Genomic DNA, 57,671 nt, shown 5'->3' on the forward strand with positions numbered 1-57,671 from the left:
GGCTGAAATTCTGCTCGGTTCTTTCTGGCTAATATCGTAACTTTAATCAACTATAATCCAATCATGCGTAACATCAGTTAATAAAAGGGTTATCAAAAGGATTTCTTTAGTACTATAACACTATCTACTCCACCACATCATCCACATCATTGACAAAGGTGACCATGAATCCGGCGAGTATCATGGCTGCGCCACCCAGCATCAGTACATAAATTCCATGATTGTCAAAGAAAGTACGAGAAATGTAGCCCAGCGTACTGGAAGCAATAATCTGAGGAATCACAATAAAAAAGTTAAAAATCCCCATATAAATCCCCATCTTAGAAGCTGGCAATGAACCAGCTAGTATGGCATAAGGCATGGTGAGTATACTGGCCCAGGCTAAGCCCACTCCTAGCATAGAGAGCAACAAAATGGTAGGGTCACTGATAAAGAAAATGGAAATCAGGCTCAAACCTCCTACAATAAGTGATAGGGCATGTACCTTTTTTCTACCCATGCTTAAAGCCAATTTAGGCAACATAAAAGCAAGCAGAGCTGAAAATCCATTATAGACCGCAAAACAGATTCCTACCCAGTTGGCTCCTTCATTATACAGTTCCGAAGTTGGATCGGTGGTACCATATATGTGTTCAGTTACCGCCGCGGTAGTATAAAGCCACATACAAAACAGTGCGAACCAGGTAAAGAATTGCACCAATGCCAGCTGAACCATAGTTTTGGGCATTCTCACAAAATCAATAAAGATCTGTCCTATGCCATGGTCATGCTCTTCATTTCCCTCATCTCCGTTATATCGTTTAAACTCCTTGGGCGGGTACTCTTTGGTCTTGATCACTGACCAGATGACTGCTGAAAAGAAAGCAAAAGCGCCCAGATAAAAGGAGAGTTTTACTGAATCAGGAATCTGTCCGGCAGGTGCCGTATTGCTTACCCCAAACCATTCGGTCATCATATAGGGCAATGCGGAAGCTACAACCGCTCCTATTCCGATAAAGAAAGTCTGCACCGCAAAGCCGGTAGTACGCTGGATAGAGGGCAACATATCTGCCACCAAAGCCCGGAAAGGCTCCATGGAAATGTTAATAGAAGCATCCATGATCCAGAGCATGCCGGCGGCTACCCAAAGCACAGGCGAGTTGGGCATAAACACCAGCGCAATGCTGGCAAGTATCGCCCCTATCAGGAAATATGGCCTTCTTCTCCCCAGCCTGGGATGCCAGGTACGATCACTGAAGTAACCGATGATAGGCTGCACCAGCAAACCAGTAGTCGGTGCTGCCAGCCAAAGTATAGGAATCTCATCTTTACTGGCACCCAGGGTTTCAAAAATACGGCTGGTATTGGCATTTTGAAGGGCGAAACCAAACTGTATACCCAGGAAGCCAAAATTCATATTCCAGATTTGCCAAAAACTCAGACGAGGCTTCTGGGCAACCTGCTCAATCGTAGTCTCCATAGAATGGTGGTGTGTAAATTTCCTAGCTTGTCAGCACATGCAAACAAGTAACTTGAACCACAGTTTCATGCTGAACCTAATAAAATGAAAGAAACTGTCTGGCTAAATGTTTAATGATTTCGCAAATTATATATTTAATTATTACACAAAATGCGAACATTTAAATTATTTAAACAAATTTAATAAAATAATCAACTCTTCATGCAGCCGCTTTAATTTCCCTGATTATTTTTTATTCTCTGAGGTGGGGAGGCATCTGCTCTACATAAGCTCAAGAAATCAATTACCGGACATGATTCAAGTCTTCAATAGGATACTGCGCATATCTAGGCTCAGCCTTGATGGTTTGGATGGTATTTTCTAAAGAAGCAACCAACGAAGGTAATCTGAATAAACTCCGTTTGTAAGTATGCTTTTGGATTTCCCAGCTATCAATATTGTCCCAATGAGTTGGTCTGGGAGTATTGTAGAGATCTACCAGAGCTTGGAGAAGAAGTATCAGTTCTTCCGTCTCATCCGAAGCTGGGAAAAAATTTTCCAGTTGCCGTTGAATGTCTTTAGGGCGGGCATAGGGCCAGTAATCATTAAAACTCTCCATAGTATCTCTTGGTCTGAGGGCTCCCACCGAAATCCGCTGTAGGATAATTGTTTTGAGAGAAACTGGTTTTTTATCCGCAAAAGCTTCTTTCATCCTTCTAACCTGAGCAATGGCGGCCACAGTGCCTCTTTCTTTCATATCGTCTACCTCTTCCTCACTGAATTTGATGTCATACTTCTGCTCGGCATCAGCCAGTGCCGAATCTATGTAAGCATAAAATTCTGCGTGTAGCTTGGCATCTACATCCTCAATGACTTCGCTATTTACCGAAGTGGAGTGGGCCAGCATAAAGGACAATATACAGCCTGCAACAAATGTATACCCCATCCAGCTAAAACAGCGAACAGCAAGCCGGAAAGTGTGCCAGCCATGCAAAAAGATGACAAAGGGTAGAAGGTAAAAAAGCAAATGGCTTTCGCCAGTGAAAACCAGGATAGGCTGATCTCCAAAATAGCCCGCATAGCCCCAGGGAGTAGCGGAACCAAAACGAACTACTACTTCCAATATCATCCAGAAGACAAAAATAGCGGAAAGCTGGGCCAGACGAATGTAGCGTCTTTTAAAAATATGCCGTACATCCATCCTTTGCTGCCATACCCACAACATCAGATTAGTACCCAGGCTTACAGAGAGCGCAGCATAGAAGTAGTTGAAAAACATTTGCCTATTGGCCTCAAGTTCTACCAAATTTCGCAGAGCACTGAACAGAAAACGGAAGAGTTCTCGGCCATAATTAAAAAATAAGCTTAGGGTCATCGCGGCAAATACTCCTAAACCTATGCCCAGGTAAAAGTTAGTTTTCCCAATGTGGCGAACACTTATCTTTTGCTTGATAACTTTAAAGTGCATCTCTAATGCTCATAAAAATATTAGTAATATAATTTAAGCAATTGCACTTATATCACCAAGCTATTTTCTTACTCGGTGAGAACGAAAATATTTGATACAAAGCAGAATAATCACAGTAGAGAGTACAATCTGAAAAAAGGCGAACCAGGCATAGTCCAGATAAAACATCAGGTATACAAACAATGCCATAGAGCCAAACACGAGTATCAGTAAGACAAATACGCCTAAAAAATCTTTCATATTTGAAAAAATTGGAGTTTACATCTTCTTAAAGAAAACAGCCGTCCGTAAACATTGTTAATATGCATGTTATACTAGCGCAGGCTCTGCATAATTTTAAACAGACAGAGCCCAAATTTTTTTGATATGCAAAGACTCAAAGGACAAGCGGCATTGATTACAGGTGCCAGCTCAGGCATAGGCCAAGGCATCGCTATCGCTATGGCAAAAGAAGGAGCTGTAGTGGGCATTAATTATTCCAGCAGCGAGGACGGGGCCAAAGAAACACTACAAAAGGTAGAAGAAGCAGGCAGCAAGGGCATGATCATTCAGGCGGATGTAAGTGATCCTGAAAGTGTAGCTAATATGTTCAGCCAGTTTTTTGATCGTTTTGGTACCATAGATATCCTGGTCAATAATTCGGGTATTCAGAAGGATGCTCCCTTTCTGGAAATGAGCTTTGACGACTGGCAAAAGGTACTTGCAATCAACCTGAGCGGCCAGTTTCTTTGTGCACAACATGCCGCCAGAGAGTTTATCAAAAGAGGGGTGGTGAAAGATCGTTCCAAAGCAGCCGGTAAAATCATTTGCATGAGTTCGGTACATGACATCATTCCCTGGGCAGGTCATATCAACTATGCTACGGCTAAAGGTGGTGTGATGATGATGATGAAAACAATGGCCCAGGAATTGGCCCACCACAAGATCAGGGTAAATGCTTTAAGCCCCGGTGCTGTCAAAACACGTATTAATGAAGAGGTGTGGAAAGATGAGGAGCAACAAAAAGAACTTTTAGAGCTGATTCCTTACAAAAGATTGGGCGAACCGGAAGATATTGGTGATGCAGCAGTTTGGCTGGCTTCTGATGAGTCTGATTATGTGAATGGACAAACCATTTATGTAGATGGGGGCATGTCCCTCTATCCCGGCTTCATTGGTAATGGCTAAGAAATACGCTGAGCTTTCCCTAAAGCTATTGCACACTGTTCGGCACATTTCTCTCCGTCAATGGCAGCGGAAATGATGCCTCCTGCATATCCTGCGCCTTCTCCGCAGGGATATAAGCCTTTGATTTCCACATGTTCCAGGCTTTGGTAATCCCGGGGAATCCGTACCGGAGAGGAAGTTCGGGATTCGGGAGCATGCACTACTGCCTCATTAGTTAAATAGCCCCGCATGGCTTTGCCAAACTGCCGAAAACCATCCTGCAACGCACGATAAATGAAATCGGGCAACACTTCTCCTAGTTCTACTGAGCTGGTACCCGGAAGATAAGAGGTAGGGGGAATATTCTGTGAGACTTTTCCTTGGGTAAAATCTACCAATCGCTGAGCCGGTACTTTCTGTGTTTTTCCTGCCAGTGCCCAGGCTTTTTGCTCAATGCTCTTTTGAAATGCTACGCCTGCCAGCGGCCCCATTTTCTGATATTCCTTAAAATCATCAGCCTTCAGTTCCACCACAATACCGGAATTGGAAGTAGGCTGGTTTCTCTTGGAAGGCGACCAGCCATTGGTCACTACTTCTCCCGGAGCCGTAGCGCAGGGTGCGATGATCCCTCCCGGACACATACAAAAAGAATAAACGCCCCTACCCTCCACCTGCCTGACGATGCTGTAAGGTGCAGGTGGCAGATAATCGCCCCGGCTTTCACAATTGTACTGTATGCTGTCTATCAGCGTCTGACTGTGTTCTACCCGTACGCCCAGCGCGAAAGGCTTGGCTTCTATCCTGATTCCTTTCTGGTGCAATAACTCAAAAATATCCCTAGCGGAGTGACCGGTAGCCAGTATAAGTTTGAAGGCTTCAATAGTATCCCCGTTTTCTAATTTTACACCTTTCACCTCTTTCTCTTGAATAAGAATATCGCTGACCTTTGCGTCAAACACCACTTTGCCTCCCTGCCGGATGATGGTCTCGCGTATAGCGGTCACGATCTGTGGCAATTTATTGGTACCGATATGCGGATGCGCATCTACCATAATATCGGAATGGGCACCGTGGGCTACCAGCAAATGTAAAATGCGCTGTACATCCCCTCTTTTCTTGGATCGGGTATAGAGCTTCCCATCAGAGTAAGTGCCAGCTCCGCCCTCTCCAAAACAATAGTTAGAATCTTCATTGATAATATGAGCACGGGTAATGGCGGCCAGATCGCGCCTACGGCTTTTCACATCTTTGCCCCGCTCCAGCACAATCGGCTTGAACCCCTTTTCAATAAGCCTGAGGGCGGCAAACAAACCTGCCGGACCTGCGCCCACTACAATCACCTCCTGCGACTGAGATACATCGGGATAATCGGGTAGTTGTAACGGCGCTTCCTCATATTCTTCCCTTACAAAAGCGGCCAGCTTCAGATTGATTTTCACCTTACGCTGGCGGGCATCAATAGAGCGCTTGAGCACTTCCAGATGCCTGATCTCTGCGGAGGGAATAGCCAGCTTACGCGAAACCTCTTTTTTGAGCGCTTCTTCATGGGCAGCTATTTCGGGTGAAACCTGTAATTGTACTTCCTCTCGCATAAGATCAATTCATCGGTTTAGCATAAGTGCTTTGCACAAAGCAATGAATGCATTTTAGGAGCGGCAAGTTCGTGAATTTGAAGAATTTTCTATCATCTGAGAAGGATAAAGGGCTAAAATCATAATAAAATTAATGAGAGAAATCATTTTTTTCTCCTACCCAACTTCAGCAGGTAAGATAATCTGTAAGTGTACAAAAAATCTCTTCAGCAATTTTCGGTCGGAAACACAAATTCACTTCATTTTGACACATTTGACCTGGTCTGAGACATAAGTCAAAACCGTTTTGCCTTTCCGACCTAGTCGGAAGTGCAAGTCAGACTTTTCCAAAGGCATTTTACCTGGTCGGAAGCGCCAGAAAAAAATTTCCTACCATTCCGACCAGGTCGGATATGTCAGGACAGACTTTTCTTGCTATTCAGACCGGATAAAATGTAGTAAAACAAGTTTTTCCTGATAGATTATTTGGGTCCGCAAACACAAGTTTAGGCCTCCCGGAAACATCACATCGTCAAATCAATACAGAGAAAATTAACTTTTGCTCATTTTACTACAATATTCTGCTATTCTATACTCCTCCCTTAATATCAATACAGATTGATAAAAGGCCGGTTACGAGGAATTGCCCTATGAAGTTCTATTAAGCAAAAGTTTTATCTGTCTCTTCTCCTAAAACCTATGATCAGATTCAATAGGAAGAGAGGCTGAAACAGGAGAAATAACAGAATCAAAACACTTAAGCCCTGACTCATAAAATCTCCGTAAAAAATTGCAGGTGCTGAAATTTTCAAACTTAACAAAAGCAAAATGCCCTGAACAAGTAGGCAGGCGACCGTAGTGACCAAAGTATGCGTCCAGCTTAGGATGTTGATTAAACTTACTTTCATTCTGATGGCTACCCAATAGCCCAACGACAGGATGCCCATGCAGAAGGAAAACAGTAAAGCCAGTTGCCATTGAGCAAAAATAAAATAAGTATCATGCAATTGTAAATCAAACGTATAACGTCCGAAAGAAAACCCTACCGCTAACGTAATAAATATAGCGATCCAGAGCGCCAGATCGGGTCGGAGTGATTGGATTTTTTGCATGCTTTAGAGGTTAAAATTTCGCTATACTACGCTAACGCAGGGTTTGTGCGGCTGCGGTCTTTACAAACCGGAAATATACTGTACTATAAAATTACCCATTTATGGTTATTTCTCCAGCACGGCCACAGAAAAATGCCGCTCTACCATTTCTCCCGTTTTGCTCTTTACCCGCTCAGTTTTGTGAACGACATCCGCCAGCGTAAAGGAGGTTTGTGATACCAGTTTTTCTATTTTCTCCTGATCATAAAGCTCAAAGCCATGTCTGGTGAAAGGCAGCTTCTGCATAAAGTCTTTATGGGCATAGGTGATGCACACTTTTCCTCCCTTTTTCAACACCCTGTATATTTCCTTTAAAAGCGCTACAGCTTGTTCCCAGAAATAAATAGTGTTCACCGTCATAATATTTTCAAAAGACTCATCTTCAAATGGGATGGTATTTCCATCATACAAATGATAAACAGCACAGTCCCGGGCTACTGACTCCGCATTGATCTTTTCTGCTTCTTCTTTCATCGCTGCCGAAATTTCAAGACCATAGTAGCGCACGTTTTCCGCCTGCTTCAGAATTTCGTTGAGATGCGCGCAATTACCATGTCCCAACTCTAAAAGCCTGTCATGAGGTTGAAGTGCCAAAAGCTGAATGGTGCTGAGCGTCATATTGATGTTGGTCTCGTGCATGAGCTGTGCCATGTCTATTCCCTCTTTGCCCTCCGGCCTGCTCAGTTGAGCCGCAATGGATTTGAGTTCTTCTTCTGAGATTTCCTGTTCCATAGTGTCTGCGTGAGTAAATTGTGTATAATGCTTTAAGTGACTTCAATCTGGTATTTGATAGCCTTAAGCTACTCAATATTTGCTGATTTTTTATGGAGTGAAAACATAGGGGGTTGAAAACAATACTTTACCCGAACATAAACAGCAAACATTTTCTTTTCCTCAAATAAGCCTTACCTTTGCCCCGTACTATGGTGGCTTCGTCCGTCGCTGACTACACGGACAAGCTGTAAATAGGGAAAGCGGTGCAAATCCGCTGCAGTCCTCGCTGCTGTAACTCTTTCTCCGATCACAAATCGGAAACATACTTTCGGCACTGCCACAGTCACTGCCCGCTCATAGCGGGTGGGAAGACAGCCGGAAAGTAAGAGAAGCCAGAAGACCTGCCATCGTACTTCACTCACTTGTTCTCGGGGATTGGAGCGAGCAGGAGTACACACTAATTATCTTATGGAAAACTTGATCAAGCACATCGTATTGCGCTTGGGGCTAACATGCAATAAAAGCATGAATGGCATTGTATTCATATGCCTTCTGCTTAGCGCTTGTGAGAACAGCTCCAGTAAGCGACAGGAAAGCTCCTTTTCTGAAGTTCAGAGCAGGTGGACGGAAGAGGCTGAAGTACACTATGCCCAGGGCTTTGACATCAGCTATGAATACGATTATAAAGTGCTTCACCTGATGCAGGGCACAGACACTACGCATTATATTCTTATGCCAGAAGACGTTGACCGTCCTTCTGCCTATCCTGAGGCGCAGCGCATTCGCATTCCTATCCGCAGTCTGGTCGCTTTGTCTACTACCCATGTAGCATTGGCAGACTTTGTGGAGGCTGACAGTATCATCGTTGCTCTGGACCATACGGATTATGTCTACGATCCTGAGGTAAGAGCCAGCATAGATGCAGGAGAAGTCACGTCCGTTGGTCAGTCAGGTAGTCTGAATCAGGAAATGGTGCTCGCCCTGCAGCCCGATCTGCTCATGGTATCCGGCATGCCCAATACCGATCTGCAAAAATATAACGCGCTGATCAGTTCCGATATTCCGGTGCTTATCAATACTGAGTGGATGGAAAATACCGCCCTGGGTAAAGCGGAGTGGGTAAAGCTAATGGCGGCTTTGCTCAACCGGGAGGAAATCGCTAATCCCAAATTTGATTCCATTGCACAGGCCTTTCAGCATATTGCTCAATTAACGGATTCTCTGGAGGAAAAGCCTGAAGTAATCAGCGGCTCTCCTTTTCAGGGCTCATGGTATGTGCCGGGAGGGAAAAGCTATCGCAGCAAAATGTTTGAGCAGGCTGGCGCTCAATGGCCCTGGAGTGATAATGAAGACGTCAGCCTACCCGTAGCTTTTGAAAACATTTACGCTTACGGACTGGAAGCCGATTACTGGCTCAATCCCGGTATGGTGAATACGCTGGATGAACTGCTGGCCAAGGACGAGCGCTTCGCGGATTTTAAAGCTTTTCAGAACGGAAAGGTATACAACCATAATCGCCGAATGACGCCCAACGGGCAGGGCAATGACTATTACGAAAGTGGTGTAGTCAACCCTCACCTCATTCTGGCTGACCTTACCCACATCCTTCATCCGGACCTGCTACCCGACCATCAATTGTACTACTATCAAAAGCTGGAATAGCATGCCTGCCACTCTGGAAAAAAACCATACTACCAAAGCGATCCGCTATCCACGTACCGGTCTTCTCCTCCTGGGATTGCTGGCATTAACCCTAATGCTTTGGCTGGCGGATATTGCCCTGGGTTCAGTGGCTATTCCTCTGCCTGATGTCATCAACAAGCTTATGGGACAGACACTGGACAATCAGGCTTTTGAAAATATCATCATGAAAATCAGGCTACCCAAAGCCATCACGGCAGTACTGGCAGGCGCTGCGCTATCGGTAGGTGGCTTGCAAATGCAAACCCTTTTCCGCAATCCTCTGGCGGGTCCATCCGTGCTGGGTGTCACTTCAGGAGCGAGTCTGGGCGTAGCTTTGGTCACCCTTTCCAGCGGACAGGCTACCACCATTTATGCGATTCAGCAGTTAGGCATCAGCAGTAGCTGGCTGGTCGCTATAGCTGCCAGTCTGGGCGCTGCCCTGGTGTTGTTCATCGTGCTGGGTATTTCGTACAGAGTCAATGATTATGTCGTCTTGCTGATCGCCGGTATCATGATCGGCAATATCACCTTATCCCTGGTTAGCCTCTGGCAGTATTTTAGTAATCCTGAGCAGATTCAAAACTACCTACTCTGGACCTTCGGCAGCCTGCATGGCGTTACCCAAAAGCATCTGTGGGTGATGGTGATAGCCGTTTCGTTGGGTTTGCTGCTTACATTTCTGCTGAGTAAACCGCTCAACGCGCTTTTACTGGGCGAACATTATGCGCAGAGCCTGGGCGTCAACATCAGGCAATTACGCATTGGCGTCATCATCGCTACCAGCTTACTGGCGGGGGTGGTAACGGCTTTCTGCGGGCCTATTGGTTTTATCGGAATCGCTGTACCACACCTGAGCAGAGGACTTTTTCATACGGCCAGTCATAGCATATTAATACCCGCTTCAGCCCTGCTGGGAGCCATTACCCTGCTGGGGTGCGACCTGATTGCGCAGGTACCGGGCAGCAGTATTACCCTGCCTCTAAATGCGATTACCGCGCTGATCGGCTCTCCGGTAGTCATTTATGTCATTCTTAAAAACCGCAGACAGCAAAGCGCTTTCCATTAGCAGTGAGTAAAGATACAACCATATTGAGCACCCATCAGCTAAGCGTAGGTTACGTTCCCGATAAGCCGCTGATCAGAAAGTTGGATCTGAAGGTGAAAAGAGGAGAACTGATCTGCCTGCTAGGTACCAATGGAGCGGGTAAATCTACTTTGCTGCGCACCCTGGCAGGCATGCAATCTGCGCTGGAAGGTGAAGTAAGTATAGCGGGAAAGCAGCTCTCCAAAATTTCTCCCCGAAGGCTGGCGCAGGAACTTAGCCTGGTACTTACTGAAAGAGGTATAGCACCCAATTTACGGGTACACGAGCTGATTGCAATGGGACGCCACCCCTACAGTGGCTGGTTTGGTCGTCTCAGCCAGTCCGACCGTGAGATCATGCATCAGGCGATGGAAGATACTGCTACGCTGGAGTTTGCCAATCGCCCCTTCTACGAATTGAGTGATGGTGAAAAGCAAAAAGTCATGATTGCCCGGGCTTTAGCACAGGATACGCCCCTCATCATTCTGGATGAGCCTACCGTACATCTGGACCTGCCCAATCGGGTGGAGATCATGCAGCTTTTGCACCGGCTTACCCAGGAAAAGCAAAAAGCCATACTTATGAGTTCCCACGATCTGGAACTGGTCATACAATCGGCAGATCAGTTATGGCTTTTACATGAGCAAAATATCTGGTCAGGCATACCGGAAGATTTGGTGTTACAAGGTAAAGTGGAGGCTTGTTTCCAAAGCAAAAACCTCCGCTTTGACCAGCAGAAAGGCAGCTTTGTCATACGGCGGAAGCCCACACAGCCGATCAGGCTAGATGGAGAGGGAATACTCGCCCACTGGACACGGCAGGCGCTGGAAAGAGTAGGCTATAAAATCGTAGAAGATGGAGATACAAAGCTAACCGTACAAATACAACAGACCAGCCCAACACCCAGCTGGATTATCCAGGGGCAGGGCGATGCCATTATGTTCCATTCGCTCTCCTCTTTGCTCGGCAAACTAAAGGGCAAATCATCCTATGTTTCAGAAGAATTAAGCAGTAAGGAATGAGGCGATTGCTCACCATATTATTTTTTACATACTGTTCGCTTACCGCTCTGGCACAGGAAGCTGACAGTATATTGCTGGATGCTGTGGAAATTTACGGTATTCCTGCTACCAAATACGCCAGCGGAAGCTCCATAGTACGCATTGATTCTGTAGCCCAGGTATCTCAGATCGGGGGCAGCCTGCAGGACCTGCTACAACAGGAAACCTCTTTATATTTCAAAGAATATGGTTATGGTATGGTCTCCAGCATTACGATGCGGGGTACATCTTCCAGCCATACGGCGGTGCTGTGGAACGGACTCAATATCAACTCTCCTACCCTGGGCTCAACGGACTTCTCCAACCTGCCTGCTTTCATGTTTGATGACGTACAGGTACATTATGGTGGAGGCAGTTCACTCTACGGCAGCGATGGGCTGGGCGGAAGTATTATCTTACAAAGCGCTGCTCCTGATCAGGAAGGATTACATATTCAGACCAATCAGACGATTGGCAGCTTTGGACAATTCTTCTCCGGCCTCAAAGCGAATATAGGATTGCAAAACTGGCAATTGACAAGCAGCGCCTATCGCAATACCGCTGAAAATAATTTTCCCTTTGACAATACCGCCAAATATGGCTTACCCGAAGAAAGGCAGGAAAATGCTGATATACACAATTTTGGTGTGATGCAGGAAATCAGCTATCAGCCAGCCAGCAATCGTAGGCTAAGTTTTAATGCCTGGTATGAGGAGAGCGAGAATGGTGTGCTTCCATTGATGAGCAACAATCTTAAAGAAGAAACTTATGAGCGCATAGAAGATACTCACCTGCGCATATCTATGCAGTATCAGCAGCAGCAGGATTGGGGATATTTGCAGGCTACTGCCGGTTTTGTACGTGATCAGCAGATTTATGACCAGCAGGCTCCTATCATCGCACAGCATACTTTGACCAGGGTACAGTACGACAAAAATCTGGGCAAACGGCTCAGTATCAAGCTGGGCAGCGACTGGCGGTATGTAGAAGCTGATGTAGAAAGTTATGAACAAAACCGCTTTCAACACAGAATAGACGCTTTTGCTTCGGCCAATTATCAGGTGCTGGACTGGTGGAAGCTCAGCCTGAACCTGCGTCAGTCGTGGGTCAGTGGCTATGATCCGCCTTTCTCTCCCAGCCTGGGTAGTGAAGTTCTACTAGTCAATAACAACACGCAGCAGCTCAGCCTAAAAAGTCAGGTTGCCAGAAATTATCGTGTGCCTACTTTCAATGATTTGTACTGGCAGCCGGGAGGTAACCCTGCGCTCAATGCCGAAAATGGCTGGAGTTACGAGAGTGGCTTACAGTACCGGACTAAAAAGCTGAACGCTGAAGTCACCTACTATCACTCCGATGTAGAAGACTGGATAGTATGGCTGGACCAGGGGACATTCTGGAGTCCGCAAAACTTCAGAAATGTAGTAGTCAATGGTCTGGAAGGCCGTGGACAATATCAATTTGCGTTGAACCAACTTAAGTTGAGGTTTAGCAGCAGTTATGCCTTTACCTCTTCCCTCAATAAAGAGCCGGTCAACGAATACGACCGCTCGGTAGATAAGCAGTTGCCTTATGTACCCCGCCATCGCCTTACTTTCAATACGCATGCGGAATGGCGGGAGTGGTCTGCCGGTCTGCTCAGCCAGTGGACCAGCCAGCGCTTCCTGACTACCACCAATGAGAGTGCTTTGGAAGGATACGGCTTAGTCAATTTTCGCCTGAGCAAAACTTTTGAGTGGTGGAAAACTCAAAACTCAGTAAGCCTGAGAGTCAATAACATTTTCAATACTGACTATCAAAATGTGGCTCGCAGAGCCATGCCAGGCAGAAACTATCAACTCAGTATTCAACTGCATTTTTCAGACTAAAAATTCAATTATTCATTAATCACTAATCATCATTCATTAAAAACACATGAACTTAACCAAACAATTTTTAGCGTATTTTTTTCTAGCTACCCTACTTTTAGGAACCTTTGCCTGCGAGGACGATGCACCGGAAGGACCGGCCTTAGGAGACAATATCATTATAATAAATGAAGGAAATTTTGGTCAGGGCAATGGCTCCATTACACTGCTTGACCGGGATATGGATACCGTAAGCAATAATGCATTTGCCTCTGCCAATGCAGCCCGCAATCTGGAAGCCAGTGTACAATCTGTTACTGTTGAGGGCAATGAAGCCTTCATCATCTGTAATACTGCGGATAAAATTGAAATTGTAGATGCAGCAACTTTTGAAGCTATAGAGGCTCCTATTGAAGCTGATAGCCTGATCAGCCCTCGTTATATGGACGTGGTGGGTGATAAAGCGTATGTCTCGGTTTGGGGCAGTTTTGATGAGAATTATATGCTTCCCGAATCTAAAGTAGCGGTGATTGATCTCAATGATTATAGCATCATCAAATACATCGCCACCGAAGATGGAGCAGAAGACGTGCAAGCGGTAGGTGACAAAATCTTTGTCGCCAATAGCTATACTAACATGCTTACTGTCATCAATACAGATACCGATGAAATTGAGGAAGTAATAACCTTAGATGGCAGCCCTCAATGGCTGGAAACCTATGAAAACGATCTTTGGGTAAGCGTAACTGGCGCAGCCTCCCAGTTTGTCAGGATCAACCCTGATGATAATAGTATTGAAGCAAGCGTATCAGTGGCAGGAAGCAACAGCAATGGTAAATTTACCATCAACGAGGAGTTGGACATGATTTACTTTATCGGAGCTGAGCCCTGGCCTGCTACTGCCACAGCGATCTACTCACTTGCTATTGACGGTGCTTCCGCCAGCCCTGAAGAAGTAGTGAGCGGAGAATATTTTTATGCCATTGGCAGCGACCCGGTGACCAATAATATTTTTATAGGCAACAGTAACTCTTTTCAGGGTGAAGGCACAGTGCTGGAGTATGATAGTGAAGGTGAATTGCTAGAGACTTATAGTGTAGGCGTGGGTCCCAACAGCTTTGTATTTTAGACTAAGGAAGTTTATATCTGCCACCCTAAAATCTATTCAGGGTGGCAGATTTTCTAAACTTATTTTTTCTTAAGCGTAAAAATTGTAATCTCTCCCTGGCTGTTGAATCTTATCGGCAAGCCGGAAACACCACAACCCGCGCTAGTATAGCCTTGCATTTGCCCTACATTCCAGAAGCCTTTATACAACTTATTTCCCTTTTTTAAATGCCTGATCAAGGGAAAGCCTCCCGGCAGGCAGATTTGCCCGGCATGGGTATGTCCGCAAAGATACATTGCATAGTTTTGTTCGGCCACTTCCTTATACATTTCAGGCGAGTGCACCAGTGCAATTTTGAAACCTTGCTGGTTTGCGTTCAGAGCAGTAGTAGCATGATGGGTAAAATAGAAGTGCGGATCATCCAAACCTGTCAGCAAAATACTATCACCTCCCCGCTCTAACTTTACAGATTCATTAGTGAGGACCCTGACTCCCATATTTTCCAGAGGTTGTACTACCTGATGGGTATCATGATTTCCCAGGGTGGCATAAATACCATCTTCGGCCTGTATGCTGGCAATAACATCCCGTAGTGGGCTTAGCACCTTATCGTCGTACTCACCCATCAAATCCTTACGATAATCGCCAGTGATAAAGCAGCTATGGTAATGAAGGTTTTCCAGTTTTTTAGAGATAACTTCTTCTATTCCTGGCAAGCAATCCAGATGCAAATCTGTAAGGTGCAACACTTTATAACCCTCAAAGCCTTGAGGTAGATGATCAAAGTGCAGCTCAAACTCGTTCACCTGAATCTTTTGCGCATTCTTTTTGCCTATGTGGTACATACCGCTCGTCTTGAACACCAGCGAGGCAATAGGGAGCAAATAATCTATCCAGGTAACCAGCCCTTTTTCTCGCTCATATTCACTAAGTCGGTTGAAGCGCAAAGCCTCCAGCCGCTTGCGATTATTCAGCCAGTTTTGTCTGTCCGTCAATTTTGATTCTGCTATCAGCATAGCAATTGTAGATTAAAATAATGCTGCAAAGTACTGCAATGTTATGCTCTATAAAGCTTTGGTAATGAGTAAGTTGTTACTAGTGTGCTTTTTTCGCTCAAAGCTTCATAAAGCAGTCGTTTTTCATCACATGGACTGACAAATTCCTTGCCTGTATCGCGCTGAGTATGATAAAATTAAATTGAAAGAGAAAAATCAGGGAAGAAATAGAAATAAAAAACCCGGACGGATTGTCCGGGCCTGATGTGCTAGAGGCGGGAGTCGAACCCGCACGAGTAAAACTCACACGCCCCTGAAACGTGCGCGTCTACCAATTCCGCCACTCCAGCATACATAAATTTTGAAAAGCTGCTCTTTTCAAAAGGGAGCACAAAGTAAGCATTTAGTTTGGAAGTTAGCAAGGGAAATTATTTACTTATGGACTAAAAATTCGTCTTGCTCCGGCCCAGCGTTTACGAAAGTAATGCTGATCCAAATCGTCTACCACCACTCCCCGGCTACTGGAAGCATGAATAAAAGCAGGGCTATCTTCCCTTTCCCCTACATACATTCCTACATGAAAGATTCTGCCATTGCTGTGCTGAAAAAAGACCAAATCTCCCTGCTGAAGGCTATCAGCATGCACCTCTGCTCCCTGCCGGAATTGAGCGGCAGCTGAAGCAGGCAGGCTTATTCCCAACTGTTGGTACAGGAAACGGATGTAGCCTGAACAGTCAAAACCGGCTTCATTTTTTCCGCCATAGCGGTAAGGAGTACCTTCAAGCCGAAAAGCTACACAGAGCAAACTATCTGTCGCTGCTTCTGCTGACGTAGCTGAGTCAGGAGTAGTGGAGAAGCGGGCGGAGATCAGGAAACAGGAAAAGCAGATCAGCGCTCCCCAGAGTATAGCTTTATTGACTTTAAAATATTGTTCAATCCCCTGCTGCTTCATTCGCGATCATTTACTGAAACATTTTTTTCAGTGCATTCCAAAGCTGTACTTTGAAATCCCTGTTCTGTGCGATTGACTGCAAATCATCGGCCAGCAGTAGTTTTCTACCCTCAGCATCCTCAGTAATGTGATATTTTTGAAAAAAATGACTCAGCGACCAGGCTAATGGTAAGTCTCCGAATACCAGCAGCTTTTCAGATTTAATTTGTTGAATGGACTCAAAAATATTCTTCTGCTGCTCATAAGCCTGTTCCAGAGGAGCCCAGTTACAAAGGGCAATGTCATTGAAGCCAAGATTAACCGCTTTGAGAATATTTCCTAAAAAATCACGCTCCTCATTACTCAAGGACCTATGCTGCTGTTGGTAAAATAATACCAGCACACCCTTTTGATTTTCTCCTTCTGTCTCAGGAATGGGCAGGGAATCATTTTGTTTGACCTCAGTATCTGAGGCTTTCTCTTCTTGTTCCTGACCGTTCGCCTCCTGTACTGCCTTCTCTTCAATGTTAGCCTCCGACTCAGTAGTTTCTTCGTGCTGCTCAATCTTCTGAGGTTCTGCTTCCGGTATCAGGTAGATAGGCTCAGTAAGAAAAAAACGGAGAAAATTCAAATCATCAGGCGTGTGCATAGCTAGTCGTTTTCTTTGATGTCAAATATAGAACGGAGTTCGTGCGCTTCTGCCGGTTTCATTCTTCCGGCCAGTACCAGACGCAACTGTCGGCGGCGCAATGCGCTGTCAAAGAGTTTTTGTTCTTCTTCAGTCTCCGGCACCACTTCCGCTACTTTTACCTTCTGGCCTTCCATATCCACTGCAACCATAGTAAAAAATGCCCGGTGGCTTTCCACGATTCTTCCGTTTGGTACATCTTCGGCCTTCACTTCTATATGCACTTCCATAGAAGTGTTAAAAGCCCGGGTTACCTGGGCTTTGAGCGTCACCACATTCCCGATTTTGATCGGATGCGAGAAAGAAACATTATCTACCGAGGCGGTAACCACCAGGCTGTTGGCATGCTTCTGAGCAGCAATGGCTGATACAATATCCATCCAATACAGCAACCTTCCCCCCATAAGACCATTCAAGCCATTGGTATCATTGGGAAAGACCATCTCGGTCATGGTAGTCAGTGAGGCTTTAGCTGTTTTTTTTGATTCATTCATAAAATATAAACGCTTAGTGGTTCTCCCAGCCATGTTGGCCCAGCAAAGGCACAAAGCTAAAGTGGTCAAACTCTTTTTTACTGATTTTTCCGTTTATCTCTTTGGTTATCAGAAGCATTTTCTGCGATTTCCTGTCTCCTACCGGTATCACTAATCTTCCACCGGGAGCCAGTTGTTCTATCAAAGTCATGGGTACGTTTGGAGCCCCTGCTGTAACGATGATTCCATCATAAGGCGCGAATGCAGGCATACCTTTGGTCCCATCTCCATGAAACAGATGTGCCTGATAACCCAGACTTTTCAGCAGATTAGCTGCCCTTTGGTGCAATGGCCAGTTATATTCAATAGAGTAAACCTTAGCTCCCATTTCCAGCAGTATAGAGCACTGGTAACCGGAGCCTGTTCCAATCTCCAGCACTTTGTCTCCCGCCTTTACCTGCAAAAGCTGTGTTTGGAAAGCGACTGTATAAGGCTGAGAAATAGTTTGCCCTTCCCCTATCTGAAAAGCTTTGTCCTGGTAGGCATGCTCCAGAAAAGCATTATCCAGGAAGGCATGACGGGGCACAGTATTGACGGCATGTAGTACTCTCTGGTCAGTAATTCCTTTTCTGTGGATCTTATTGACCAGTTGCCTTCTCATTCCTTTATGCTTGTAGTTGTCTTCAATAGGCATTTTGTTGATGAATTATTCTTGAAGCTGCGAATATACAGTTCTTTGCAGCAAAATAAAGCTTCCTAAGCTTTCCAGAATATACCAAATAACTTTTTGCATCTCAATGAGAAGCACTATATTTAGTAGGTAGTTGAATATCCAACAAAAAAGCCATGGGCAAAAAAGTTAAAGTAGAGAATTCGCTTTCTACCATTATGGGTACTAGTTCTCGCTTACTTAACAATAAGATCAGCAAAAACATGGCAGCGTACCATGTGACAGTAGAGCAGTGGGTAATTCTTGCCAGTCTCTGGAGACATGATGGACAGAGCCAGCAAACCCTGGCGAATATGGTCAGTAAAAATAAGGCCAGCATCACCCACCTGATTGACAACCTTGAAAAAAGAAAGCTGGTAAGCCGTAAAGCGGATAGCAAAGACCGTAGAAATAAAAGAATCTACCTTACTGATGAAGGCAAAAGTCTGCAGGAAGAATTAGCCAGAGTTGTAAAAGAGACTACCAAGGAAGCTACGCAGGATATTGATAAAAAAGATTTAAAATCAGCCAAAAAGGTTATGAAAAAGATGATTGACCAGCTATCTGTAGATTAATTAGCTTCAGCCTTTATGGATTAGTATCTACCTAACTTTAACCTGAATGGAAATAGATTTACTTTCAGCCTTACGTGATGTCCCTACCTTTGAAGGCATAGCCGAGCAGCACCTAAAGTGGCTGGCTGACAAAGGAGAACTGGTTTCTCTGGAGCCAGGTGACTACTTATTCAGAAAAGGAGAGTCTGCCGATTATATGTATATCATGTTAGAGGGCAGCGTACAGTTGAAGGTATCCCAGGGTAAGCAGTTTAGAGATCTGAGCCTGCTGGAGAAAGGAGATATCACCGGTATCCTTCCTTATTCCCGCATGAAAGAAGCTGGTGGCTTTGGTATAGCGACCAGCAAAAGTATGCTCCTTAGCCTTCATAAAAAGTACTTTCAGGAAATGGAGAACCAGAGTCATGAGATGGTACAGGCTCTGGTATCGGTCATGACCAGCCGGGCCAGAGATTATACCCGGCAGCAACAGCAAAATGATAAAATGATGGCGCTGGGCAAGCTTTCTGCGGGCCTGGCACATGAGTTGAACAATCCAGCCTCAGCCATTATCCGCTGCTCAGCTGCTTTGAAAAAACATTTACACAACACCCCGGACAGCTTCAAGCAAATTATTTCCGTTCGGCTTACCCCAGCTCAGGTAGATGAAGTCAATGATATTCTTTTTGCCAAGATCAATCAGCAGGAGCTTCCTGAGTTAAGTATGCTGGAACGTAACAATCAGGAGGATGAGATTGCAGAATGGCTGGAAGATCAGGGCTTTGAAGATGCTTATGACATGGCCGAAACATTCGTTTCCTTCGGCCTAACGATAGCTGATATAGAAGAAGTGGGAGAAATTACCAAGGGTGAATACTTACCTCAGGTGCTGGGCTGGATACAAAATGTATTGAACACTGAAAGGCTGGTCAACGAAATAGAGCAGGCTTCCAGCAGAATTTCCGACCTGGTACAGTCGGTCAAGACCTACTCACATATGGACCGTGCGGTGGATAAAGAGTTAATTCATGTACATACTGGCATTGACAGCACCCTTACCATGCTCAGCCATAAGCTGAAGCAAAAAAATATAGAAGTCATCAAAAAATATACTGAGGACCTACCTAAAGTCAAGGCTTTCGTCAGTGAGCTGAACCAGGTCTGGACCAACCTGATCGACAATGCCATTGATGCTATGGAGCAGCACGGAAAGCTTACTATTGGCACCCGCAGCATTGGTGAAAGAGTGGAAGTTTCCATACAGGATGATGGTGCTGGTATTCCTCCTGAGCTGGTAAACCACATCTTTGATCCTTTTTTTACCACAAAAAGTGTAGGACAGGGTACAGGTCTGGGATTGGACATTGTAAAAAAAATACTGGATCAGCATCAGGCTTATATTGATGTTGACTCAAAGCCAGGTTCCACTATCTTTAAAGTGAGCTTTCCGGTACATTAAAGCCTTTTTAAACAAAACTTATTTTTAATGCTTTTTGACTTTTAGCCCTTACTTTTGACCTAACCTAGCCTTATTGATATGAAACGCCCGATCATTTTTGCAGTAGATGATGACCCCCAGGTTTTGCGTGCCATTGCACGTGACTTGCGTCAGCAGTACCGCCAGGACTACCGGATTATGAGTACGGAGAAGCCGCAGGAAGCCCTGGAGGCCTTGCCTGAACTAAAGAAGAAGGGAGAAGAAGTAGCAATTTTTATCACTGACCAGCGCATGCCTGATATGCTGGGGGTAGAAATGCTGGAGAAAGCCAAAGCGCATTATCCCAAGGCCAAAAAAGTACTGCTTACTGCTTATTCTGACATTGATGCTGCCATCAAAGCCATTAATGATGTACAACTGGATTACTACCTTACCAAACCCTGGGACCCGCCGGAAGAGAAACTATACCCCATCATCAACGATCTACTGGAAGCCTGGCAGATGCAGTACACTCCTGACTACCAGGGCATTCGGGTGCTGGGTTACCAGTACAATCCCAAATCCCATGAGATCAAAGATTTTCTGGCAGGCAATTTAGTACCCTACCAGTGGCTGGATATTGAAAGAAGCGACAAGGCTAAAGAACTATTACAGCTACACCAGATTGAAGAAAAATTTCTGCCTGCAGTGATCTTTGAGGATCAGTCGGCACTGGCAAGGCCGGAGATCAATGAAATCGCCCGGAAGATTGGAATGAAAGTGCAGGCGGCTGAGCAGCTTTATGATGTGGTGATCATCGGGGCAGGGCCGGCAGGTCTGGCAGCTGCTGTTTACGGGGGGTCGGAAGGACTAAAAACTTTGCTTATTGAAAAGCGTGCTCCGGGAGGGCAGGCAGGTACCAGCTCACGTATTGAAAATTACCTGGGTTTTCCCAACGGGCTAAGCGGTTCGGACCTTACACGTCGTGCTATTTCCCAGGCCAAACGACTGGGCACTGAGTTTCTCTCCCCCCTGGAGGTCAAGAGCCTGCGACTGCAAGATCATTACAAAATGCTGACTCTTTCTGATGGCAGTGAGATCAAGACCAAAAGTATCATCATTTCAACAGGAGTAAATTACCGTAAGCTGGAAGCAGAGGGCATACACGCTTTTACGGGTGCAGGGGTATACTACGGAGCCGCCACTACCGAGGCTCATGCCTGCCAGGACAAAGATATTTTCATTGTAGGGGGAGGCAACTCAGCCGGACAGGCAGCCATGTATCTGGCTAATTATGCCTGTAAAGTAAATATTCTCATCCGTAAGGCTGACCTAAGCTCCTCAATGTCGCAGTACCTCATAGACCAGATCAACCAGACTTCTGTGATTGAGGTAATGCCTTATACACAAGTAGTTGCGGCCAGGGGTAATGGACATCTGGAAGAAATTACTATTGAAAATATCAAGAGTGGAGAGAAAACAGAAGCTGCCGCTGCTGCTTTATTCATATTTATTGGCAACCGCCCTTTTACAGAATGGATCAACTTAGATGTGATCAAAGATGAGAAAGGCTTTATAGAAACCGGAAGAGAGTTAATGAAATATGATTACTTCAAAAAAATATGGAAACTACAGCGTGAACCCTACCTGCTGGAAACCAGTATTCCCGGTATTCTGGCAGCAGGCGATGTACGGTCTGGGGCAATGAACCGGGTAGCTTCTGCTGTAGGAGAAGGGGCAATGGCCATTAAGATGGTGCATGAATATCTCGCCAGTGTTTAATTAACTGCAAATATGGTACGTTACAACTCCAAAGAGTGGCTCAAAAACTTAGTCAATTTTTATAAAAGCTATACCCTACAGGTCTTACTCCGCTATGTTTTCTATGTTGGTCTATTCACTGCTGTATTGTGTATTCTCATCATAGAAGTACTAGGCTGGGAGGTCAGACTGCATTCTGGTTTCTTTTCTCTGCTGGGTATTGTGCTGAGTATTTTGCTGGTGTTTCGTACCAATACCGCATACGACCGCTGGTGGGAAGGGCGCAAACAATGGGGTACACTGGTTAATACCTGTCGTACCCTGGCAGTAATGTTACAGGCCATGCTGCCCGAAGGTGATATGGAAAACCGCTCTTATTTTGCCAAGCATATTGCTAATTTCTGTATTTCTTTAAAAGAGCATTTACGCAAGGGCACCAAGATTGAGGAACTGATCAGGCTTACCAGTGAAGAGAAAAAGATTTACCCTCATCAGGGGCACATGCCTAATTTTATCAGTTTGCAGATTTTTCAGAGGATACAGAGACTGTACAGAGCCGGGATATTTTCTGAAGCAGATATGATCAACCTGAAACCTCAGGTACAGGCGCTGCTGGATGTGATGGGTGCCTGTGAGCGTATCAAGAAAACACCTATACCTTTCTCTTACAATGTCTACATCAAAGTGTTTATCATTGCTTACTGCCTTACCTTACCCTTCGGTTTGATATTGGAATTCGGTTATTACACCATCCCTATGGTCATGTTTGTATTCTTTGCTATGGCTGGTGTAGAACTGATAGGAGAAGAAATTGAAGACCCATTTGGATTGGACTGCAATGATCTGCCTACAGGAACAATAGCCGATACCATCAATAAAAATGTACACCAGATTCTTTACCTCTACTCCAATATTGAAAAGGAAGAAGAAGAAATGTATGTCAAAGTCTTCTAATAATGATTAATGATGGATGACTAAGGACGAATACGGTAACACTGCCCTTTTACTTTTAACCTTAAACTTTTAACCTACCTATGAAATTTCTCTACGTTTTTCCTCATCCCGACGATGAATCTTTTGGTCCGGCAGGCGCTATGTACACGCAGCTTCAGCAGGGCCATGAGGTGCATTTGCTGACGCTTACACGAGGTGAAGCTACCAGGCAAAGACATAAGCTGGGTGTTAGTCTGGAAGAAATGGGAGAAATTCGCTACAGAGAGATGCTGGAAGTGGAAAAAACACTGGGTTTGAGTAGTATGACCGTACTCAATCTTCCTGATAACCAGCTGAAAGAAATAGACCCCAGGGAAGTAGAGACTGTGGTAGAAACTCATATCAGGAAAATACAGCCCGATATTCTGGTGAGCTATCCGGTACATGGCATCAGCGGTTTTCATGATCACCTGGTGATGCACGCCGTAGCAAAACGTGTATACCTGCAAACGAAAGATGAAGGGGCTGATTATCTCAAACGCCTGGCTTTTTTTACCATACCTGACAATGGTGATCCACAATTTAAAAAACCGGATGGTTTTCGTTTGAAAAACTCTTCTGAAGAAGAAATAGACTGCATTGTCAAGTTATCCGACGAAGCTGTGAAAAAGTTTAAGCAAGCACTTATGTGTTATAAAACTTATCAGGAAACAATTGAAAAATCAGGGGTCGTTGAGGAGATAGGCGATAAAGTGCACTTTGAAATTTTTGGGGAATCTTTCAATTCTCCCCTCAGCGACCTTACTGATCAGTTGCATTAAGCATGCTCATGCTCTTTAGCCTGCGCTTGCTTTTCTTTGTAGGCCACATAAGCAGGAATAACTGCCGCAGCAACGCCTCCGGCTATAAAGTGCATAGGTAAGCTTAAACCATAAAATCCATCGGGCACAGCATCTCTGTCAGGAAAGACCGGTACTGCCATAGTTCCCATGCTGACAATAGTTAGAAAAATTGCCAGTACAATAAATATAGTAGTGCCTTTATTGGTATTCTTATCCAGCGCATAATACACCAGTGATGCCAGTAATAAAGGAATTAGGGTAGCTACACTTACCGTAAGTATATTGATCACTGTCTCTACCTTAACACCAGTGATGGCAGAATAGGATAAATGATAAATATTATTAAGAATGATAGCTATCAGGGCAGCCACTCCTCCCGCTGCCAGATAAGTTTTAATTGATATGCTGTATGCTTTATTTGCTTGAATCTCCATGATTATTATGTTTAGTTGAAAAAAATTAATCTTTGGGAAGCATCTCTTTTTTCTGCTCAGCCTTAGCTTCCTGTCTTTCGGCCATTTTATTTTCTGCAATTGCCTTTTCCCTGTTTTTAGCTCCTGCATAACCTCTTTTTCGTTGGCTCAGCAGCTTAAGCGCAGACTCCCGACCATACATGATCAGTGTATCTCCTTCTTTGATGATAGTATCTCCATTAGGTAGCCCTATATAGGTGCCGTCTTCCCGTTCAACTCCTATCAGGTTTAAGCCCTCCTGCCGGAGGTTGAGTTGTCTTAATGTTTTACTACTCATCCAGTGGTTTACATCTACCAGCATTTCAGTGATTTCGTACTCTCCGGAAAGGTGCAGTATACCGGCATAATCTCTCACCTTGATGTCTGTGTACTTGTTCAGTAAATGGTTAATTAGTCGGGATAAGCCTCTATCTACCCATTTACTTTTGGAAAGTCCCCAGATTATCGCCAAACCTCCAATGAGTGCAGCCATTTTTTGTACCCATTCAGTAGCCCCTGCCTGATTGTCTACAAAGGTCAGTACCAGGGTAGCCAGCACTGAGACAATCCCTACGTTGCCGAGTAACATCAGCACCATAATGATACGGCGACGAACAGGGTGTGCTACTAATCGCTCTGACTCCCGGGTAGTATACCCCACGCCGGTAAAGGCAGATCGTGCCTGAAACTGGGCAGTCTGCTTGGAAAGCCCGGTATGTATTAAGGACATGGTGGCAAAGCGCGTCACCAATATTGAAATGGAGATAATGATGATTAATGTCAGTACAGATGTCATTTACTTTGAAATGTTCTTTTAACATATAACAAAGTATCTTTGGCGGATTGTTTTCAACTGTACTTGTTACTCACTTGTAGAGAGGAAAAAAAATGAAGTAAGAGGACATTACCATGAGTTTGGCAGCAGTAGTTTACTCTATTCCCTGACAATAAAAAGGAATCACCTTTTCCTTCAGTGTTTCCTGATCAAAGTAAAACTCTTTTTGGATTATGCTTCTTCCTATCAGCGCTAAAAATGAGCGAAAAAGTATCTCCACTTTTTGCCGGATTGCCAGATTAGCCGTGTCCTTTAATATTAGGTTCAGCACCAGTATTTTTTGTTCATCCGCCCAATGCTTCAGAGGAAAATAATCAGTAAATTCCCCCATCAATTGTGGAGAATATTCAGCTAAGCGGCTACTTATGATATGCAATGTCCTACACCAATAGTCAGTCAGAGACATTTTGTTATGCTTGAGTTTATTAAGCTCCTGCCTGAAAAGGACACCTTCCAGCTCTAATGACTCATCAAGCAATATCTTTTTATTGGGAAAGAAAGTATAAAGCGTCTTTTTAGATACTCCTGCCTGAGCGGCAACCATATCCATGGTGGTATGAATAACCCCTTTTTGCTTGATCAGCTTCAGGGTACTCATGAGGATAGATTCTTTTTTTAATGCGGTGTCCGTCATAACAGTAAGAATTCTTGTAAGGAGGGCATATAAACGAAAAGAAAGAGCCGAAGCTCTTTCTATAGACATCCGTTTTTTCAATCGGATCACTTAACTACTTACAAAATCATTTATTTACATGGGTAGAAGAAAAACTTCTTCTTACTCTTTTTCCCAGCTTTTCATGTCCGCCATGCTCATACAGATAACGGTTAAAGTTTTCCTGGGCGATCATCCAGCCATGCTCATACTGCATAGCGATCTCTGCTTTTATTTGGTATACATCAGTCATAATCACATAAATTAACCATTCTAGAATACGGGTAACGCAGATGTACGTTACCCTTAACTTCCATTTTTGTTAAACTTTTTCTAGTTTTTTTCTTTGCCCCCCCTTTTTCTGAGCAAAACCACTGGTTTTTTCTTTCACCCAATCCACAAAATCGTAGGCAACAGGTACTACGTAGATTGTGAGCACCAGAGAAGAAACCAAACCGCCAATGATCACCCAGGCCATCGCATTTTTCCACTCAGCACCAGCACCATCTGCCAGGGCGATAGGCAACATACCGATGACCATCGCCAGGGTAGTCATCAGGATAGGACGCAGACGCTCTTTGCCGGCTCTGATCACTGCCTCACGGGTAGGCAAGCCTTCTGCTTTCAGCTGCCCGGTAAAGTCAACAATCAGAATTGCGTTTTTGGCTACCAGACCGAGTAACATGATCACACCCAGAATGGCAAATACACTCATGGTAGACATAGAAAGTGCCAGGGCCAGGAATGAACCGATCAGTGCTACCGGAATGGAGAACAGCACCACAAAAGGATAGATAAAGTTATCGTATAGCGCTACCAGGATGAGGTAGATCAGAATCAGTGAAATACCAAAAGCTGCTCCTAATGCACCAAAGCTTTCTTTTTGCTGCTTAATATCTCCTCCCCACACATAATCAATCCCATCCATAAAATCAGCCTGAAGCATTTGTGCTTCAATATCCTGCGATAACGTACCGGAAGGTACGCCTAATGCAAATGAGGTAACCGTAACAGAAGGACGGCGATCTTTACGCTCCAGCACTGATGGCCCGGTTGCCTGACTCACAGAAGCAAACTGAGAGAGTTTTACCGTATTGCCACTGTTATTTACAAACAGGATGTTTTTAACATCTTCAGGGTTCTGCCGGTTGAACTCATCCAACTGTATGCGGATATCATATTCATAATCCCCATCCCGGTACTCACTATCATCATTACCACTGAAGGCATTTTGTAGTGTAGCCCCTACCGTAGCAATATTCAGTCCCAGCTCTGCCATTTTATCACGGTCAATCTGTACCGCTACTTCGGGCTTTCCGGCATCTACTGACACATTTACATCATTGGCACCGGGTGTGCGTTCAATCAGGGTTTTGAGCTTTTGCCCGCTCTCTACCAGTTTTTCGTAATCAGCCCCGCTCAGCGTAAGCTCTATAGGTGCTCTGCCCGAGGCTACCATACCGGATACCGCCGCACCTACTTCTACTCCGCTAAACTGTTCTCTCACATCTTCCATCACAGCGATCATGTACTGCTCAGTACTGAGCGCACGGTCTTCTTTATCCACCAGCTTTACGGTCAGCTCAGACACATAAGGGTCACCAAGTCCGGTACTTCCTACTCCTACACTGGGCCCACCTACGTTGGCCAGTACAGAAATTACCTCTTCTTTGTTGAGCAGCCATTGTTCAATCTCATAGGTATTTAGGTTATTACTTCGCAGGGAGGTGCTTTTATTATACTCCAGCGTCAGCATAAACTCCCCTTTGTCTCCGGAAGAGAACTGTTCCTGCCCGATGATTCCCAGACTTCCTACCCATCCGGTAAATACAAAGAGTAATACTACCACAGCAGCTACTATCCACTTGCGGCTGAGCGTCCACTTCAGGCTCTGCTCATAAAAATTATTGAGGTTGGTCAGCCCTTTTTCAAACTGTACCAATACCCATTGCAGAGGATTTTTAGGGTTGAGATGTGACAACTTGGAAAAGCGTGACATCAGCCAGGGAATCAGGGTAAAAGATACTAGCAAACTGAAGAGCGTAGCAATTGCCACTGTCCATGAAAACTGACGGAAAATATCGGCAATGAGCGACTCTACCATGGTCACCGGGATAAACACAATCACAATCACCAATGTGATGGACAATGCGGTAAGCCCAATCTCTTTGGTACCATCAAGCACCGCATTCCAGGGTTTCTTGCCCATCTCCATGTGACGGTAAATATTTTCAAGCACCACAATAGAGTCATCTACCAGAATACCAATCACCAGAGACATGGCGAGCAGGGTCATCAGGTTGAAGGTATAGCCCATCAGGTACATAAAAGCTACGGTTGAAATCAACGATACCGGAATCGCTACCATGACGATGAGGGCATTTCTAAAGCTGTGCAGGAAGAAAAGCATCACCACCGCCACCAGAATAATGGCAATGACCAAATCGTGCAATACCGCTTCTACAGCTTCCAGGGTGAAATCTGCCTCATTCTGAGCAATCGTAAATTCAAGATTTTCTCCTGCATACTGTGCTTCCAACTGAGCCAGTTGCGCTTGCACGGCCTCACTCACATCTACCGTGTTAGCATCTTTCTGCTTTTGAACTCGTAACGCAATCGCATTTTTGCCATTCAGACGGGCAATACTTTCTGTATCTTTGGTACCGTCAGTGACTTCGGCAACATCTCTTACCCTGATCGGGCTACCGGATGCCGGGGTCGCGATAATCAGATTACTCACCTGGTCCAGATCCGTAAACTTACCGGCCAGACGAACTGTAATTTCTTCCCCTTCATTTTTTACACTTCCGGTAGGAAACTCCATATTGGCCTGATTGATAGCCTGACTCACCTGAAGTAAGGATACACCGTAGTACTCCAGTTTTCCGGGGTCTACCGCTACCTTGATTTCGCGCTCCTCTCCTCCCAGTATATTTACTGCGGCTACGCCTTCAATCTGTTGTAACTGCGGTACAATCTGGTCTTCCATTTCATTGTAGAAGACTTTACCATTGAGCGAAGAGGTCGCACTGAGCTGCATGATCGGCAGATCGCTGGGCGACACTTTGGAGATAGAAGGCGCTTCCGCATCTTCCGGCAAATTACTCAGTACCTTATTGATACTCCGTTGCGCTTCTTCTACGCGCTGGTCAATGTCTGTTCCTGCTTTGAAATTCACAATGATCAAAGAAGCACTTTCCAGCGATTTTGAAGTAATGTCATCTATGCTCTCCAGGTCTGCTACCGCATCTTCTATCTCACGGGTTACACTATTCTCCACTTCACTGGGTGAAGCACCAGGATATATGGTGGTGATGGTGATCGTAGGTGCCGAGATATCGGGAATCAGTTGATAACCTATCTGGGGGAAAGCCAGGATTCCTGCCAGCACCGTTACCATAAACATCACGATGATCAGGCTAGGGCGCTTTACTGATATTTCTGAAATACTCATATGCTGCTATACTTTAGTGAACTTGAGGCTTAGCGGATGCTAATCTCAGTCCCATCTGTTAGATTAATCTGTCCATTGACAACCACCTGATCACCAGCCTCCAGGCCTGAAATCACTTCCAGTTCATCTCCTGAAGTGGCTCCCAGCACTACCGCTTGCAAATAAGCTTTCTCACCTTCTACTTTGTACACATTGGCGTCGCGGGTAGAACCTACCAGCGCCTCACGAGGTATCACCAAGGTTTCAACATTAGCAGAATGGTCAAACTGAATTGTGCCATACATTCCTGCCCTTAGCGGATACTCCTCATTATTTTTTACACTGATGTGTACAGGAAAATTATGTGACTTGTCTCCCTGCGCCCCCACCATGCTTACTACCCCCTGGTATTCAGCTTCGGGATGTACATCGGCATGCACGATGATCTGTTGTCCTTTTTCAAATGACAGCAGGTCTTCTTCCGGTACCTGTACAATAAGTTTGAGTGTAGAAATCTCCACCAGATGGGCAAGGGGCATACCAGGAGCTACTACCGTACCTTTTTCAAACATTTTATCGGTAATCACTCCGCCAAAGGGAGCGGTAACACTTGTCTGCGCAATTTGCTTCTGAAGTACTTTGACGCGGCTTTCAGCACTGGCGAGTCTGAGCTGGGCATTGTCCAACTGGACTTTGGCTACAGCATCATTATCAGTGAGGTTTTTATACCGGTCTACTGCTCTCCTGGCATCTTCCATATCTGCTTCAGCAGCGATCAACTGATAGCGGAGTTGGTCATCATCCACCTTAGCAATCAGTGCTCCACCACTAACCATCTGCCCTTCACTGATTGCTTCTCTGATCACTTCTCCCTGGGCCTGTACTTTGATATCCAGCTCACGATTGGGTTCAAAAGTACCCAGCAAGCGTTTGCTTTGTGACAAATTCTTTTTCTTCACACTGCTCACCTGCACTGGCGTACTGCGGGTAAAATCTCTTTCGTATACCCGGCCTTCTACTTTCTCTTTGTTTTCCATTAAAGTATTGTAGGTCCAGGCTCCCAGAGAAACCAACAGCACTACTGCCACCAAGGCTCTCCATACTTTTTTATTGGTATTGGTTTTCATATGATGAATATTTCTTTTTTGATTGCTTACTTGATTTATTCTTATTCTATAAGGTTACCGGTGGCATGTTTCATCTCCAGTGCTGCCAGCTGTAGTTTTACCCAGGCAGTCAGATAATCGGTTTGTGTTTGTCTTAGCTCATTTTCAGAGTCAATCACCTCGCTTACGCCGGTCACTCCTTCTTTGTATTGTAATTGTACATTCTGATAGACTTTCTCCGCCAGTTTGAGCGCACGCTGCTGTATTTCTACTGCCTGCTGCTGTGTTTGCAGACTGGCGGCGGCATTGGCGATTTCATTTTGCACCTGCTGTTCCAGTAAGGCGATTTTACTTCTGGTCTGGCTCTGCTGGATTTGCTTCTGCACACGTTGGGAGCGTTTACTCATTCCATCAAATAGCGGCACAGACAATTGAAGTCCTACATAGCTCATCGGGAAAATTTTATAATAGTCCTGGTCAAACTCACCGAAGCCAGTCTGTCCGTATACTCCGGTGGCATACAGAGAAGGTAAGTAGCCCGCCTGTATCTGCTTCTCTTCTAATTGTTGTACTTCAAGCTGCTTTTGTGCAAGTGCTACATCTGTACGCTCCACGCTGTCTTCCAGCATAAATACCTCTTTACTGTCCAGGTTAATGGTAGTATCTATGGCAAAAGGCTCAGTAATAGGGGTATTGGTCATCAACTTAAGACCATTTAGCAATTGCTGGAAAGTTACTTTCAGGTTAGCAAGCTGATTGGTCAGGTTAGCCTGATTCAGTTGCAAACGTTCTACATCAGTGGCTTTCGCCAGGTCATTCTCGTACAGCAGCTGGGTTACCTCTATCAGGCGGTCTATGGAAGCGACATTCTGCTTCAGCAGATTGATCTGCTGCGCTACCGACTGTGCCTGATAATAGGTATTAGACACATTGTAAACCACTTCTTCTTTGGTCTGGTGCAGTTGCAGATCGGCGATCTGCTGACCGGTCTGTGCAGCCTTGATTCCCACCGGCAATTGCGGATTGTAGATTACCTGCTGCAATTGCAAAGAGACATTGGTCTGATGGGGTAACCCAAATGAAAGGGGCAAGTAGGCATTGCTGCCCTCACCACTCATCCCCAGGGCAGAAGCCGGAGCTACCTGGGTAGGGATATCAAAATAATACTGATGGGTAGCATTTAAATTAATGTTGGGTAAAAAGTTATTTTTTACCTCACGTACCTGCTCAGCAAATAGCTCCTGGTCTTGCGCACTGATTTTCAGGTTCAGGTTTTTTCCTAATGCCTGATCCAATACTTCCTCCAGAGTATAAGGCGTTTGCGCCCAGGTAGGCAGAAGGCTTATCATTAGCAGTAGGGTGATCAAATATTTTTTCTGCATGTCTTAAATTTCGTTTTTAAACATTTGTTTAAACGCTGGGTATAGGAGTAGGTTCAGTTTTAGCCAAAAGTTTTAAATATTTTTTTTAAACGTGTGTTTAATTAAAAAACAAAAAAAATCCAGGGTTCTAACTAAGATCTTTTTAGATACGCCATAATGAGATCAGGAATGATCTCTTTTTGTTTTTCCATAAACTGTACAAAATCATCGGATTGAAAGCCATGAATATGTTGCAGAAAGGGCATACCCAAAAAAGGCATTACAATCTGCGAATTCATGATATGCTCAAACATGATGGGATCAATTGGGTGGATATTTCCCTTTTGGGCTTCTTCTTTAAGCTGCCTGGCTAACTCTGACTCTTCAAACCGCTTCCATTTTTTGGTCAGAATGTTCTTACAAAACTGAGAATTGTTACGACATTCACTCATGATAAAAAAAGGCAAATCCGGGTTTTCTTTGAGCTGATCTATGAGTTGGGAAACATAGCGGCGAATCCTCGTCTCCAGAGGTAAGTCTTTGGCGTTGAGACTTTCGCTAATAGCACAGGCATACTCTTCAAAATTTTCATTCAAAATAGACTCATAGAGCCTTTCTTTACTTCTGAAGTAGTAGTTCAGCAACGCAATGTTTACTCCTGCTTCTTCAGCTACGTCCCTGATTTTTGTTCCTGAGTAGCCACGCTCAGTAAAGATTCGCTTTGCTACCTGTCTTATTTTCTTTTCCGTATTATCAGTTTCCTGGCTTAACTCTTCCATTTAATATCAAGTGAGTGAAATCTATTGTAAACCTTCGCTTTCAGTAATTTATTGCTATTAAAAAGGTTTAAGGCCACTGAGGAAGGCTGCTCTTATGCCTTAAGATACTTAATTTTGAGCTTACAATATATATCTAAAGTTAAATATTTTTTTTAAACAACTGTTTAATACGTGTATAAGTTCAGCTTTGTTGTGGCAATTATTAAAATCAACTAGCTGATCTGCATAAATACTTTGAAGTCAAAAAAATAAAAGAAAGGTCAAAGCCTGATTCGCTTAATAAGCTATGCAGAAGTTGATTCATTAGTGGCAAATCCATAAATTCAAAAGCTCTATCATTACCTTAGCCTGACCTATGAAAAATAGCTTTATCTTCTCTGCATTACTTCTTTTGTTTGCCTGTAATCAGCCTTCTCCTCCCCTTTCTTCCGAGGCTCAGTCCGCACTCAATACTTTTGAAATTATGGATGGCTTCAGAATAGAGTTAGTTGCCTCCGAACCATTGGTAGCCGACCCGGTAGCAATGGAAATAGATGAATACGGACGCATGTACGTTGTGGAAATGCATGGGTATCCTCTGGATACTGAGGGCTCCGGAAAGGTAAAGTTACTGGAAGACACTGATGATGATGGACTTCCTGATAAAAGTACACTCTTTGCCGAAGGTCTCATCTTGCCCACCGGCATCATGCGCTGGAAAAAAGGAGTACTAGTTACTGATGCCCCGGATGTATGGTACCTTGAAGACAGCGATGATGATGGCAAAGCAGACATTAAAAAGAAAATGCTCACTGGCTTTGCCCGCTCAAACCCCCAACATAACCTCAATACACCCATTTATGGCTTAGATAATTGGATTTACCTCGCTCATGAAAGCAGCGTTTCCACCAAATTTTTCCATGACAAGTTTGGTGATGAAGGTAGTGAAATCATATTTCCTGAGCGTGAGGACAAAAAGTTGCCCCGAAATGCGAATGGTAGAAATGTACGCTTCCGCCCGGATACTTATGAACTGGAAGCTATGTCAGGAGAGTCTCAGTTCGGGATTACTTTTGACTGCTGGGGACACCAGTTACTCACCAGCAATGCCACTCACCTTTTCCATGAGGTGATTGCTGCTCCTTATATTCAACGGAACCCCCACCTGGCTATTCCTGATGCTACGGCTTATCTTCCCTCTTATGGCAGAGGAGTGGAAGTATTTCCTATTACTAAAAACCCCGAACATCAACTGCTAACGGATGTAGGCACCATTACTTCTGCCTGTGGGGTGAACTGGTATCAGGGCGATCTTTTTCCTGAAGAGTTTAGGCAGGTCACTTTCGTAGCTGAGCCGGTTCATAATCTGGTACATGCCGATGTCATCACTGACAAAGGAGCTACCTTCAGAGCGGACCGCCTGTTGGAAAACGCTGAGTTTCTTGCTTCCACCGATAGCTGGTTTCGTCCCGTCAACTTCTACCAGGGACCAGATGGGGCACTTTATCTGATTGACTACTACCGCAAAATTATTGAACATCCGGAGTGGATGTCTGAAGAAGTAAACAATTCAGGGCAACTCTATGAAGGTACTGACATGGGCAGGATTTACCGCATAGTACCGGAAGATGCGGCTGCCATTGATTTTTTGAATACCATTCACCTCGGAGATGAGGACAATAAAAGCCTGGTGACTAAGTTATCGTACCCCAACCTTTGGTGGAGGCGTCATGCACAGCGTTTACTTCTGGATAGAAAAGCTACCGAAGCTGAGAATGCTCTGAAAGAAATGGTACTACAGGATACGTCAGCGGTAGGCAGACTCCATGCCCTCTGGACTTTGGAAGGTTTGGATATCATGCAGGAAGAAATCTTACTGGCTGCACTAAAAGATAAAAAAGCAGGAGTACGGGAAAATGCCATCAAGATTGCTGAAAGATACACTGATCAATGGCCTGCGGTAAAGTCAGGTCTGTACAAATTAGCCGGTGATGAGGATGCGAAAGTACGGTTTCAACTCATATGTAGCCTGGGAGCAATAGAAGAGAAACAAGCCAGAGAAATTGTATGGCAGTTATTAGAAAAAGATATTAACGATGAGTGGGTACAGTACGCAGCATTGTCTTCAGCCAATGGTTCAGAAGAAGAATGGCTCAGTTTGGCAATAGCTCAACTCGGAAATAAAGACCAATATGAAGCAGCACCTTTCTTTAAAAAACTCGCTGCCTCCATTGCTAATTCAGGGAATCAGCAAGCTATTAATGATCTGATTATTACAAGCACTAAGCTTAATGAAAATAATGTTTGGTGGCAGGCTGCTGCCCTGGAAGGATTGGCTGACGGACTAAGTACCAAAACAAATGCCTTACCTTCTCAAGGTGAATATCAAAGGCGCCTATTGACATTGATTTCTCCACAAACCCCGGAGGAGCTGCGCAGAGCAAGTTTACATCTCCTTACTACTTTGGGAACAACTGAAAGTCCTCAAATTATGACTCCTGCTTTGGAAAGAGCCTCCCAAGCACTTACTGCCCAAAATGCAGACCCGGCATGGCGTACTGATGCTATACGCTTTATTGCCATGAGCGGTCAGGATAAATATATCAGTCAGCTCACCTCGCTTATTCAACCTCAAGAACCTGTTTTGGTGCAAAAAGCTGCCATTCAGAGTTTCAGTCAAAGTAAAGAAACAGCTCCCTGTAGTATGCTTTTGGAAAAATGGACTAGTCTGACGCCCGAACTTAGAGATGAAGCCATAAATATCTTCGGAACAAGTCAGGAGCGCATGCTTTTACTATTGGACGCTGTAGCAAACAAGCAGGTAGATCCCTCAACCATAGGTTGGAGACGCAGCGTTGAACTCATGAATCATGATGATGAAACAGTGAGAAATAAGGCCCGTATGCTGCTTGCAGACTCAAAGCCTAATGAGGCCGAGGTAGTGTCTTTGTACCAGCCCGCTTTGGCTCTGGAAGGTAATGCGCAATATGGCCTTAGTGTCTATACGAATAACTGCGCGCGCTGCCATACTTTTGCAGGTCAGTTGGGGGTAAGTATAGGTCCGGACTTATCTACGCTCAGGAATCGTAGTAAAAATGCCATCATGGAGGACATCTTAATGCCTAATAAATCTATTGCTGACGGGTATGAGCTATGGGAAATCAGCCTGAACAATGAGCGGACCCTTACGGGAATTATCAGCGCAGAGTCAGTGAACTCGCTTACGCTTACTAATCTGGCAGGCCAGACCACTACAATTCAACGCCAGGAGATTGAGGCGATCAAAGATGTGAAAATTTCAGCCATGCCTTCCGGATTGGAAAAACAGATCAATCATCAACAAATGGCCGATCTGCTGGAATTTTTGAAAGCCAAACCTTCAGAAACCCTACAGGCGGCTATGCATTAAACTTGCAATTTTTCTTCTGCTACATACCGAACTATAAGACATATTCTTTAGGTTTACCCCACAGTTACTAAGCATTATTTTTATGTTCACAGGTATCATAGAAGCCGTAGGCGAAATCGTAAACATTACTGAAGAAGGAAGCAACCGACATTTTGAAATTCGTAGTCACTTAGCATCTGAACTCAAGGTAGACCAGAGTGTATGCCATAATGGAGTATGCCTGACAGTGACTTCATTAACTGATGAAACCTATCAGGTGACAGCTATTGACGAAACCCTGAAAAGAAGCAATCTTGGAGCACTTACTCAAGGTAGCAAAGTGAATCTGGAAAGATGCATGCCCGCTCATGGTCGTTTTGACGGACACATAGTGCAAGGACATGTAGACCTGACAGCGCAGTGCACTCAAATACAGGAAGAGGAAGGTAGCTGGCTTTTTGACTTTTCTTACCAGACAGAAAATCAGGAATATCTGACGGTAGAAAAAGGCTCTATCACCATTAATGGCGTAAGCCTAACCTGCTTTAATTCTACTTACGATAGCTTCAGAGTGGCAATCATCCCTTACACTTACGAACACACCAATTTTCATCAGCTCAAAGTGGGAGACTCGGTGAACCTTGAGTTTGATATCATCGGTAAGTATATCAGTAAGATTATGGCACGACAAAAACCTCAGTAGTGCATTTCTTCTTCTTTCTCTAATAATGTTTTTGAAGAAATAGGTGTACCATGAAACCGGTCTGTAAGCCATAGGAAGAGTTGAACAGTAATCCAGCCTACCGCCATACCTCCCAGTGCACCTACAAAAATATCACTTGGATAATGTACGCCCACATACACACGACTGTAGGCTACGATAGCAGCCCACAGGAACCCCCAAACAAACCAGCGCGACCAGTCTTTTAATAAAAGCCATAAAGAAGTAGCGAGTGCAAAAGTGGTAGAAGCATGGGAGGACGCAAAACCAAACCTTCCTCCACATCCCGTTACTACATTGATAAGAGAACTGATTTCCGGCTCATGACAAGGCCTAAGCCTTCCAAAGTAAGGTTTCATGAAGCCTGAGGTTAATTGATCTGCCAGTCCTACGGAGATAAGCACAACCAGCATGATTAATGCCCCTTTCCATTTAAATTTGATAACTACCAAAACGATAAGCAATATATACAATGGATACCAGGTAAATTTGTAGGTAATCCAGTACATTAAAATATCCAGCCACTCAGCGTTCAGGCTATTGAGATATATGAACAGTTGACGGTCTAGCTCTTCTAATTTTTCAATCATAAATTATTCTGCGAATCAGTTCTTCTTATTGAATTGCTGCAATTTATGATTACTAACAGAAAAAACCCGTAATTGATCTGCAAATCGGTACAATTCCAGGCTCCGATTGACTACATTTTCATAAACTACCTCAACATATGTATTTTTGAGGGACTATAGGATATGGACGAATCAAAACATATAAAATAAAAAAAGCCGCTTCTAATAAGCGGCTAGTGATATTTACGGCCTGAGTGATAATTGGTCAGCTAATTGGCTAATCCATTCCTGAAAATAAACTGGTCATACGCTACACGAAAAGCCTCCACTTCGGGAGCCAAAGAAATAGCATACTCATAATTGGTCAAAGCGTCAGCCAACAAGTTATTTTGCTCATAAAAGGATGCCAGAATCAATTTATCCAGTGCTGATTGCTCATCGGTGATTTCAAGTTTAAGTTCTCTTAGCTCCTGAGCAATAGGTGCTGCTTCTTCAGGAGTAAGATGTTTCATACCATAATCATTAGACTGCTGATCTTTGAACTCAGTACTATTCACAGAAACAATGATCATACGCTCCTTGGCAATTTTTTCATCTCTGAAGTCCAAAACTGTTTTGGTATCCTGTACTTCTTTTACCGCAATAACTTCATTGAACATATTTTTTAGTTTTACCTCATACTTTTCACCGATAGAAGCCATATTTTTCCAGCGCAGAATCACCTCATCGTTAAAGACATCTACCGAGTTAGGAAGGAGAATTTTCACCCGGTTTTGGTCCATTCCTCTTTCTGTTGAGGCAGTGACGGTCTTGTTAGTGGCATTTTTCAGGCTTTTCACGTACAAATTAGCATATTTACTGGCGACATCTCTTTCTCTATCCCCTACCTTACTGCTAAGATGATTTATTTCATAGGTACCTTCTTTTCTGAGAGAAAGGGTCTCCCCATTCCGATGAGCTAAGCCTAAATAGGCATTTCCCTCCATCTTTATCACATCATTAGCCATCAATGACTGTCCCAACTCTACGGCCTGCCATTGTTCGCCCTTCATATAGAGGGCTTCACCATCCAATGCCAAAACCTGAAAAACATAATCCTGAGCAAAAAGAAGCTGATTTGCTGATAAGATCAGCGTCAGCATTAAGGAGGCATTCAAAGCTATTTTTTTGATCTTCATAATTTTTCCTTCCGTAAGTATGAGCTATGTATGGTATTCTGCTAAAATGCTATGCTAAATTCACTCATTGAGAAAAAGTATACAACCGGTTAAGCGGAGAAAAATTACAATCGTAACTTCAGCGTAAGAAACTTTTAACCTCACTAACCCGATGGTATTTATCAAATATACACAAAAATAAATATTTATAATTATAATTTAAAATATACACTATCAGATGCCCCTAATTGCTTGAAAATTCTTTATATAATGCAATAAATCACCCTACTTTTTAGCACAAAATCAATACTCGGCAAGTAATATCCAATCATTGCTTTTCATATCAGGAGATAAAATCTGCATTACTAATGCCAAGCTTGCCAATTGTACTCTTATTGTAAACTATTCTTCAAGACATGATTAATCCGATGATAATTTTTAGTTTTATTTAACAAATTCGCTCATTTATTACTTAAACATGCTCTCTTCATGGCCAGAAAAAGGCTTACCATTCATGAATATGTAGAAGGAATTAAGCAAGGAAAACGCTTTGTACTCAGTCAGGCCATTACCTTAACTGAAAGTACCCTCAGTGCAGATCAACAAATTGCAGAGGAAGTGCTTGAAGCCTTGCTACCCCATACCGGCCAATCAGTACGGGTAGGTATTACAGGAGTTCCCGGAGTGGGAAAGAGTACTTTTATCAATGCCATTGGTCCTTATTTGATACATAAGGGGCACAAACTAGCGGTATTATCGGTGGACCCGAGTAGTGAAAAAAGCCAGGGAAGCATATTAGGCGATAAAACCCGTATGCCTGATTTGGCCCAATCTTTACAAGCCTACATAAGACCTTCAGCAACGGGAAATACCCTGGGAGGAGTTGCACAAAAGACCAGAGAAAGTATGCTACTCTGCGAAGCAGCAGGATATGATGTCATTTTTGTAGAGACCGTGGGCGTGGGTCAATCCGAAACACTGGTGCATCAGATGGTAGATTGTTTTATGTTGCTCATGCTGGCAGGTGCAGGGGATGAACTGCAGGGCATCAAAAGAGGTATCATGGAAATGACCGATATACTGGTAATCAATAAAGCTGACGGTCCGTATGCGGCTCCGGCAAAACAGGCAAAAAAAGAGTATCAAAATGCCCTGCACCTCTTTCCTGAGCCTGACAGCCAGGTATTACCCAAAGTACTTAGCTGCTCTTCATTAGAAAAAAAAGGTATAGAAGCGGTGTGGAAAGCGATACAAAAGTATGCCAGCGCAACACAGGCTAATGGGTACTTTCAGCGAAAGAGACAAAAACAAAGGCTTCAGTGGCTGCACGACACTTTAGGCCAGCAACTGAAGCAACTTTTCTATCAGCACCCTGCTGTACAGGAAGAACTCTCCACCCGTGAGCGGGAGATCGTTGAAGGGACCTCCTCACCGGCCAAGGTAGCCCGTGTTCTGATGCAAAAATTTATGTCTTCAACTTAAGCTGGCTATTTCAAGGTTTTGAAATACTCCTGTAGCTTAAAACCCGGCTTTTTCACCTCATCAGGAGATGGCATTTTTTTCATTCTCAACAGTTCTTCTATCATTGTCATTTCCTGATCGCGATTAAGTCCCAGTGCTGCCTTAAGTTTTCCACCTTCTTCATAGTAGGCGATAAATTCCTGCTCTGCTACTTTTCCATCATATATAATATCATCGTATGCCTTGACATAGCCTACATAACGGATCTGTGCTCCCTGTTGGGCTGTCCAGAAGAAAGGCACACTCTCATAAGCTTCACTTTCTCCTGCCATATTGTTGCCCGCTATGCGTCCATGCTGACAAGCTACTCTCCAGTGTTCTATACGTACCTGTTGTCCATGGTAAGGAAAGTGGGCAATATCACCGGCAGCATACACATCTTCTTCTGCGAGAAAATGTTTGTCTACTACAACTCCCCCATCCTCAGCCAGCGAAAGCCCCTTGATATAGGAAGTGGCAGGCTTTACACCTATTCCGAATAGTACCAGTTTGGTTGCTACCTCTTGCCCATTATCCAATACCACTGAGCTTACTGCCTGCTCACCTTTCAACGCTTTTACTTTACGACCCATCTGGAATTTGATACCTTCTTTCTCATGCAAACTCTGTATCATTTTACCTACTTCTTCCCCCCAGAGCGAAGCGAAAGGATGTTTTCCAGGCGCAATCACTGTAACGTCACATCCTAATTTATTGAGACTCCAGGCACTTTCCATCCCAATGAAAGAGGCCCCTACAATTACTACTTCCTTTACTTTTTTGGCAGTTTCCATGATTTTCTTGCTGTCTGCCATTGAACGTAGCGTAAATACATGCTGTAGATTTACGCCAGGCATATCAGGTTTGTTGGGCTTTCCTCCTGTACAAAGCAGTACTTTATCATACTTGAGTTTCTGCCCGTCAGAGAGGCTCACCTGTTTTTGAGCTGCATCCAGTTCAGAGACTTCTGCATGCAGGATTTCAATATCGTGCTCTTCGTAAAACTCAGGAGGGCGCAAAGGCATCCACTCAGCGGGAGCTTCGTCCTGTAAATATTCTTTACTGCAATTAGGCCGGTCATAGGGAGTTTCTGTGTCAGAAGTAATCATGAGGATTCTGCCCCGGTAGCCACTGCTTCTCATCGCTTCGGCAGCATACTGGGCAGCAGTACCAGCACCCACAATCAGGTTCAATTGTGATACTTTTTCATCCCTGCTTTGCATATCGGGGGTGCGCTGGGCAGGTGCATCCTCAGGGACTTTCACGATAATATCTTCTCCATCAATCTCCACCTCAAAACTAGGAAGGCTATCGCAACCCGGCGGTTCCAGATGATCACCGTTGGTCACATCAAAACAGGCATGATGCCAGGGGCATATTATACGCTTACCATGTAATAATCCGTCTGCCAAGGGTGCCCCGTAATGCGTACAATGGGCGGCAGTGGCGAAAAAATTGTCCTGATAACGAGCGAGCAGGACTTCAGTTTCTCCTACTTTTACCTGTTTCATTTCGCCCGGAGCCAGTTCATCTTTGTGGGCTACTTTTGCTTGCTGATAGGTCATGTGATAGAATTTTGCAGTTAAAAAATGCGTATTCTATCAACCAGCAAGTGCAAAGAGTGTTTATCGCCTTTACAATAATAACACTGAACTAGCGCGAGAAAGAAAGAATAGAGAACTCGTTTTCAAAATTTCTATAAACCTGAAAACGGTCTTCATTATCATAAAAAAGGATACCTACCGGATACCTGCTTTCAATAGGCCGGTCTTTGATAAGAGTACCCTGCCGGTTGAAGAGATACGTAAATTCCTGCACCTTGTCAGTAACTGCGTAAATTTCATTTCCTGCGCCAAAGTCATAATATTGTACTTCCAGCATATCTGAGGTCATGGCTGCCGGACTCATATAGTTTTTCTCAAACATCAGCTTGCCTTCATGGTCCAATACACCAAACAAGCGCTCATCCTGTCGTGCGATAATAAAGGTTTTCCCCAAAGCATCTACACTTAGCTGAAAACGGGTCTGCGTGGAAGGGCGATAAAGCTGCTCTCTTTTGGTAATATTTCCCTGGAGATTAAAGGCGATAATTTCCCCATGCAGACTTACAGTGGTCAGTACTGTATTGGCCGGAGTACTGCCTAAGTCAGTATAGGCTACACTTCGGATAGGTTTATCCAGATTAATGGGAAAACCTGCATAGGGCTGCCCACGTCTGTTGAGCGAATAGATAGTACCATCCTGCTGAATGGCAATGATAAAATCTTTATTACCTACCCTTACATGGAAAGGTGCAGTAGCCACCGGAGCATTGACAGTGGCATTAGGATTCCAGCCTTCCAGACTTTCCCTGTCTTTGTTAAACATCCAAAGTTTCCCCGCTGTATCACTCACCAGAAAGCGGTAGTTTTTGCTGTTGTCATAATCTATCAGACTCAGGTGCCGGATGCGTACATCTTCCGGCATATAGGAGGGATAACCGGAAATATAGGCTCCGGTACGGTCAATAACATGGATAGCACTGTCAGTAGCAAATAAATACTGTAGCTTACCATTGTTGAAGTAATCTATCTGGTAAACTTCTCCAACAATAGCATTTTGAAGAGAGTCTTTCCACAGTATCTCTCCATCCGGTTCAGCCAGGTAGAGCTGATTTTTTTCATCCTGAAAGAGTACTTCCAGCGTCTGGTCGGTATGATCCCGCACCACAAAAGGTTTTGTCTGTAAGGGATAATCTACAAACAGACGGCTCACATCCCGGAACTGTTCAGACTTATTTTCTGAGGAAGATAATGGCTCATAACTTATCGCCATGCTGGTGTAGAAATCATCTTCTGTTCTACTAAACTGAATGGCCAGGTGATCAAAGCTTTTGAGGACATCTGCATGCTGGTTGGCAAACGCTTTCCATTTGGGTGTAAGATGTTCGCGCAACAAATCCCAGCATCGGGAAGTATTTACAAATACGCTCACGTTTGACTCATCCAAAGCAGACTCTAAAAATCTTACTTCCTGTATGGATTTATCCCAGGTATTTTCGGCCTCACGGTCAGCAATCAGTCGCTTCAGGGCACGTATGCTATTGGCAAAAATCACATAGCGGTCGGTGATCATATAAAAACATTGTTCAAAACCCAAGGCTATGGGGCCCATGATGGATGCTGGAAACTCTTTATAACTTATTTCCCCGATCTGATAACCGGCAAACTGCTCGGAGTAGCTTATGCCTTCTACCTCACGGCTCAGTTTGGTTTCCAGTTGGCGCAGCTTACTACTCGCTTGCGCAGTATCATTGGTCTCCATAAGCAAGACCTTATCGGGCAGCTTAGTGTCTATGGATTCCAACACCATTAGTCCAATTTCTCCTTCAAACCACCCCAGTAGATCTTGCAGCCGGACGTCATATAGCTCAGTCAGGTTTTTACGGTAGCGTAGCGTTTGCTTCACTAGCTTCTGATCTGCCATTTCCTGTTGGCGATACAGTTTCTGCAGCCAATCCGCTCCTCCCTGTATGCCAAAATGGTAAAGCACCGCAGTACGCTCAGGGACATATTGGTATAAGTCTATAGCCTGAGGCTGTTCTTCATCAAAAGTACTAAGCCACACGGGGGGCTCTTGATTTTGTGTTGCGCCTGTCTCTACTGCCTTACGCTCTGTTTTGCTAAACCCATTTAATAACAGCTGATTATCTGTCAGGTTTACATCCAAGAATACAGTATTACTCAACTGGGCCAGCGGCTGTAGATAAGGCAAAAACTCATTGGTGGTAAATACTGATAAAAGAAGCGGCAGCTTGCTCATGTTCAGGTAGAGATTACCCTCATCGTTAGCCATTTTGGGCACTTCCTCAGTAGAAGCATTATGATAGACGAAACTGTATTCCCCAAATTCAGTCTCTATATTTCTTACTACATCCTCTATGAGAAATGGTGTAAAGCTGCCCACAAAAATATCGCGATGGACAAGGTAAGAAAACTGACTTCCGCTGCTTTTATCGGTAAGTTCACTGATTCTAAAACCGTTGAACATACGGCTTTCGCTTCTTATGCTTTCTTCTTCCTGAAAACGCTTAAGCGCCTGAGTCAGTGCATTACGCTCTTTGGTATTGTCCAGTCTGAAAAAATAGGTAAAATCAAGCTTGTCTTTGGAGATTACATGAGTGCCAATGAGTAACTGCTTTCCCGCAAAAAACTGCTGGATATTGGTCAGGCTATCCATCAGGATCATCTGCTCCTCCATGTCACGGTAAGCTTCAATGCTTTGCAGGTTTTTCCAAAGCTGGCTGCCACTCAGTTTTTCCCAGTTTGCCGGTAATTCGGCAGTTTCAAATACCAGCGCTGCGCTCTCCGGTACCATAGACCAAAGTGGAATCTCTTCATCCTGTTTCCACCGACGTTCTACATACAATAAAACTACCGTTAGTAACAGCAGAATAGCAATTACCCAAAAAACTCTTTTACTCTTCAAATTACCTATTTACGTTTAATATTGTGCTCTTGTAATCTACACCAGCCGATTTGGTATTGAGGCAACTGTTTTTCAGCTTTTTATGATGAAGCCGGCAAATTCTTTACTAGAATAGTCAATCACCTTACCCAAAATAAACATGTTTACTTTGATAAACGAAGGCTGATTTCTTTTATTCCGAATATATAATAGAATGTTGTTTTTTCACACCGACTTACCTTCTCTTCTGTCAGGGAACAACAATAATCAGGCGAAAGCGAAAGGAAAGCTTATTTATACTGGTTGGGAATTGTGACGGTAAAGGTGCTGCCCTTGTCAAAAGTAGAGGATACTTCAATATGTCCATCTAGTTTCTGGAGCACATCCTTAACGATATACAGGCCAAGCCCTGAACCCTCACTCCTTTCAGAGGAACGATAAAACATATCAAAAATATAAGGAAGTCGGTCTTCGGGTATGCCTTCTCCATTATCTTCAACTTCAATATGGGCTGCCTCCTCATCTACCCATATCCTGATATCTATAAAAGAGCGGTCCAGATAGTAGCGCCGGTATTTGATGGCATTGGAAATTAGGTTGTTCAGTACGATTCTCACTCGGGTAAGATCAGATACGAAGTATTCCGGCTGACTGATTTTGGTGGTAATTTCCAGGTTTTTAGTATTGCCAACGTGATAAAAGTTCGCTACTGCCAGGTTCACTTCCACCATAAAATTAATCTTGACCAGTGGATCAGTGGATCGCTTATTTCTGGAGATACTTAACAGGTCTACTACCAGTGTATCCAGTCTCTTGATGCTTCCTTCAATCAGGTCTACACATCTCTTCCGTTGTTCTTTATTGGTTTCTGACTTTAAGATACCCAGCATACCTAAAACTGTACGCAAAGGTGCTCTTAAATCGTGAGATGCATGGTATACGAAATTATCCAGATCTACATTGACCTGCTGCAGTTCTTCTAGGGTATTGGCCTGCTCACTTACGTCCCAGATCAGCAGAAAAATACCATCGTCACTGTATTTCGCGCTGAGGTGCCACTGCTTATTTTCTTCGGGAGAGAACGACCAGTACTCTATTAATTTTTCTGCGATGAGCTGTTCAACAAAGTTATACCATACTTCTTCTCCCATTACCTCCTGTAGTTGTTTCACCTTAACCGGAACGTGCAGGGAAGTAAATAAAGTATAGGCATGCTCATTCTGATAGTGAATCATTCCCTCAGGATCAGTCTTTACTATGGCTGCGGGAACTTGATCCAGCAAACTTAGGCTTTCCTGCTCGGTTGCTGTTTCCTGCTCAATGGCCTGCAAGGTACCGGAAACATTCAAGGGCTTTTTGTTCTCATCGTATACCAGCGCTGCTTTGATAAGCAGGAAGACAGGAGCGGTGCCATTATTCAGCATCTGCACCCTGAGTTGATATTGTTCCTTCAGGCCTCGTGCCATATACCAGAACATTCTCTTTACACCGAAGCGATGTTCAGGAACAATGATTTCCAGTAACTTACTAAAATCCTTTTCTCCTTCTATAGCCTCTCCTATCACTTTCTTCCAGGGAAACTGCAGGTAAAACTCTTTACTACCGATCTTCCATTCAAACAGGCCTGAGCGATTTGCGGTGAGGACTTCTTCCTGCCAGTGTAGCCTATCTGCCAGCGCAAACTTCTCCTTCTTTAGCCTCTGTAAGGCTTCCTCAAGCTGCTGCTTTTCCTTTTGTAAAGCTTCCACTCGTTGTTTATGTGCAATATCAGATCCTGAGCTGCGGGGCATCAGTCGCTAGGGTAAACATGTTTGAAAAAATAACTCATTATGTAACGAAAATAAGTTTTTATTTTAATAACATAATAAGTGTTACATGATAATTACACAATAATATGCTAAAAAAGCAGTATTTTGTTCTTTCAGGTAAGTTTTTTGATGTTAATGTTTTTTTTAATTTTGCTAAATTTCACTTTAGCGAGATAAGCCTTGATTATTTTAAGTGTACAGCATCTGCCTGTCCATCCAGTATTACTTCTATGTGTTCTTCCAGGGTGGTAGCCAGTTCATAGCCGGTATAATTGGCAATTACCGGAAACTTGCTATGACTACGATTGACCAAGACAGCGATCTCCATCTGACTGATATTTTGTTCCAGAAAAGGACGCATGCTGTAGGCCAGTGTTCTGCCGGTATTCAGTACATCATCTACCAGAATAATTCGCTTACCCTCCAACTGTTCTAAAGGATAATCTAATTTCACCTCACACTGCTTATTTGTAAACTTTTCCAGATGAATTTTTACCAGTTGCAGACTTGCTTCTGTATGCCTGCCTGACGAGGCTGACGTTTCTGCGTACTTAAAATGGCTGATTGCATCTAATTCACGCCCAATACGTTCGGCCAGGGCAAAACCACGGTCTACAATACCAGCCAATATGAGTTGCTGATCTTTGAAATTGCGCTCATAAATCTCATAGGCAATGCGCCGAATCTTTTGTTGTATCTGATCCGCATTCAGAATAAGGCGGGGGGTAGTGCTTAATTCAGGAGTCATTATCGGTTTTATTTAAGCTGTGTTTAAGCCCCGGGTTCCATCCGGGATTCCATCCGGGGTAAATCAAATTTAAGTCCTTCAGACTTAGAAGTGTTAAATTTTTACAACAAATACTTTTCATCAAAAGAAACCCCATTTTCATGTAATAAGCTTATTTACTCTTCTTTGAGGCTTTTCATTTTATGGTGCTCTTCCTGTTTTTTTATATAATGGATTAAGCGTTCTTTATCTTTCAACGAACAAGTAAAAGCAGCATAACCTTCCTGCCAACTAACGAAATCAGGAAATAAGTTATTTTCTTTAATATAGGCGTTACTTGCCAGCTTGATATCCTTGATTAAGGAAGCGAGAGGAACTGATGGATGAAGATGAGTTAAAATATGAAGGTGGTCTTCTATCCCATTGATACGGTAAAGGTGGCAATTTTTCTTCTTCAAAATACCCCATATATATTTAAAGAGCAGAGGACGGCTTGCTTTAAGCATACAGGGGTTTCTATTTTTAGGACAAAAGACAATGTGGTAAAGTATTTGAGTATAAGTGCTCATTCATTACTTCTTGGAGACTTAAATTTCTGGGATGCTACCTGAGATACTAGTAACATATCTCCATTGTAAGTCTTTTAAGCCTGAAGGGCTTTCATATATATTACCCCGGGTAGTACCCGGGGATTTACGACATGGCTACACTTTCACCTTTTCATCTTCGGGAACAGGAAGGGTCTTGCTATCCTTAAATGTAGATAAAATGACCAGTGACTGAAGGCTATCCACCACCGGTACTTCATTTACTTTATCCAACATCAGTTGCTGATAAGAAGCAATATCTTTGGCAATCACTCTGAGAATAAAATCGCTGGAGCCAGTGACATGATGGCACTCAATTACTTCATCAATCTTATTGATTGCGTTGATAAACGTTTTGATGCTTTCCTTATCATGTCCTGTAAGCTTGATCTGTACAAAAGTACTGATGCCCAGACCTATCTTAGAGGTATTTAATTTGGCATGATAACTATCAATTACTCCTGATTGCTCAAGTTTTTTTACACGCTCCAGGGTAGGTGCCGGAGATAAACCTATTTCTTTAGAGAGTTGGGCATTGGTGATTTTAGCGTTCCGCTGTAATATCTCCAGTATCTTCCGGTCTACCTTATCTAACTTCGGACTTGTTGTCATTTTTATTGGTATCATTTAAACTGAAAAAATTGCTGCAAAGATAGGTGATCACAATCATTTTACTAAACATTACCGAACTTTGTTACTGTAATTTGTCAAAATTAAAAATAATATAGTTCTATAGCGAACAAAAAATCAACTAAATTCATTCGCTGCCTAATTTTATGTCCTCTCACGGAACATAATTTTTCTACACTAAAGAAAAAAACAGTTGGCTTTTTTAAGGTCCTACCATCAAGCGATAAGTTTCCGTACGATCTAAGTAACCCACCTGCAAAAAGTAACTTCCGGTGATCATCTTTGACACATCTATATTGAACGTGTTAAGGCCTGCCTTAGTATCATTAAAAACAATATTTTCTACCAGCTCACCTTTTGTAGTCAGCAGACTGAAACGTACTATCTCTTTCTGAGGTAATACCATATCTACCTTAATCTTCTCAGCGGAAGGATTGGGATAAGGAGCGATCACACTAAAGTCGTTATTAAGGCTCAGGCATGTACGGTTATCAGTAATATCTTCTTCATCCGCCAATGCTGAAAGGGTAGCGCAAATGTAACGCAGGTCTATACCCTGATTGAGCTGGGAAGATATTGTAAAGTCCAGAGGGTAATTGATGATTTCACCTGGCTCAATGCTTCCTTCAAAAGACTCAGTGATGGTCAGTACTTCATCCAGGGTCATGGCAATCTCAAAATCACTGACCGTAAGATTTCCCAGATTGCGTACCGTCAATAGCAGCCTTACATTGGGGTCATCCTCTTCTGACAACAAACTTATTCTCTGCAATTGTAGGTCATAAGAAGGTGCTACTACCTCTATGGTTTCACTATATGTATCCGTACAACCCAGATCAGACAGCGCTTCCAGAGTAACCGTATAAGTGCCCGGATCGCTAAAGGTATGTGAAGGATTGGCTTCATTTGCAGTAGCCTCTCCTCCAAAGTCCCAGCTTAGACTATCTGCGCCAGTACTGGTATTGCTAAAGTTGACCGTCAAAGGAGCACCACCGTAAATAACATCAGCAGTAAAAGCAGCCTGAGGAGCGGCAGATACGCTTACCTCCTGACTAAAGGTATATTCACAGCCCTCGCTGGTCTCCAGTGTAAGGCTCACCTGATAGCTACCGGCTTCTTCAAAGACGAAGACAGGATTTTCTTCATAGCTGATACTCAAACCTCCAAAATCCCAGCGATACTGGCTGATTGCTACTTCCTCGCTTAGGCTTTCGTTGCTAAAGCTTACGGGCTGACCCGCGCAATTCGCTGCAAAGCTAAAGTCGGGTGCAGGAGGCGTATTGATGGTAATGTTTTTGGTTACGGAAGCATTACAGGCCGTAGCCGAGAAAACTGTCAGCGACACCTGATAAGTACCGGGCTGCTCAAAAGTATAAGTTGGCTCAGCAATAACGAAATTCTCACCATTAATGGTCCACAGCCATTCACTGATCTCTTCCTCATCATTGACCGTAGACATATCGGAGAATTGAACAGTGTAGGGATCTGAGTCTGAAGGACAAAGCGCCTGCGCACTAAAATCTGCCTGCACTGCGGATTCTACGATGATCTCCTGACGCAGGGTATCCGTACAACCGGCACTGGTAAGTACGACTAAAGTAGCTTCATAAACCCCTGGCAAGGCATAGGAATACTGGGGATTACGTGCCTGTGAACTTCCCCCATGGGCAGTCCCCTCCGGGGCGGCCTCTCCACCGTCTCCAAAATCCCATTCCCAGGCCACTACATTGGAATTGATGCCGGTGGTACTCTCATCTACAAACTGGGTAGGCGCACCCGCACAGGCGATATCGGCGGTAAAGGCCGCCTGCGGACGGGCATAAATGGTAATGGTTTTGCTCAGCGTATTGGCGCAGCCGATGGTATTATTAACCTCCAGCGTAGCGATATAGGTACCGGCAGAATCATAAGTGTAAGTGGGACTTTCCAAAGCCGTACTGCTGTACGTACCGCCATCCCCAAAACTCCAGCGATAGCCGGTAATATTTTCACCGCTGCTCAGATTCTCAAAAATGACTTCATCGCCCTGGCAGATCTGGGGTGGCGTGCTGAAGTTTACCACCGGCCCCTGCTCTACTACGAAGGTAGTATCATAAGTATTGGAGCAGCCGGGAATGCTGGCTGTCAGGCTAACCGTTTTACTCCCTCCGCTGCTAAAGGAAAAAGTAGGATTAGCTTCGGTAGAGGTACCTTCTCCGTTAAAATCCCATACGTAGGTGATAATCTCATCCGCCCCCTTCGTATCCGTCAGGTTCTGAAAAGCAATGGCTCCATTGGTACAAATCACCTCCTGATCTACTCCAAACTTAGGCTCCGGCGGCTCATAAATCGTAATTTCTTTCGACACCCGCTGCCCGCAGCCATCCGCAGACTCTACTTCTAGGGTGACGAGATAGGTGCCGGGGGAGGGGAAGGTGTAATTGATAGTATCCTCGGTGAAGGTAGTGTTTTCAATAGTCCACTGCTGGCTTATAATATCATCAGGATTTTCAGTTGAAAACGTTAACTGAGTAGTACTCCCCACGCAAATATCTTCTGCCTGAATATCAAGAGAGGGGGCGTTTGTTTCTTTTACATAAATAGAAAAGGTGGAGTCAATTGTACAGTTATTATTGGATACTGTTAGTCTTATATTTTTATTTCCAGCAGAGGAAAACTTAATCTCAGGAGTTATGTCTTCAGAGTAATCTACATTTTGATCACATATTTTTTGAAAAGTCAAACGATCAATATCATCCCTTTCAGTATCTGTAGAAAATAAAAGCCACTTACTTTTATCGTGTATTAACTTAAAATTATATCTACGGTTGAAATTGATGAAATCATTAATATTTATTGGAAGAGGATTATTACCTATACTTGAGTTAAAATTGAACCGATATAACTGGCCGTTGTATGCGCTTACTATCCCTATGTATTTACCTTCTTCTTCTACAATATTTACCCCTATTGGAGCAGCAAGATTGCTAGCTAATAGCGTAGCTCTGGGTTGACTAAATAAACTATTACCAAATTCTAATTTATAAACTCTACCACTTGTGCTTGAACTTGTAAGTCCAAACCATCCCTCATTAGTATTGATAATATCAACACCCATAATACCCCCAAGTGTATAACCCAAATTGTTATTGATAATCTGAGTATTAATATTATTAGTAATTGAATTGCCCCAATTAATTACAGTCACTTTGTTACTTCCCCTATTGCTTACTACCCCAACCCAATTACCATTGTCATTAACTATTTCTATACTTCTTGGCTGATTTAATACACCAAAATTTCCTAAATCAACTATAGTTGGAGTATTGCTCAAACTGTTTCCAAAATTTAATAAACTTAATGTTGACGTTTGAAGATTTACTACTACGGCTGCCCATGTTCCATTTTCATTAATAATATCAACATCAATAGGGTTACTAAAAGTGTTGAAATTGCCCAAATTTTCAATAGTAGGTAATTCTTCTAAACCTTCCTCAAATTTTAATCTAATAACATTTCCATTACTAATATTAACTGATAAACCATACCAAATTCCATTACTTTTCACTAAATCTATAGAAGGAATATTTATTAATGCATCGTTACTTATCACCGTGTTTTGTTCCGGCAATTGAAATATATCTATCAAGCATAAGTCCCACTCCCAATTATAATCATCAGCTTCTATGCTGTTGTTACCTATTCTAAAACTTTCACCAACACAAACCGTATCAGGTACATTTAAGTTTATTGTAGGGCATTGAGAAAAAATTTGGTGGGAGAAAAAAAAAGTAAAAAGGCCTAATAGATATAGATTTTTTTTAGCAATACTTAAATTCTTAGCCCAATTTCTCATATATCTGATGATAGTTTTCCACTCCTTTTTCCAATGAGTAATAATCTTTTGCACCTGTTTGTATAACTTCTGGTTTTACTGAAAGAAAGTGAGTAATTTGTTTACAGACCAATCTATAATTTATTTCAGAAAAATCAGCAATTACTGCGCCAGCACTTGTATTCTGTATAATCTCAGCAGTATCCCCAACGCCAGCATTACATATAATTGGAATTCCCATACTCATTAATTCTCCCTGTTTGGTAGGTGATGAGGCTTTCTTAGAAAATACAGGGTTAATAAAAAAAACTGATAATTGCACTAAAGTCATATAGAAGGGCAATTCATCTCGTTCAGAGCCTGTAACAATTATTTGATGAGGTAATATCCCCTTTTTCTCAGCTGTGGTGATTATACAGTCAGGCTTATCTTTTGTTATAAATAAAAATTTTGCATTGGGTTTATACTCTAACAAAACTTTAAAAAAATCTACCATCTCATCCAACATATACCATGTACCTAATGAACCTAAGTATAAAAGAACAAAATCATCATTGGTAATGCCAAGTTTCTCTTTAAGAGAGAGTACTTTTTTCTTATTAAGTTTTACTACTTTAGGATCAAAAAATGCTAAGTCTACACAACAGGGTATCACTTCTATTGGAGCATGATTTCTTTCTTTTGATTCAATATACTGTTTTGCTGACTGAGTGAGACTAACCAGATAATCAGAGTTTTTCCAGAAAAATTTTTCTTTTCTTTTAAAATATCGATAAATAACTCTAAATAGAGGGTTTTTCATATCCCATATTCCTCCCTCTATGCGTTCATCCGCCCAGAAGCCTCTCATATCAAACAGTACTTTTACACCATACTTTTCTTTGAGATGCAGACCTATTAAAACAGTTAGATAACTGCGGCAATGAAGAACATCAATATTTTCTTTCTGTAATATTTGCTTTACTACCTTTCTGAGTATGATCAAATCATAGAGTGTAGATAGTACTGGAGGAGATTTATGATAAACTAATGGTTTCCACTGAATTTTGCTATCAGAAATTGAAGATAAAATATTTGTTCGGCGTGCTTTTAAGCGAGCATGCTTTTCAAAGCTAATTAGAATAATTTTATGACCTTTTTTTGACAATCCAAGTAAATAGGGTAAGACCTGAGACTGTCCTAATGGATCAGTCATGCCGTCATAAGACAGGTATAAGATATTTCGCATCTAACTTAATTCTTTGACATACCTTCCGGTAAAACATTAGTAGGAATTAAAAGCTGTTGTGGGGAGCCTGAAACGAAAGGCGGTATTCCTTCAAAATAAAAGCTTCCCTTTTGCCTTACGATTTGCCATACTCCAGCTTCTCCTGGCTTTACTCCAACTTCTACTGTTTGTTTACCTTCCGTATCTTTGGAAATTTCCCGGCCAGTAGGAGACTTTAATGTAAAAACTATTTCTCTGATCACCAGAAATTTTTCAGTACCCTCAGGCACATAAAAATAAAAATTACTTCTATCCCAGGTAGAAACTTTAGATTGATTATTAGCCATTAATGCATAAGGATAGTTTCTACTGGTCTGGAATTTAAAACCAGATTTACGATCGTTAATTCTCATATGATAGGTACCCGGTTTTAAGCGTTCATTAAGTGTAATCGTAAGAAGTGTTCTATCTTCAGGAATATTTTCCTGCAGTAGTACCTCTCCTATTTCTCCAGTTTTACCGTCATACTTACTAATGTGTACATACCCTCCGGGAGGATTACTTTTAATAAACCCGCTCCTGATTGAAAAGGTCATTTGCCCATTTTGTTGCTCAGGTACTTGAAAAATGATTTCATGTACATTAACTGTACTATTCTGCTCATAAACCTTACCATCATTTTTTTTCACTCTAGCTGAGGGAGAAGGAGAAGAAGGTGATAAAGCAGACAGATTAGCACTATAGTTCTCTGATGTAATACCTTCTACAGGTTTATATTTCTTAGCGTCTTCTTCGATTAAAGCATTAATCTCATCTCTCTTCACAGGTCCAGTAGGATTTTTCCAAACTGCCTGTTTATTATCAAATTTATATTTTGCCGATGGTGCTTGTGAGTTTGCAATACGACGAATAAGTGGGTAGCTGGCAACAGTTCCTGAACCTCTGATTCGCCATGAGTAATTTAGTAAAGAACTATATTTCTCAAGATTTTTGGGGTCATTTTTCCATTCATGAAATAATACCACATAGTGCATATAATACTTTACATGCTCTATACGCATTTTTGTTTCGTTGTCACCTACCATTTGATCTGCCTCTTCTAACAAGGAAAGCCAGTTTGCAATATCAAAAGAAGTAGGTGGAATATTACTATTTTTCTCCCAGAGTTGATAAAGTTCCTTCATAGGTTTCTCAGTTTTTCCGTAGGCCAGACGAAAAAACTCTTCGGAAAGGGCTTTAGTGTCAATATCAATATCCCATAATAATTTTGTAGCAACATAATGCCCTAAACCACGACTAATCCATCCAATATTAGTTTCAGCAGAAAGAGCGGTAGCTTTGTTAGCATGATAAAATTCTAATCCATTCTGTATATAGTCAATTTGACTACCTCTAGGCTGCCCTGGCATGTCCCAATCCCAAGACATCACACCATAATAATCATAGATACCAACTTTACTAACCTTCTTACCCCATTTCTCAACTAATTGCTCTGTTGAAAACGAAGAACGATTGAAAGCAGTCGCAACCATGACAAAAATGTTAGGTTCTAGTTCAAATGAAGGAGGTGATGCATGTTGATTATATGCATACATTCCTACCCATTTATCTGGGTATTTTTCCCCTACTACTTTCGCCACCTGATTAGTAAGATGAAAAACTCTATCCGATATACTTCCCAATGCTTTACAATTATCGCAAGTACAATGCCCTCCTCCATCAGACGGCTCCATAGAAATCATGTCCAACTCTCTTCCCTTTGCTTCTGCGTTGGCGAACTGTCTCAATGCATCTTTTACAACCAGATCTACCAAGCCTGTATTACTATAGCAAAATTTAGGTGTGCTGGTAGGTTTACGTGACCCATCCGGCAACAGCGCATAATATTCTGGATGTAAATCAAAAGTTTTTTGATTTCTTTTGACGATCTTCTGGTATTCATGTCCGGCATTTACTTGAAATGCGCCTTCCGTCCTCGACGCTTTAACCCAAAAATCATAGTCCTTATCTGCTTGATTGGAATCTGTCCCATACGCATACCATATACGTCTATGATCATAATCAGGGACAGTTACAATATTTAATTTTTGATATGGTAGAATTTTCTTAGGAGTGATATGCCATCGCTTATTGGGAAAAAAATAACGATATCCTAGGGCTTCCAGATAAAAGAAGACCGCATGTCTTACTGCTAATATTGAATTTCCAACTAAGTATACCTGCTCTTTATCTGGCAAACTTACCACACTGAGTCCTTCACTATTGTAGCTAGATAGTTTAGGGTCATAAGTAAGCTTATCTGCATCTTTTGTTAATGAGAGATAAATTCCTGTTTCACGATTGGTAGGACTACCAGTTTTTACCACTGCTTTGATATATTTTACCTTATTGAGCTCATCCGCTAAAAGTGTGGCTGAAACCTGCATATCTTTGTGTGAGGAATTCCCAAAGTATATATTAACGACTTGCTCCTGTGCAACTCCCAAATAGGGAATAAACAAGAATATGCAGCTTAAGCAGAAAAAATATTTGCGTAGTGTAGTCATAGCTCAGATGATTAGGTTTAATTTCAAACACTGATCATTACCTCAAGAATTCCGTAATCTGAACCATTTGTGCCGGCAAAGTATAATTTTTTCTGAAGCTTGCAATAAGCACCTCAGTATCTGGACAAAATTTGCAATTTTCGCTTAATAAATACTCTAATTTTGTTATAAAGTCTTTTGAATCATTTGAGTTAAATTTATACCCATTGTACTTATGAACAATGATTTCATCTAACCCTCCTGCGTCAGAGACTAACATTCTACTTTGCTGCATCAAACCTTCAATAGCCACATTCCCGAATCCTTCTGAAAGTGAAGGAATGACTACTAAGTAGGCTAGTTTAAAAAGGGAGAGTAATAAATTGTTTCTTATTACTCCACTGATAATCAAGTTATTAGCAAGTCCGTATTGGTGTACCAGGTTTTCAAAATGTTCATGATATAATCCTCCTCCCGCAATAATTACCTTGAACTTGCTACCTATCAAAGGATTTTGATCTATGAGTTTTCTATAGGCATCGAGGAAAAAATAATGTCCTTTAACCGTATGAATCCTACCTGGCAAAACGAGGATTTTATACGTATCCAGATCAACACCAACTTTTTTTAAATAATTTAAACCTTCTTTTTCATTTATGTTTCTTTCCGGAATAGCATTAGGAATAACAACTGAGTTTTTGTTAATAAAAAAATGACTCGTAACATTTTTTCTTACAGCATCTGAAATAAATATACTTTTATCATCAGTAATCCTGGCCAAAAAAGAATTAATACTATTAAATATTCTTTTAGGAAATGTATCAAGAGGATTAGCCGCATATTGTAAAGAATGATGATAGTTTACCAATTGGTATCTTCTTCCTTTCAGACGATCCAACAACTTTACTACCCTCATCTGAAAATGAGCAAGTGGTAAGTTTGCAATTACCACAGAAGCTTGCCACTTCTTCAGATATTTTGAAATAACTAACCCTTTTAAAAAAGTGTACCTGATAGCTCGGAATGTTAGTATTTGAACTGGTAGCCCTAATTGTAAAATAGATTTCTCTGAAATTTGTAGTTGATCAATAAGTGCGTATTCTGTGCTTCTTCCCATTATAATTAGTCTTATCTGATAACCTTTTTCATGAAGGTAATTGATTTGGTGAATGAGCATGGTCTCAGCTCCTCCGTAATCTAGACTGGGGATTACAAATACAATATTTTTATGTGACGCAATTTCAGAGTCTTTCATCTATTATACTATAGCAATAACCACTGATCAAAATTCTCAGAAAACTTCTCAACAGATAATTTTGAGTTCAAAACAGCATCTGTTTTTTCTGTATCTAAAGGTTGATGTATTGCTTTTTGTAAAGCCTGATAAGCATCTTCTATCTTATATTGATCGTAAATGGCACATCCTTCAATATTCTCAATCAGTTCAGCAAAACCTGAATTTTTGTATACTACACACTTTTTATGATGCATAAGTGCTTCGGCACATACTAAGCCTAAAGGTTCGTCAATAGAGGATAAGAAAAAGACATCGATTTTATCAAAGTAGAAATGGGGATTGCTTTGATAACCAAGCCATTCTACATTTTCAGATAGGTAAAGTCCCTTTGGATTTCCATTCCCCAGCCAATAAAACTTCCATGCTTCATTTTTTTTCTTAGCATAATCTGCAAGTTCAGAGTAAAAGCTAACGCCCTTACGGGACATTAAGTAACCAGCCATCAATATCTTTACAAATGATGAATCAGGGGTAATTTGTTTGATGAAGGGTAAAGTATTGTAGACTAATTGGGTTCTTTCAGCGCCTAGGTGTTGTTTAAGATAGTTTTCCTGAAGTGCAGATATACAGGCGACCCTGTTTCTTCTGAGTAGTTTTTTTACAATCTTATATTTATAGGGTGCATTCGCCTGAAAATGTTTGATAGCATCTTCCGCTTCCTGTAGATAAATTACTGTATCCTTTCTGAAGCAGGTAAAGAGAATTAAGTCCCAAAAGTAGAAGCAATAAAGACCGTTCATGATCACTTTTTTCCCAAAGAAAAAGGCGATCAAAATGCGAATAAAGCCAAAGCGTGAATCTTTGGATATTTTTTCCACAACCTCTCCCCTTCCCGTCCAATACTGATGATAATGATTTGCCGAAACTGTAGACCCTCCTTTGGGGTAAAAATGATAAGCAATGAATATCACTTTAGCTTTTTGGTACCTCTGGATTATATTCATATGCTAAAGCTTAATCTCTCCGGAAAAATGAGTACGGACAAACCCTCCATAGTTTTTATTAAAAAATTGCTTCCCCCAATACAGGTAAAACAGTTTTTTGATTACTTTTTCTAAGAAAACATTTCCCTTTACCCATGGCAGAGATTGTAATTTACTATAATATTTACCTTCACTATACCTCTGCTGATTAACTAAAGATAAGTC

47 protein-coding genes, 1 tRNA gene and 1 riboswitch (1 of these 49 running past the window's edge) are annotated in these 57,671 nt (G+C 42.8%); of the genes, 14 read left to right on the top strand and 34 right to left on the bottom strand.

Annotation, left to right across the window (positions count from 1 at the left end; genetic code table 11):
- Positions 1-124 precede the first annotated feature (124 nt).
- From WJR50_RS21040 to WJR50_RS21050, 3 genes are all read right to left on the bottom strand, one after another.
- Positions 125-1,459, bottom strand: a complete 1,335-nt coding sequence (locus WJR50_RS21040; RefSeq protein ID WP_341295295.1) for an MFS transporter — start codon at positions 1,457-1,459, stop codon at positions 125-127.
- Between the two features lie 283 nt (positions 1,460-1,742).
- Positions 1,743-2,906, bottom strand: a complete 1,164-nt coding sequence (locus WJR50_RS21045) for a hypothetical protein (protein WP_341295296.1) — start codon at positions 2,904-2,906, stop codon at positions 1,743-1,745.
- A gap of 60 nt (positions 2,907-2,966) precedes the next feature.
- Positions 2,967-3,146, bottom strand: coding sequence for a hypothetical protein (locus WJR50_RS21050; RefSeq protein ID WP_341295297.1), 180 nt, complete (start codon positions 3,144-3,146; stop codon positions 2,967-2,969).
- A gap of 126 nt (positions 3,147-3,272) precedes the next feature.
- On the opposite strand from WJR50_RS21050, the gene WJR50_RS21055 reads away from it, so the two are divergent.
- Entirely contained in the window at positions 3,273-4,073 is an 801-nt protein-coding gene (locus tag WJR50_RS21055) for an SDR family oxidoreductase (protein WP_341295298.1), read from the top strand.
- Here the strand turns inward: WJR50_RS21055 and WJR50_RS21060 are convergent.
- From WJR50_RS21060 to WJR50_RS21070, 3 genes are all read right to left on the bottom strand, one after another.
- On the bottom strand, positions 4,070-5,644 hold the full coding sequence (locus WJR50_RS21060) for an NAD(P)/FAD-dependent oxidoreductase (RefSeq protein WP_341295299.1): 1,575 nt from the start codon (positions 5,642-5,644) through the stop codon (positions 4,070-4,072). The genes WJR50_RS21055 and WJR50_RS21060 overlap by 4 nt on opposite strands.
- A 653-nt stretch (positions 5,645-6,297) precedes the next feature.
- Positions 6,298-6,735 carry a hypothetical protein gene (locus WJR50_RS21065; RefSeq protein ID WP_341295300.1) on the bottom strand — a complete coding sequence of 146 codons (438 nt, stop codon included), beginning with the start codon at positions 6,733-6,735 and terminating at the stop codon, positions 6,298-6,300.
- A gap of 105 nt (positions 6,736-6,840) precedes the next feature.
- The gene (locus WJR50_RS21070) at positions 6,841-7,506 is read right to left on the bottom strand and encodes a class I SAM-dependent methyltransferase (protein ID WP_341295301.1); all 666 of its coding nucleotides are present in this window, start codon (positions 7,504-7,506) and stop codon (positions 6,841-6,843) included.
- A 175-nt stretch (positions 7,507-7,681) separates the two neighbouring features.
- Positions 7,682-7,911: riboswitch (cobalamin riboswitch) on the top strand.
- A 45-nt stretch (positions 7,912-7,956) separates the two neighbouring features.
- Here WJR50_RS21070 and WJR50_RS21075 point away from each other — a divergent pair.
- From WJR50_RS21075 to WJR50_RS21095, 5 genes are read left to right on the top strand one after another with little or no spacing between them, the layout of a single operon-like run.
- Positions 7,957-9,150, top strand: a complete 1,194-nt coding sequence (locus WJR50_RS21075; RefSeq protein WP_341295302.1) for an ABC transporter substrate-binding protein — start codon at positions 7,957-7,959, stop codon at positions 9,148-9,150.
- Between the two features lies 1 nt (position 9,151).
- A complete protein-coding gene (locus WJR50_RS21080; RefSeq protein ID WP_341295303.1) occupies positions 9,152-10,237 on the top strand; it encodes an iron chelate uptake ABC transporter family permease subunit in 1,086 nt (361 codons plus the stop codon).
- Positions 10,238-10,239: 2 nt separating this feature from the next.
- The gene (locus WJR50_RS21085; protein ID WP_341295304.1) at positions 10,240-11,277 is read left to right on the top strand and encodes an ABC transporter ATP-binding protein; all 1,038 of its coding nucleotides are present in this window, start codon (positions 10,240-10,242) and stop codon (positions 11,275-11,277) included.
- Positions 11,274-13,160: a TonB-dependent receptor gene (locus tag WJR50_RS21090; protein ID WP_341295305.1), complete on the top strand. Its 1,887-nt coding sequence runs from the start codon at positions 11,274-11,276 to the stop codon at positions 13,158-13,160. Before WJR50_RS21085 ends, WJR50_RS21090 begins: the two co-directional genes overlap by 4 nt.
- Positions 13,161-13,206: 46 nt before the next feature.
- A complete protein-coding gene (locus tag WJR50_RS21095) occupies positions 13,207-14,268 on the top strand; it encodes a YncE family protein (RefSeq protein WP_341295306.1) in 1,062 nt (353 codons plus the stop codon).
- A gap of 59 nt (positions 14,269-14,327) precedes the next feature.
- Here WJR50_RS21095 and WJR50_RS21100 read toward each other — a convergent pair whose 3' ends face one another.
- The 6 genes from WJR50_RS21100 to WJR50_RS21125 all read right to left on the bottom strand — a co-directional run bounded on the left by WJR50_RS21100 (position 14,328) and on the right by WJR50_RS21125 (position 18,028).
- On the bottom strand, positions 14,328-15,263 hold the full coding sequence (locus tag WJR50_RS21100; RefSeq protein ID WP_341295307.1) for a metallophosphoesterase: 936 nt from the start codon (positions 15,261-15,263) through the stop codon (positions 14,328-14,330).
- 246 nt (positions 15,264-15,509) lie between these two features.
- Positions 15,510-15,592, bottom strand: a tRNA-Leu gene (locus WJR50_RS21105).
- An 86-nt stretch (positions 15,593-15,678) separates the two neighbouring features.
- Positions 15,679-16,194, bottom strand: coding sequence for a C40 family peptidase (locus WJR50_RS21110; RefSeq protein WP_341295308.1), 516 nt, complete (start codon positions 16,192-16,194; stop codon positions 15,679-15,681).
- Between the two features lie 10 nt (positions 16,195-16,204).
- A complete protein-coding gene (locus WJR50_RS21115; protein WP_341295309.1) occupies positions 16,205-16,822 on the bottom strand; it encodes a hypothetical protein in 618 nt (205 codons plus the stop codon).
- Positions 16,823-16,824: 2 nt separating this feature from the next.
- Positions 16,825-17,355, bottom strand: a complete 531-nt coding sequence (locus WJR50_RS21120; protein ID WP_341295310.1) for an acyl-CoA thioesterase — start codon at positions 17,353-17,355, stop codon at positions 16,825-16,827.
- A gap of 13 nt (positions 17,356-17,368) precedes the next feature.
- On the bottom strand, positions 17,369-18,028 hold the full coding sequence (locus WJR50_RS21125) for a protein-L-isoaspartate(D-aspartate) O-methyltransferase (protein WP_341295311.1): 660 nt from the start codon (positions 18,026-18,028) through the stop codon (positions 17,369-17,371).
- A gap of 152 nt (positions 18,029-18,180) precedes the next feature.
- Between WJR50_RS21125 and WJR50_RS21130 the strand changes: the two genes are divergently transcribed.
- The 5 genes from WJR50_RS21130 to WJR50_RS21150 all read left to right on the top strand — a co-directional run bounded on the left by WJR50_RS21130 (position 18,181) and on the right by WJR50_RS21150 (position 23,529).
- Positions 18,181-18,618 carry a MarR family winged helix-turn-helix transcriptional regulator gene (locus tag WJR50_RS21130; protein ID WP_341295312.1) on the top strand — a complete coding sequence of 146 codons (438 nt, stop codon included), beginning with the start codon at positions 18,181-18,183 and terminating at the stop codon, positions 18,616-18,618.
- 46 nt (positions 18,619-18,664) lie between these two features.
- Positions 18,665-20,056, top strand: coding sequence for an ATP-binding protein (locus tag WJR50_RS21135; protein ID WP_341295313.1), 1,392 nt, complete (start codon positions 18,665-18,667; stop codon positions 20,054-20,056).
- A gap of 78 nt (positions 20,057-20,134) precedes the next feature.
- On the top strand, positions 20,135-21,796 hold the full coding sequence (locus WJR50_RS21140; RefSeq protein ID WP_341295314.1) for an NAD(P)/FAD-dependent oxidoreductase: 1,662 nt from the start codon (positions 20,135-20,137) through the stop codon (positions 21,794-21,796).
- A gap of 12 nt (positions 21,797-21,808) precedes the next feature.
- Positions 21,809-22,729, top strand: a complete 921-nt coding sequence (locus tag WJR50_RS21145; protein WP_341295315.1) for a bestrophin family protein — start codon at positions 21,809-21,811, stop codon at positions 22,727-22,729.
- A gap of 80 nt (positions 22,730-22,809) precedes the next feature.
- On the top strand, positions 22,810-23,529 hold the full coding sequence (locus WJR50_RS21150) for a PIG-L deacetylase family protein (RefSeq protein WP_341295316.1): 720 nt from the start codon (positions 22,810-22,812) through the stop codon (positions 23,527-23,529).
- Here WJR50_RS21150 and WJR50_RS21155 read toward each other — a convergent pair.
- The 8 genes from WJR50_RS21155 to WJR50_RS21190 form a co-directional block, all read right to left on the bottom strand.
- Entirely contained in the window at positions 23,526-23,984 is a 459-nt protein-coding gene (locus WJR50_RS21155; protein WP_341295317.1) for a hypothetical protein, read from the bottom strand. The genes WJR50_RS21150 and WJR50_RS21155 overlap by 4 nt on opposite strands.
- Before the next feature lie 25 nt (positions 23,985-24,009).
- Entirely contained in the window at positions 24,010-24,798 is a 789-nt protein-coding gene (locus tag WJR50_RS21160) for a TrkA C-terminal domain-containing protein (protein WP_341295318.1), read from the bottom strand.
- A gap of 133 nt (positions 24,799-24,931) precedes the next feature.
- A complete protein-coding gene (locus WJR50_RS21165; RefSeq protein ID WP_341295319.1) occupies positions 24,932-25,435 on the bottom strand; it encodes a TetR/AcrR family transcriptional regulator in 504 nt (167 codons plus the stop codon).
- 142 nt (positions 25,436-25,577) lie between these two features.
- A complete protein-coding gene (locus tag WJR50_RS21170) occupies positions 25,578-25,742 on the bottom strand; it encodes a hypothetical protein (protein WP_341295320.1) in 165 nt (54 codons plus the stop codon).
- A 69-nt stretch (positions 25,743-25,811) separates the two neighbouring features.
- The gene (locus WJR50_RS21175) at positions 25,812-28,943 is read right to left on the bottom strand and encodes an efflux RND transporter permease subunit (protein WP_341295321.1); all 3,132 of its coding nucleotides are present in this window, start codon (positions 28,941-28,943) and stop codon (positions 25,812-25,814) included.
- A 29-nt stretch (positions 28,944-28,972) separates the two neighbouring features.
- Positions 28,973-30,049 (bottom strand): efflux RND transporter periplasmic adaptor subunit, encoded by a 1,077-nt coding sequence (locus tag WJR50_RS21180; RefSeq protein ID WP_341295322.1) that lies wholly within the window; start codon positions 30,047-30,049, stop codon positions 28,973-28,975.
- Between the two features lie 41 nt (positions 30,050-30,090).
- Complete coding sequence (locus tag WJR50_RS21185; RefSeq protein WP_341295323.1) at positions 30,091-31,410, bottom strand: TolC family protein; 1,320 nt, start codon at positions 31,408-31,410, stop codon at positions 30,091-30,093.
- A gap of 131 nt (positions 31,411-31,541) precedes the next feature.
- The gene (locus WJR50_RS21190; protein WP_341295324.1) at positions 31,542-32,168 is read right to left on the bottom strand and encodes a TetR/AcrR family transcriptional regulator; all 627 of its coding nucleotides are present in this window, start codon (positions 32,166-32,168) and stop codon (positions 31,542-31,544) included.
- A gap of 355 nt (positions 32,169-32,523) precedes the next feature.
- Between WJR50_RS21190 and WJR50_RS21195 the strand changes: the two genes are divergently transcribed.
- A complete protein-coding gene (locus WJR50_RS21195; RefSeq protein ID WP_341295325.1) occupies positions 32,524-35,556 on the top strand; it encodes a PVC-type heme-binding CxxCH protein in 3,033 nt (1,010 codons plus the stop codon).
- Positions 35,557-35,638: 82 nt separating this feature from the next.
- Positions 35,639-36,238, top strand: a complete 600-nt coding sequence (locus tag WJR50_RS21200; RefSeq protein WP_341295326.1) for a riboflavin synthase — start codon at positions 35,639-35,641, stop codon at positions 36,236-36,238.
- On the opposite strand, the gene WJR50_RS21205 is transcribed toward WJR50_RS21200, so the two are convergent.
- Positions 36,232-36,846, bottom strand: a complete 615-nt coding sequence (locus WJR50_RS21205) for a phosphatase PAP2 family protein (protein ID WP_341295327.1) — start codon at positions 36,844-36,846, stop codon at positions 36,232-36,234. The genes WJR50_RS21200 and WJR50_RS21205 overlap by 7 nt on opposite strands.
- Positions 36,847-37,094: 248 nt before the next feature.
- Positions 37,095-38,003 carry a FecR family protein gene (locus WJR50_RS21210; protein ID WP_341295328.1) on the bottom strand — a complete coding sequence of 303 codons (909 nt, stop codon included), beginning with the start codon at positions 38,001-38,003 and terminating at the stop codon, positions 37,095-37,097.
- Positions 38,004-38,471: 468 nt separating this feature from the next.
- Between WJR50_RS21210 and meaB the strand changes: the two genes are divergently transcribed.
- Positions 38,472-39,464, top strand: a complete 993-nt coding sequence (meaB, locus tag WJR50_RS21215; protein WP_341295329.1) for a methylmalonyl Co-A mutase-associated GTPase MeaB — start codon at positions 38,472-38,474, stop codon at positions 39,462-39,464.
- Positions 39,465-39,469: 5 nt separating this feature from the next.
- On the opposite strand, the gene WJR50_RS21220 is transcribed toward meaB, so the two are convergent.
- The 12 genes from WJR50_RS21220 to WJR50_RS21275 all read right to left on the bottom strand — a co-directional run.
- The gene (locus WJR50_RS21220; protein ID WP_341295330.1) at positions 39,470-41,047 is read right to left on the bottom strand and encodes an FAD-dependent oxidoreductase; all 1,578 of its coding nucleotides are present in this window, start codon (positions 41,045-41,047) and stop codon (positions 39,470-39,472) included.
- Between the two features lie 88 nt (positions 41,048-41,135).
- Positions 41,136-43,949, bottom strand: coding sequence for a hypothetical protein (locus WJR50_RS21225; RefSeq protein WP_341295331.1), 2,814 nt, complete (start codon positions 43,947-43,949; stop codon positions 41,136-41,138).
- 269 nt (positions 43,950-44,218) lie between these two features.
- The gene (locus tag WJR50_RS21230; RefSeq protein ID WP_341295332.1) at positions 44,219-45,718 is read right to left on the bottom strand and encodes a sensor histidine kinase; all 1,500 of its coding nucleotides are present in this window, start codon (positions 45,716-45,718) and stop codon (positions 44,219-44,221) included.
- A 202-nt stretch (positions 45,719-45,920) separates the two neighbouring features.
- Positions 45,921-46,484: a phosphoribosyltransferase family protein gene (locus WJR50_RS21235; protein ID WP_341295333.1), complete on the bottom strand. Its 564-nt coding sequence runs from the start codon at positions 46,482-46,484 to the stop codon at positions 45,921-45,923.
- Between the two features lie 155 nt (positions 46,485-46,639).
- On the bottom strand, positions 46,640-47,032 hold the full coding sequence (tnpA, locus tag WJR50_RS21240) for an IS200/IS605 family transposase (protein WP_341295334.1): 393 nt from the start codon (positions 47,030-47,032) through the stop codon (positions 46,640-46,642).
- A gap of 135 nt (positions 47,033-47,167) precedes the next feature.
- Positions 47,168-47,662, bottom strand: a complete 495-nt coding sequence (locus WJR50_RS21245; protein ID WP_277476820.1) for an Lrp/AsnC family transcriptional regulator — start codon at positions 47,660-47,662, stop codon at positions 47,168-47,170.
- A 220-nt stretch (positions 47,663-47,882) separates the two neighbouring features.
- Positions 47,883-51,272, bottom strand: a complete 3,390-nt coding sequence (locus tag WJR50_RS21250) for a PKD domain-containing protein (protein ID WP_341295335.1) — start codon at positions 51,270-51,272, stop codon at positions 47,883-47,885.
- 226 nt (positions 51,273-51,498) lie between these two features.
- The gene (locus WJR50_RS21255) at positions 51,499-52,722 is read right to left on the bottom strand and encodes a glycosyltransferase (protein WP_341295336.1); all 1,224 of its coding nucleotides are present in this window, start codon (positions 52,720-52,722) and stop codon (positions 51,499-51,501) included.
- Between the two features lie 5 nt (positions 52,723-52,727).
- Entirely contained in the window at positions 52,728-55,247 is a 2,520-nt protein-coding gene (locus WJR50_RS21260) for a DUF4838 domain-containing protein (protein ID WP_341295337.1), read from the bottom strand.
- 37 nt (positions 55,248-55,284) lie between these two features.
- Complete coding sequence (locus tag WJR50_RS21265; protein WP_341295338.1) at positions 55,285-56,481, bottom strand: glycosyltransferase family 4 protein; 1,197 nt, start codon at positions 56,479-56,481, stop codon at positions 55,285-55,287.
- Between the two features lie 8 nt (positions 56,482-56,489).
- Positions 56,490-57,467 carry a glycosyltransferase family 4 protein gene (locus WJR50_RS21270; RefSeq protein ID WP_341295339.1) on the bottom strand — a complete coding sequence of 326 codons (978 nt, stop codon included), beginning with the start codon at positions 57,465-57,467 and terminating at the stop codon, positions 56,490-56,492.
- A gap of 3 nt (positions 57,468-57,470) precedes the next feature.
- On the bottom strand, positions 57,471-57,671 hold the 3' portion of the coding sequence (locus WJR50_RS21275) for a glycosyltransferase family 2 protein (protein ID WP_341295340.1). 849 nt of this gene lie beyond the right edge of the window; the window shows 201 of its 1,050 coding nt (coding positions 850-1,050); its start codon lies off the right edge, out of view; the stop codon is at positions 57,471-57,473.

It is taken from the genome of Catalinimonas locisalis, assembly GCF_038039535.1.
Taxonomy (GTDB): Bacteria; Bacteroidota; Bacteroidia; order Cytophagales; family Cyclobacteriaceae; genus Catalinimonas.

Excerpts from the sequence above, each read along its gene's own strand:
- WJR50_RS21040 (WP_341295295.1), bottom strand. The coding sequence starts at position 1,459 with ATGGAGACTACGATTGAGCAGGTTGCCCAGAAGCCTCGTCTGAGTTTT.
- WJR50_RS21045 (WP_341295296.1), bottom strand. The coding sequence starts at position 2,906 with ATGCACTTTAAAGTTATCAAGCAAAAGATAAGTGTTCGCCACATTGGG.
- WJR50_RS21050 (WP_341295297.1), bottom strand. The coding sequence starts at position 3,146 with ATGAAAGATTTTTTAGGCGTATTTGTCTTACTGATACTCGTGTTTGGC.
- WJR50_RS21055 (WP_341295298.1), top strand. The coding sequence starts at position 3,273 with ATGCAAAGACTCAAAGGACAAGCGGCATTGATTACAGGTGCCAGCTCA.
- WJR50_RS21060 (WP_341295299.1), bottom strand. The coding sequence starts at position 5,644 with ATGCGAGAGGAAGTACAATTACAGGTTTCACCCGAAATAGCTGCCCAT.
- WJR50_RS21065 (WP_341295300.1), bottom strand. The coding sequence starts at position 6,735 with ATGCAAAAAATCCAATCACTCCGACCCGATCTGGCGCTCTGGATCGCT.
- WJR50_RS21070 (WP_341295301.1), bottom strand. The coding sequence starts at position 7,506 with ATGGAACAGGAAATCTCAGAAGAAGAACTCAAATCCATTGCGGCTCAA.
- WJR50_RS21075 (WP_341295302.1), top strand. The coding sequence starts at position 7,957 with ATGGAAAACTTGATCAAGCACATCGTATTGCGCTTGGGGCTAACATGC.
- WJR50_RS21080 (WP_341295303.1), top strand. The coding sequence starts at position 9,152 with ATGCCTGCCACTCTGGAAAAAAACCATACTACCAAAGCGATCCGCTAT.
- WJR50_RS21090 (WP_341295305.1), top strand. The coding sequence starts at position 11,274 with ATGAGGCGATTGCTCACCATATTATTTTTTACATACTGTTCGCTTACC.
- WJR50_RS21095 (WP_341295306.1), top strand. The coding sequence starts at position 13,207 with ATGAACTTAACCAAACAATTTTTAGCGTATTTTTTTCTAGCTACCCTA.
- WJR50_RS21100 (WP_341295307.1), bottom strand. The coding sequence starts at position 15,263 with ATGCTGATAGCAGAATCAAAATTGACGGACAGACAAAACTGGCTGAAT.
- WJR50_RS21110 (WP_341295308.1), bottom strand. The coding sequence starts at position 16,194 with ATGAAGCAGCAGGGGATTGAACAATATTTTAAAGTCAATAAAGCTATA.
- WJR50_RS21115 (WP_341295309.1), bottom strand. The coding sequence starts at position 16,822 with ATGCACACGCCTGATGATTTGAATTTTCTCCGTTTTTTTCTTACTGAG.
- WJR50_RS21120 (WP_341295310.1), bottom strand. The coding sequence starts at position 17,355 with ATGAATGAATCAAAAAAAACAGCTAAAGCCTCACTGACTACCATGACC.
- WJR50_RS21125 (WP_341295311.1), bottom strand. The coding sequence starts at position 18,028 with ATGCCTATTGAAGACAACTACAAGCATAAAGGAATGAGAAGGCAACTG.
- WJR50_RS21130 (WP_341295312.1), top strand. The coding sequence starts at position 18,181 with ATGGGCAAAAAAGTTAAAGTAGAGAATTCGCTTTCTACCATTATGGGT.
- WJR50_RS21135 (WP_341295313.1), top strand. The coding sequence starts at position 18,665 with ATGGAAATAGATTTACTTTCAGCCTTACGTGATGTCCCTACCTTTGAA.
- WJR50_RS21140 (WP_341295314.1), top strand. The coding sequence starts at position 20,135 with ATGAAACGCCCGATCATTTTTGCAGTAGATGATGACCCCCAGGTTTTG.
- WJR50_RS21145 (WP_341295315.1), top strand. The coding sequence starts at position 21,809 with ATGGTACGTTACAACTCCAAAGAGTGGCTCAAAAACTTAGTCAATTTT.
- WJR50_RS21150 (WP_341295316.1), top strand. The coding sequence starts at position 22,810 with ATGAAATTTCTCTACGTTTTTCCTCATCCCGACGATGAATCTTTTGGT.
- WJR50_RS21155 (WP_341295317.1), bottom strand. The coding sequence starts at position 23,984 with ATGGAGATTCAAGCAAATAAAGCATACAGCATATCAATTAAAACTTAT.
- WJR50_RS21160 (WP_341295318.1), bottom strand. The coding sequence starts at position 24,798 with ATGACATCTGTACTGACATTAATCATCATTATCTCCATTTCAATATTG.
- WJR50_RS21165 (WP_341295319.1), bottom strand. The coding sequence starts at position 25,435 with ATGAGTACCCTGAAGCTGATCAAGCAAAAAGGGGTTATTCATACCACC.
- WJR50_RS21170 (WP_341295320.1), bottom strand. The coding sequence starts at position 25,742 with ATGACTGATGTATACCAAATAAAAGCAGAGATCGCTATGCAGTATGAG.
- WJR50_RS21175 (WP_341295321.1), bottom strand. The coding sequence starts at position 28,943 with ATGAGTATTTCAGAAATATCAGTAAAGCGCCCTAGCCTGATCATCGTG.
- WJR50_RS21180 (WP_341295322.1), bottom strand. The coding sequence starts at position 30,049 with ATGAAAACCAATACCAATAAAAAAGTATGGAGAGCCTTGGTGGCAGTA.
- WJR50_RS21185 (WP_341295323.1), bottom strand. The coding sequence starts at position 31,410 with ATGCAGAAAAAATATTTGATCACCCTACTGCTAATGATAAGCCTTCTG.
- WJR50_RS21190 (WP_341295324.1), bottom strand. The coding sequence starts at position 32,168 with ATGGAAGAGTTAAGCCAGGAAACTGATAATACGGAAAAGAAAATAAGA.
- WJR50_RS21195 (WP_341295325.1), top strand. The coding sequence starts at position 32,524 with ATGAAAAATAGCTTTATCTTCTCTGCATTACTTCTTTTGTTTGCCTGT.
- WJR50_RS21200 (WP_341295326.1), top strand. The coding sequence starts at position 35,639 with ATGTTCACAGGTATCATAGAAGCCGTAGGCGAAATCGTAAACATTACT.
- WJR50_RS21205 (WP_341295327.1), bottom strand. The coding sequence starts at position 36,846 with ATGATTGAAAAATTAGAAGAGCTAGACCGTCAACTGTTCATATATCTC.
- WJR50_RS21210 (WP_341295328.1), bottom strand. The coding sequence starts at position 38,003 with ATGAAGATCAAAAAAATAGCTTTGAATGCCTCCTTAATGCTGACGCTG.
- meaB (WP_341295329.1), top strand. The coding sequence starts at position 38,472 with ATGGCCAGAAAAAGGCTTACCATTCATGAATATGTAGAAGGAATTAAG.
- WJR50_RS21220 (WP_341295330.1), bottom strand. The coding sequence starts at position 41,047 with ATGACCTATCAGCAAGCAAAAGTAGCCCACAAAGATGAACTGGCTCCG.
- WJR50_RS21230 (WP_341295332.1), bottom strand. The coding sequence starts at position 45,718 with ATGCCCCGCAGCTCAGGATCTGATATTGCACATAAACAACGAGTGGAA.
- WJR50_RS21235 (WP_341295333.1), bottom strand. The coding sequence starts at position 46,484 with ATGACTCCTGAATTAAGCACTACCCCCCGCCTTATTCTGAATGCGGAT.
- tnpA (WP_341295334.1), bottom strand. The coding sequence starts at position 47,032 with ATGAGCACTTATACTCAAATACTTTACCACATTGTCTTTTGTCCTAAA.
- WJR50_RS21245 (WP_277476820.1), bottom strand. The coding sequence starts at position 47,662 with ATGACAACAAGTCCGAAGTTAGATAAGGTAGACCGGAAGATACTGGAG.
- WJR50_RS21255 (WP_341295336.1), bottom strand. The coding sequence starts at position 52,722 with ATGCGAAATATCTTATACCTGTCTTATGACGGCATGACTGATCCATTA.
- WJR50_RS21260 (WP_341295337.1), bottom strand. The coding sequence starts at position 55,247 with ATGACTACACTACGCAAATATTTTTTCTGCTTAAGCTGCATATTCTTG.
- WJR50_RS21265 (WP_341295338.1), bottom strand. The coding sequence starts at position 56,481 with ATGAAAGACTCTGAAATTGCGTCACATAAAAATATTGTATTTGTAATC.
- WJR50_RS21270 (WP_341295339.1), bottom strand. The coding sequence starts at position 57,467 with ATGAATATAATCCAGAGGTACCAAAAAGCTAAAGTGATATTCATTGCT.